Here is a 55,200-nt window from a genome sequence, read left to right on the forward strand (position 1 = left end):
CCGATTCGCTCATGCGAGCAAACCGCATATCCGGTATTAGCATTCGTTTCCGAATGTTATTCCAGTCTTACAGGCAGGTTACCTACGTGTTACTCACCCGTCCGCCGCTAACCTTACCCCGAAGGATAAGATCCGCTCGACTTGCATGTATTAGGCACGCCGCCAGCGTTCGTCCTGAGCCAGGATCAAACTCTCCATGAAAGTTTGTGACTCATTACTTCACTAGCTTTGACATATCGCTCATTGTTCAGTTTTCAAGGAACAAGTTTGTTTTTCATTCATCAACTGCTGCTCTCAGCGGCGACTTTTATAAGATACCACAGGCGCCCGGAATATTGCAAGTGCTTTTTCGTTTTTTTTAATCCGACGCCCGTATCTATTTCTCCTTTACCTGTACGACCGCATATTTACCGCATACCGTGACAGCTCTTTAGGCGTTGCAATTCGCGCATACATGCGGAAAATCACTTTGTATCGCCGTGCAATCGCGGTTTTGATATCTCCGTCAAGCCGGGAATCGTTCAAATCCAGGAGCATTTCGTCAAGCTCTTTGCGCAGCACGTAATCGAGTTCTTTGCATTCTTTGTCGTTGAATAGTATCCCGAGCATAACGGTATACGGCCCCCTTCGCTGTGTCCCGCCCGACTTCTGACGTCAGGCGATGCATGTGCAGCCATTCGCACCTAACAAAACAGCGTCCCGCGTTGTACCGCCGGGACGCCGCCTTACTGTTATGCTCAATATATGGAAAATTTATTACATGGAAAGCAACCATGGCGTAATTGTGCTCTCAATGATGGCCGCGACGAATAACACGACTGTTAAAATCACCATCATCGGCACGGAGCGTACCATGAGCCGTTCGAATTTGGCACCCCATCCTTCCCGCTTCAACACAAGTGCCCCCGCTCCTTGGAACATTAGTGCGCCAAATCGCAATCCATACGCGCAGGCAAGCAAGATCGCCGGAATTTCCAATATTCCGTGAGGCAGCAATCCCTTCACGATGAGATCAAATAAGCCGCCTCCCCCGTTCTCGACTTCCAGTCCGATTATATAACCGAGAACCATACCGTTAATGGAGAGGAAGAAAAGCGGCACGATTCCCAGGAACAGGCCTAGATACATGACGAGTATCGCTTTAATCGCATTATTAAGAAATATAAACACGATAAAGCCCAATGTCGGGTTGTCGCTCGTCTGTATCGTTTCGGCGACTTTCCGCAAGCTGTCGATCTGGCTGTTGATGTAATCGTGCAGACCGGAGCTTGTTGCTCCGAATACTAGACCTGCCAAGAAAATTACCGTGCTAAACATAATATAATGCCGCATTTCTTTCAGGTGGTTAACGATTTCCCGTTTCGAAAACACGCGTCGTCCTCCTTGTCTATCGGACCATTCGGTATTTTGTCCAAACACGAATAACTAAGTCGTACGAGCATAGATTGTACTAATACAAGCCCACTGGAGAGGAGAGCCCAGCGCCGATGAACCTGTTCTATGTCATGAACGGCCGAAGGTTGAAACGTTATTTTCTCATTTGTATTGGTATTGTGTTTGCCGTTGGCGTCGTCTATGCCGAGAAGGACAACATCACGGTATTCGCCCCCCAACAGCCTGCCGCGATATACAGTATACCGACGAACAAAAAGATTGTTGCCCTTACTTTCGATATTAGCTGGGGAGACAAGCGTGCAGAGCCAATTCTTAACGTGCTAAAAGAGAAAAAGGTGGGCAAAGCCACCTTCTTCCTGTCCGCTCCTTGGAGCAAATCGCATCCCGATATCGTGAAAAAGATTGCCAGTTCCGGCTTCGAGATCGGCAGCCACGGCAACAAGCACGACTTCTACAGCAGCTTCAGCGACGAAGAAATCCGCAATGAAATCCAAACCGCCCATGCGATTCTCGCCGAAGTCACCGGTAAAGCGCCGAACCTCATCCGTATGCCCAACGGCGATTTTGACAAACGCGTACTGCGCATTGCCGACGAGCTCGGATACAAGGTCATACAGTGGGATACGGACTCCCTTGACTGGATGAATATGGGGACGGCCAAAATCATCAATCGCGTCGTGGGTAAAGTTCATCCCGGCGATATCATCCTCATGCATGCCAGCGATTCGAGCAAACAAACGCACGAAGCGCTACCGGTGATAATCGATCAACTTCGTGCGAAGGGCTACGAGTTCGTCAACGTCACGGATCTCATCGCGCAAACCGAATTGCAAGGGAAGACGGTGCAGGATAAAACCGCCATGTTCGACGCCGCTGCCGGTTATTAACTCGACTTGAACTAGTTACTCCTCTACAGGGCCGTTCCCGCACTCGCCGCGGTATCGGCCTTGTCGCTGTTTACGATCCGATGGAGCTGCATGATCAAATACGAATTGCACACGAACAAAGGGGCGATCATAAACACGATGGTAAGCGGATTGCTCTCTTCGCCCATACTTGGCCAAGCCTCGAGCGTCGTACCGACAAAGAGTAAAAACATCGTCGGCATAAAAGCCGAATTGTTCGTCCGCTTCGACTTCAAGTACGAGACGAAGATCGAGGCAATCAGCAGCGCAAGCGGAAGCACCCAGAAAAACCAGTTATTCTGATGCATCTCGCTCGTTCCGTGCAATTTGTAACCCAGTCCTCCTACCGCGAACAACGTGCAATATGCCTGCAGCGTATTCCACAAATACTTCTTCCGCAGCATTCCCAGCGCCAAATAGTTGATCGTCAAATACGCGAAGAACCCCAATTGGCTAAACACGCCGAACAACAAACCGGCCAGCGCCATGTTCAAAATATTAAAGCCGGTTGATTTCATATCCATGAACCCGAATTCATGGTCAAACATTTGCATGATCGAACCGACGACAACCGTAATGCCCGCTCCAATCAAGGTGGTGCTCCATAGCAAAAACCACATTTTGCGCAGTGTCACTTTCTGTCACTCCTATACAAAAATTCGTTCCCATGTTCCCAAGACTGATACGGATCATCCGCCTAAACGTTGCCATTCATTCGATAGACAGGACGATGATGCATGCACGCTTTATTTTACCATGTTCACTTTAAAAAGCTACGCCGCGAGTATGATAATCCGTCGAACAATGTCGCATAATAAGCCCATCCATCTTTGCCCCTACGCAGAAGGGAGACGCTTGTTACATGCGGAAACGTATCGTTGGGTTCACGCTCTGCATCATGACGACGTTCATGCTGGCCGGCTGCGGGTCTGAGCCGACAAGCTCGTCCAACGACTCGATGAGTTATAAGGACATGAAGTCGATGGTGATCGACATTTTGAAAACTGAGGATGCCCAGAAAGCGCTGCAAGAATCGGCAATCAGCACGACAGGCAATAACGGGCTTACGTCGAAACTGCTGTCCGTACAGGATCAGGAGAACGTGCGGCTTGCCGTGAAAGAAACGCTGGTCTCGCCGGATTATTACAAAGTCATTGAACAGCTCATGACTGATCCACGCTTCGCCGGCGAGTTCGCCAAAGCGGTGAACAAGCAAAATAAGCAGCTGCATAAGGATTTGATTAAAGACCCTACTTACCAAGCGGATTTAATTAAAGTGCTGAAAAATCCTGAAATGGAAAAAATGATTCTTGAAGTTATGAATAGCACGCAATATCGGAAACAAGTCACGACAATCATGCAGGAATCGATGCAAAGCCCGATTTATCGGCTTGAAATCCTCGATCTGCTGAAGAAAGCGGTCCAAGAAGAGCTGAAGGTAAAACCGAATGAAAAGCTGGATAAAGCAGGCGGCGGCGATGGGGAAAAGGCAGCCGATGATGGCAGTGGGGATGGCGGTGGCGACTCCGGCGAATCTGAAGGCATGGGCGGCTCCTCCTAAATACAGAAGCCCGCGGCACCAGGATGAAGGTCTTGAGGACAATCATCCCTGGGTGCCGCGGGCTTTTCCCATTCTAGGGCGTTGAGAATTTTAACTTATGCTTTGTCGCATTTCGCGATAACGCGGTCCGCGATTTCTAGGTAAATCTGTCCCGTTGGCGTTTCGGCTTTGTACACCGATGGGGAAAAATCCGGCTCCGATACATGATTATCAGGCGCGCCGAGCGGGATTTGCGCCATCAATTCGGCATTCAGCGATTCAGCCAGACGTGCGCCGCCGCCTTTGCCAAAGACATACTCATGCTCGCCGCTCTTAGTGACGTAGTAACTCATATTCTCGACAACGCCGATAATTTCGTGTTCCGTCTTAATCGCCATTGCCCCGGCGCGAGCCGCAACGAACGCCGCTGTTGCATGCGGAGTCGTGACGATGATTTCTTTGCTGTGCGGAATCATCTGATGTACGTCGAGCGCAACGTCGCCTGTACCTGGGGGTAGATCAAGTAGGATGTAATCCACTTCTCCCCATTCAATCTCGGCGAAGAAATTGCGCAGCATTTTGCCGAGCATTGGCCCTCGCCATACGATCGGCGCGTTGTCTTCGACGAAAAAGCCCATCGACATGACTTTGACGCCGTATTTCTCAATTGGAATGACGCGTTCATTCACAACAGCCGGCCGTTCTTCGATGCCCATCATGTCCGGTACGCTGAATCCGTAAATATCGGCATCGATAATGCCGACGCGTTTGCCTCTGCGCGCCAGCGCTACCGCCAAGTTGACGGTTACAGTCGACTTGCCAACGCCGCCTTTGCCGCTAGCCACCGCTATGAAATGCACGCCGCTGCGCTCATTCAGCAGCTTGTTCGATTCCATGCCGGCCGCATGCCCGCGAACTGGCTCCGATTGCTCCTGCCCGTTCTTCGCGTCTCCAACACCGCCCTGAGGGGCGCTTGCAGATGCCTCCGACGATCTGAACCGACAATGGACCGTTGTGGCCCCCAGCTCTTTCAACGCGGCTTGCAGATCCGTCTCCAGCTTGAGATGCACGGCTTCGTTCGCGTCAAGCACCGTTAATTGAACGGTATTCTCTTTTACAACTACATCACGAAAACCGACCGGCGCTCCGCCGGTCACGTTAGCCGCTACCTGCTCGGCAGTTCGAATAATATCCTCGCGTGTCAACATCTTTGCATTCGTCTCCTCTTCCGGGTGATGCGCTCGTGCTGCAGATGGATTGATTTATGTACGTATGTTTATTATACCATAGTTTATTGGGCTTCCAAGAGCTCATCCCTTAAGCGCCCGGCTTGGACGGAGCCGCCGCCCCCCACTTCTCGCCTGCGCTGTAGCGTAGGATTCCTTGGTAGATCGACGTCGCCACTTTCTTCTGGTACTCCGCATCCGCGAGCATTGCGGCTTCCCCTGGATTCGACAAGAATCCGACTTCGATCAACGCGGTCGGGATCGTATCCATGGCTTTGAGCAAATAAATGTCGTTCTTCTTGGCCGCTACCCGCTGCGTATTCTCCAGGTTACGCCGAATTTCATCTTGAATCAGGGCGGCCAAACGTTCGTTCTCCGGCAAGTTCGGGTAGTAGAACGTTTGCGCCCCCGACCATCGCGGTGATGGAATGCTGTTCATGTGGATGGTGACGAATAAGTCCGCTTCCTGATCTTTGACGAACTGCGCTCGTTTCACGAGGTCTTCCGTCTTCCGCCTGCTAATCTTCTTGGTGTCCTCTTCCGCCAAATCATAGTCGCCCTCGCGCGTCATATGCACCAACGCCCCCGCCTGCTGCAAATAGTCCCGCAATTGCAGGGCGATCGCCAGGTTTAAATCCTTCTCGACAACGCCTTGCTTGCTGACCGCACCGCCATCTACTCCGCCATGCCCGGCATCCAGCACGATTGTTTTCCCCGATAATGGCATCGTCCAATACGTCCACGTACGCGTCGAGGGCACATCTTGGGTTAGCAAGATAACGGTGAGCAGCACCGCGACCATGCCAACTCCCACTCGCACCGCACCCCGGTATGTTATCCAAACGACAAACCGGTTCCGTATCCCGCGCTTCATAATAAAACCACCCCGATCCCAAGCAATAAGAAGTTGCGGCTCAACAGCCTTGTACTCCTTATCACTATATGGGACGAGGTGGTTAGTTATACCTTATACCTGGGCAGGCTGTTCGGCCATGCCTTCAATGAGAATTTTGGCCACTGACGGACGAGAGAATTCCGACAGCGGGCAAACACCGTCACGCAGAAGCGCGCGTACTTTCGTACCCGATAGCGTCAGATGGTCCTCTTTGCCATAGTCGCCAACGTCGGCATGGTCACGATCGACAACGAAATGCGTGCAGCCATAGTTCTTACGAACAAGGACATGGAAGATGGCTTCGCTTGGTCCGGCAAAACGCATCGCTGCCGGGAATACGCCTTAGAATACGCGATGTTCCGGGTAGTAATTCTCCAGCAACGCAATGTAGCTGCGCATGCGAACCGCTGCCGGTACATCATCCGATTTCGTCTCGCCGACAAGCGGGTTTAGGAAGAGACTCTGACGCCAGCTCTTATTTATGCAATCCGCATTCCGTTTTTTCTTGACCTGACCAACGGCCTGCGCGAGGATCTTCGCCCGGCATAACTTTACGCGTGCAATACTCGCAACCGATGCTTGGGTAGTTCTGGTCATGCAGTGGGTTATACAACACATTGTTCTCACGAATATAGTTCCATACGTCGTCAGACGTCCAGCTTGCAAGCGGGTTGAATTTGATCAGACCGAACTTCGTGTCGTACTCGACTTTCTTCGCGTTCGCGCGCGTAGGCGCTTGGTCGCGGCGAATACCTGTGATCCATGCATCGTACTTGGACAGAATTCTAGTCAACGGTTCGACTTTACGAATGTTGCAGCAAGCCGTCGCATCCGATTTCCACAATTCGGCACCATGCAACTCCGCTTGTTCTTCAGGGGTAATCGCTGGCTTTACTTGCACGAATTTCATCCCGTAGCGCTCCATCATTTTGTCGCGCGTCTCGTAGGTTTCTTTAAAGTGGAAATCCGTATCTAAATAGAAGATATCCGTGTTCGGGCTAATCTTCTGCAACATGTCAACAACCACGACATCTTCCGCGCCAAAGCTGCACGCGAACGTAATCTTCGGGAATGTCTCTACTGCATATTGCAAGACCGCCTCGGGGGACGCGTTCTCCAGTTCTTCGGCTTTCTGCTTCACGAGCGCTTCCTTTTCGAAAAGGTTCATCGCTAGTACCTCCGTCATTTGAATTCCAAGTAAACTGATCTCCTATTGGCTTGATTATACGTCCATTCGTTCCATTGTTCAATGCTTTATATCCGCCAATATATGAAAAAGGCCCACTCTTGTTGCAGAGTAGGCCTTGTCCGTACAAATATTAACGTTTCGAGAACTGAGGAGCACGACGAGCTGCTTTGAGGCCGTACTTCTTACGTTCTTTCATACGTGGGTCACGCGTCAGGAAGCCTGCACGCTTCAGGGAACCGCGGAACTCAGGGTCTGCTTTAAGCAGAGCACGGGAGATACCGTGGCGAATTGCGCCAGCTTGACCGGAAATACCGCCGCCGTGAGCAATGACGATTACATCGTATTTGCTTGTTGTTTCCGTCAGCGCGAGCGGTTGTTTAACGATCAGTTTGAGTGTTTCGAGACCGAAGTATTCGTTCAGGTCACGCTTATTGATTACGATGCGTCCTTCACCCGGCACAAGGCGTACACGTGCCACGGAGTGTTTACGACGACCGGTTCCATAGTATTGAACTTGAGCCATGAAACTGTCCTCCCTCTAATTAACCGCGAAGTTCGTAAACTTCCGGGTTTTGTGCTTGATGCGGGTGTTCCGAACCTGCGTAAACTTTGAGCTTCAGCTTCATTTTGTCGCCAAGGCGGTTCTTAGGAAGCATGCCGTGGATCGCGAACTCAAGAACGCGTTCTGGGTGCTTGTTGAGCATATCCGCAGCGGATGTTACTCTCAAACCGCCTGGATACATGGAGTGACGGTAGTACATTTTGTTCTGCAGCTTCTTGCCCGTCAGGACAACTTTCTCTGCATTGATAACGATGACGAAATCGCCAGTGTCAACGTGCGGCGTGAATTGCGGCTTATGTTTACCGCGAATCAGGCTTGCAGCCTCGCTTGCCAGACGGCCAAGCGTTTTGCCTTCTGCATCGATGACGTACCATTTGCGTTCTACTTCATTCGGCTTAGCCATAAAGGTGGTGCGCATGGATGATCCTCCTTGTTCATATCACAATTCATTCTCATGTATCGTAGAAACGTGAACGTCTCGACGTTAATTCGCTATTGGTTAGGTATTACAGGCGGCGATCTAAGTCGGGGCTGTGGGAGAGCCACTTAGAAAGCACAAGTTATATTCTACTATAACAAGGGCTCATGTGCAAGCAAATTTCACCGATTATAAAGCAACTATTCCGGGTATTCCACATGCCACAACATGAGGCCATGAGCCATCGCCGTCGGGCCTGCTTTCGTCCGATCACATGCTGCTAATATACCGGGGATATCGCTCGCCGACATCTTCCCTTCCCCGATCCAGACGGCCGTTCCCGCAATAATACGTACCATGTTGTACAGAAAGCCGTTACCGGTGACAAAGATGTCGAGCCCGTCTTGATTCTGCACGATGGACGCATCGTAGATGGTGCGCACGTGGCTCGGCTGCGTGGATTGAGGCGATGCAAAAGACGTGAAGTCATGCTCGCCAACAAGCGCCGCCAAGCCTTCGCGCATAGCCGCCACGTCCAGAGGGGCATGATGATGGAACCGGTACTGACGCGTAAACACATTTGGGAATTTGTTCGTATCAATCGCATACCGGTACGTTTTTCGTTTCGCGGAAAACCGGGCGTGAAAATCCTCCGGCACTTCCTCCGCGTATTGAATCACGATATCGTCCGGCAGCCTGGCATTCAGCGCAATCGCCCAACGGTCGATCGGAATTCTCGATTCCGTATGAAAATTAAATACTTGCGCTCTCGCATGAACGCCCGCATCGGTTCTTCCGGACCCGTTAATACGAATCTCCTCGCCCGTCAGCATACGTATGCCGGCTTCAAGTTGATCTTGAATCGTATTACCACTCGGTTGTGTCTGAAACCCCTGATAGTTCGTTCCGTCATAGGCTACGGACATTTTGACATTCTTCATTGTGCCCCTCCTTTCCGATTGGTCAGCTTACCGCGTTGGCAACAAAAAAAGGTGGCCGCAAGGTCCACCCTTTCTCATTTACGCACGATCCACCAGTTCCAAATATACCATAGGCGCAGCGTCGCCACGGCGTGGTCCCAGCTTCAGAATCCGCGTGTATCCGCCCGCACGTTCCGAGTAACGGGTGGCCAGTTCGGAGAACAGTTTTTGGATTGCGTCCTGCTCACCGTTGATCGACTCGCGACGAACGAAAGCCGCTACTTGGCGACGAGCGTGAAGATCGCCGCGTTTTGCCAACGTGATCAGTTTCTCCGCGATTGGACGAAGTTCTTTTGCTTTCGCTTCCGTCGTTTGGATGCGCTCATACAGGAACAAGTCGGTGACGAGGTCGCGGAACAGTGCTTTACGCGAACTTGCGTCACGGCTCAACTTAGAATATGCCATCGATTTTCCCCTCCTTCTAAAGATTTGCACGCGCAAATCTTGCATCGCAGGCTGATCGCCTGCGTTCTAGTCTTACCTGGTGCTATTCTTCCATACGAAGGCCAAGACCGAGTTCTTCGAGCTTCTCTTGTACTTCCTCGAGCGACTTGCGACCAAGGTTGCGCACCTTCATCATGTCCTCTTCGGTTTTGGTGATCAGCTCTTGAACGGTATTGATACCCGCGCGTTTCAAACAGTTGTACGAACGGACCGAAAGATCCAGTTCCTCGATCGTCATCTCGAGAACTTTCTCTTTCTTGTCTTCTTCCTTCTCCACCATGATTTCGGCGTCTTTCGCCTCGTCGGTCAAACCGACGAACAGGTCGAGATGTTCGGTAAGAATTTTCGCCCCGAGGCTTACAGCCTCTTCCGGCCGAATGCTACCGTCGGTCCATACTTCAAGCGTGAGCTTGTCGTAGTTGGTCACTTGACCAACACGGGTGTTTTCGACACTGTAGTTCACGCGCGTAATCGGCGTATAGATCGAATCGATCGGAATGACACCGATCGGTTGATCTTCCCGCTTGTTGCGGACCGATTGTACGTACCCACGTCCTCTATTGGCGAAAACCCGCGCATGGAGCCGAGCACCGGAGGCCAAGGTTGCGATATGAAGATCAGGGTTCAAGATCTCGACATCACTGTCGGCCCGAATATCCCCCGCCGTTACGTTACCTTCGCCTTCAGCGTCAATCTCCAGAACCTTCTCCTCATCAGAGTGGATCTTGAGCGATAGACTCTTCAGGTTGAGAATGATTTCAGTAACGTCCTCAAACACACCAGGAACCGTCGAGAATTCATGCAGTACACCGTCGATTTGAACCGAGGTGACAGCTGCACCAGGCAGCGACGACAACAGGATTCGGCGCAGCGAGTTCCCGAGCGTCGTGCCATATCCGCGTTCCAGCGGTTCGACAACGAAACGTCCGTACGTGCCATCCTCGCTCAGCTCTACGGTTTCGATTTTCGGCTTTTCGATCTCAATCACTTATATACCCTCCTTCAAAACGTCGCTCCGTTACCATGGTCGCTTTGTCGTAAATCATGTAGTATGGCAAACCTTCACAACCATTATTCACAAGTTGCAGGAATTTGATACCACATGAAACTAGACTATACGCGACGACGTTTCGGCGGACGGCATCCGTTGTGCGGAACTGGCGTGACGTCTTTAATGAGGTTAACTTCGAGACCTGCAGCTTGAAGCGAACGAATTGCCGCTTCACGGCCTGCGCCTGGACCTTTAACCATGACTTCAACTGCTTTCATGCCATGCTCCATAGCCGCTTTAGCAGCGGATTCAGCAGCCATTTGAGCCGCGAACGGCGTGCTCTTACGGGAACCTTTGAAACCAAGGTTGCCGGAGCTAGCCCAGGAGATCGCATTACCGTGCGGATCCGTGATCGTAACGATCGTGTTGTTGAATGTCGAACGGATGTGCGCTACGCCCGACTCGATATTTTTGCGGTCGCGACGTTTGGTACGAACCACTTTTTTCGGTTTTGCCATTTCAGTTATCCCCCCTTATTATTTCTTCTTGTTCGCTACAGTCCGGCGAGGACCTTTACGCGTACGAGCATTGGTTTTCGTGCGTTGACCACGAACAGGCAGGCCACGGCGATGGCGAACGCCACGGTAGCAGCCGATCTCGATCAGACGTTTGATGTTCAGGGAAATTTCGCGACGAAGGTCGCCTTCCACTTTAACGGACTTGTCGATCGTTTCGCGAAGTTTGCTCACTTCGTCTTCCGTCAGATCGCGAACGCGCGTGCTCTCGTTGATACCTGTTTCGCTCAGGATCCGTTGAGCAGTCGTGTTGCCGATACCGAAGATATACGTCAAAGCGATGACTACGCGTTTGTCACGCGGTAAGTCTACACCAGCAATACGTGCCATGTACAGTTATCCCTCCCTTATCCTTGTTTTTGTTTATGTTTCGGATTTTCACAAATCACCATAACATTGCCTTTGCGACGAATGACTTTGCATTTTTCGCAGATTGGCTTGACCGATGGTCTAACCTTCATTGTGATTACCTCCCGAGTTCTTCGTCAGAAGACCCGCTCTTAGAAGGTCTACTTCCGATAGGTAATTCGTCCTCTGGACAAATCGTATGGCGACAGCTGAATAACGACCTTGTCTCCCGTCAAAATGCGGATAAAGTGCATTCTGAGTTTGCCCGATACATGGGCGAGAATTTGGTGTCCGTTCTCCAGCTCCACCTTAAACATAGCATTGGGTAGCGGCTCGACGACCGTACCTTCGACTTCGATCACGTCTTCCTTGGCCACAGTCATTCTCCTTTCCCTTGCGCATACTTCTGAATTGCGTAACGCAGCTTGGCGTTGGTCACCCGACCGGTTTCCCGCATACTGTCCGCAACTTCCACGCTGACGACCGGCTGCATCAGAAGATGCATCACGTTCTTTTTCTTCGGCCCATCAAAGCGCCGCTTTGTGCCATCGGCTACAAGAACGAACCGTTCATCGACGATACCGACGATGACGGCATAACCGCCTTCGTCTTTCCCGCTTGTCACCTTGACGATCCGACCGATCTCCGGCACGTGTTCAGTTCCACTCACTCTGCTTGCTCCCGCCCTAGCGTCAAAATTTCGCAGCCTTCCGCCGTAACAGCTACTGTATGCTCAAAATGAGCACACCATGAACCATCTTGCGTCACAACTGTCCAATTATCTTCCAAGGTCCGTACATACCGCTCTCCGATGTTCACCATCGGCTCAATCGCCAGCACCATGCCTGGCTTCAGGCGCGGGCCGCGATCCGGCGTACCGTAGTTCGGAATTTGCGGCTCCTCATGGAGGCTTGCGCCAATACCATGACCGACATACTCGCGAACGACTGAGAAACCAGCAGCTTCAATGACGTTCTGAATCGCGTGCGAAACCGTAAACAGCCGGACATCCGGCTTAACAAGCGCGAGTCCTGCGTAAAGCGACTGTTCCGTCACTTCAAGCAAGCGCCGATTCTCTTCACTGATATCGCCAACTCCGTAGGTCCAAGCAGAATCGCCATGGTAACCTTCGAACTGGGCGCCGATATCAATGCTGATGATGTCGCCATCGTTTAGCTTGCGCGGTCCAGGAATGCCGTGGACCAGCTCTTCATTTACAGAAGCGCAAATACTTCCAGGGAATTGATTGTAACCTTTGAAAGAAGGCGTTGCGCCTTGGCTGCGAATGTACGCTTCCGCGATCCCATCGAGCTCCAGCGTCGTAATACCTGGGCGTATCGCCTGCTTCAGCAAACGATGCGTATCCGCGACAATACGTCCGGCTTCCCTCATAAAACGCAATTCCGCATCGGACTTGCAAATGATCATTCGGCAGATCCTCGCAAGCAGCTTACGATTTCTGCTGTTACATCATCGATTTCTTTCTCTCCGTCCACTTCACGAAGCGTTCCCTTACCCGAGTAGTAATCGAGCAGTGGAGCCGTCTTCGAGATGTATTCGTCAAGACGCGTTCCAACTTTGGCTTCCGTATCGTCTGACCGCTGATACAGCTCGCCGCCGCATTTATCGCATACGCCTTCTTGTTTCGGCGGGTTGAACATTACGTGGTAAGTTGCGCCACAGGATTTGCAAATGCGACGACCGGTCAGACGCGCAAGCAGCAGACCGCGATCAACTTTCAAGTTCACGACATGGTCAATGCTGCGGCCCATCTCGGCCAGCATTCCGTCCAGCGCTTCCGCTTGTTGAAGCGTCCGCGGGAATCCGTCGAGCAAAAAGCCATTGTTGCAGTCTTCCAGCAGCAGACGGTCGCGAACGATACCGTTCGTGATTTCGTCTGGAACGAGAAGGCCTTGGTCAACAAACTCCTTCGCTTTTTGGCCAAGTGGCGTTCCTTGCTTCATTGCCAAGCGAAAAGCATCACCGGTCGAAATATGCGGTACGTTGAACGTATCGACGATCCGCTCGGCCTGCGTGCCTTTACCTGCGCCCGGAGGACCCATGAATAAGATGTTCATTAGCGCCTTCCTCGCTTTACGCCAATAGGCCGCAGAAGGGTTCCGACACAACGACGAAGCGCGCGCGGAAGCCCGAATCCGAACCTATCGTTATTTATTGATAAACCCTTTGTAGTGGCGTTTGATCAATTGAGTCTCGATCTGCTTCATCGTGTCGAGCGCGACGCCAATGACGATCAAGAGCGAAGTGCCGCCCAGCTGGATCGACTTGTCAAGCCCTGCGATTTTGCCGAAAATAACCGGCGTAATCGAAATGATGGACAGGAAGATCGCGCCGCTAAGCGTAATCCGAGACATAACGCGGGTAATGTAAGAGGATGTTGGTTTGCCTGGACGAATGCCCGGGATGTAACCGCCATTCTTCTTCATTTGGTCCGCCATTTGAACCGGATTGATCTGCACGAAGGTGTAGAAGAACGTAAAACCGATAATCAGTATGATGTAGAGCACCATACCTAGCGGTTGGTCATAGTACATGTTGTTAATGATCCACTCTGCCCAATTGTGGGTCGACCAAAACTGCGCAATCGTGATCGGGAACATGAGAAGCGATACCGCGAAGATGACCGGGATAACGCCTGCTCCGTTCACTTTGAGCGGAATGTGTGTCGATTGACCACCGTACATTTTGCGACCTACCACGCGCTTCGCATACTGGACCGGAATCTTGCGGATTCCTTGTTGGACGAAGATGACGCACACGATCATCACGACAACCGCGATGACGATCAGCACAAGCTTCAGAATCCCCCAGAACAGCTGGTCGTTAGGCAAGTCTGCGATTTGAGTCTGGTAAAGCGTACGGATGTGTCCAGGGATCGCAGCCACGATACCGGCAAAGATCAGGACCGAAATCCCGTTCCCAATACCGCGTTCCGTGATTTGCTCGCCAAGCCACATGAGAAAAGCCGTGCCCGCCGTCAGGATGATCGCAATGGTCAGATAATCCGTGAACGTTGCACCTGGGATCATTTCCAAACCGTATCGACGGTTAAAGCCGACTGCCGTACCGAAGCCTTGAATCAGACCGAGTACAACAGTGCCATAACGCGTAATTTGCGCAAGCTTGCGTTTTCCGTTTTCTCCTTCTTTCGCCCATTCGGCGAATTTCGGGATGACGTCCATCGACAGAAGCTGCACGATGATCGACGCCGTGATGTACGGCATGATTCCAATCGCGAAGATCGAGAATTGGAATAACGCGCCGCCGGAAAACGTATTGAGCAGTCCGAAGAGATCCGTACCGCTGTTCCCGGTTTCTTTGAATACATCCGTATTGACGCCCGGTACCGGAATGAAAGAACCGATGCGGTAAATCAGGAGAATAAACAAAGTGAACAGGATCCGGCTACGGAGATCTTCAACTTTCCAAATGTTGGACACGGTCTTGAACAATTAGATCACCTCGGTTTTACCGCCGGCAGCCTGGATTTTCTCTACCGCAGATTGAGAGAACTTGTTTGCTTTCACCGTCAGCTGTACAGTGACTTCGCCGTTACCCAAGATTTTGATTCCGCTCTGTGGGTTCTTAACGATACCTTGCTCCAGAAGCAGTTCAGGCGTTACTTCCGTTCCTGCTGCGAAGCTGTTCAGCTCATCGATGTTCACAATCGCATACTCTTTACGGAATGGGTTGTTGAATCCGCGTTTAGGCAAACGACGGTACAACGGGTTTTGACCACCCTCGAAACCTGGACGAACACCGCCGCCGGAACGAGCGTTTTGACCTTTGTGGCCTTTACCTGCTGTTTTACCGTTGCCGCTACCAATACCGCGACCTTTACGGAAGCCCTCTTTACGCGAACCTTCCGCTGGTTTCAGCTCATGCAATTTCATCGTACGTTGCACCTCCTTCATTTTTACGCCGCAATCTGCCTTAAGGCGTCGGACGCCTTCGGTACAGCTGCATTGTTATTACGCTGCTCTCCCGTGAAAGCATTGTTTCAAGCGTCGCTTGCGCGATTATTTATGCTTGTACTTCTTCTACTTTAATCAAGTGGCTCACATGGTTCACCATGCCGCGAATGGCCGGAGTGTCGTTATGGACAACCGATTGATGAAGCTTGCGAAGGCCAAGTGTGTTGACCGTTGCGCGCTGCTTCTCGTTACGACCGATCAGGCTGCGAACGAGGGTGATTTGCAATTTTGCCATCGTATTCCCCTCCTTAACCCCGAAGCTCTTGTACGGTTTTTCCACGCAGTTTGGCTACATCTTCTGCACGCTTCAGGCGGGACAGACCTTCCAGTGTTGCATTAACCATGTTCATGGAGTTGGAAGAGCCCAGCGATTTCGTAAGAATATCGCCTACACCTGCGAGCTCGAGAACAGCACGAACAGGACCACCCGCAATCACACCGGTACCTTCAGATGCCGGTTTGAGAAGCACGCGTCCTGCGCCGAAATGTCCGAGCACTTGGTGAGGAATCGTGGTGTTAACAAGCGGGATTTGGATCAGGTTTTTCTTCGCATCTTCGATGCCTTTGCGGATCGCTTCAGGAACCTCGCCGGCTTTACCGATGCCTGCGCCGACATGACCTTTACCGTCACCGACAACTACAAGCGCGCTGAAGCTGAAACGGCGTCCGCCTTTTACAACTTTCGCTACGCGGTTGATTTGAACTACTTTTTCAGTGAGTTCTAACGCATTCGGATCTATACGCAAGTCGTCTTACCTCCTTAATGAGTAATGTGAATCAGAATTGAAGACCAGCTTCACGAGCTGCATCAGCCAGCGCTTGGATACGGCCATGGTACAGGTATCCACCGCGGTCGAATACAACATTCTCTACGCCTTTTGCTTTCGCACGGTTTGCGATCAGTTCGCCGATTTTGCGAGCTGCTTCCACGTTGCCGCCGTTGCCGATTTCCGTAATCTCTTTATCGAGCGTCGATGCTGCCGCGATCGTTACGCCTGCTACATCGTCGATCAATTGAGCGTAGATGTGCTTGGAGGAACGGAATACGGACAGACGAGGACGTGCAGCCGTACCGCTGATTTTCTTACGAACACGCAGGTGACGTTTCAAACGAGCTTTGTTTTTATCGCCTTTAGTGATCATTCGAAGACACTCCTTTCTTGTATGGATTAAGATGCTATCCGGTCAAGCGACCATAAGGTACGCTTCTTATTTCTTCTTACCAGCTTTACCTTCTTTACGAAGGATACGCTCGCCTTCATACTTGATACCTTTGCCTTTATACGGCTCTGGTTCGCGTACGGAACGGATTTTTGCAGCCGTTGCGCCAACGAGCTCTTTGTCGATACCTTTAACGATGATCTTCGTGTTCGAAGGAACTTCGAACTCGATTCCGCTTTCCGGTGTGATTTCTACCGGATGGGAGTAACCAACGTTCAGTACGATTTTGTCACCGGACTTGCTTGCACGGTAACCAACGCCTACGAGCTCAAGGTTCTTGGAGAAACCATCGGTTACACCAGTTACCATGTTCGCGATAACGCTGCGCGTCGTACCGTGAAGGGAACGATGCAATTTATTGTCGGAAGGACGAACGATATTGATCACGCTCTCTTCAACCACCACGTTCATGTCTTTGTGGATCGTGCGGCTGAGCGTACCTTTCGGTCCTTTAACTGTAATTACGCTGTTGTCCAAGTCGATGTTTACGCCACCTGGTACTTGGATCGGTTTGCGGCCAATACGAGACATTTGTTACACCTCCAATCGTTGTGCAGTCAATTACCAAACGTAGCAGAGAACTTCGCCGCCGGACTTCACTTGGCGAGCTTCTTTGTCGGTCATAACGCCTTGGGACGTAGAAATGATCGCTACTCCCAAACCGCCAAGAACACGTGGAACTTCATTGCTTTTCGTGTAAACACGCAGACCCGGTTTGCTGATACGCTTCAGCCCCGTGATAACGCGTTCTTGGTTAGCGCCGTATTTCAGGAAAATACGGATAATCCCTTGCTTGTTATCTTCGATATACTCGGCATCGCGGATAAAGCCCTCGCGCTTCAAGATCTCGGCGATTTGCTTCTTTACTTTCGAAGCCGGCATTTCCACAGTTTCGTGACGAACGACATTCGCGTTACGAATACGTGTCAGCATATCTGCGATTGGATCAGACATAACCATTGATTGTACCTCCTTCCCGAACTAGGCTGATTACCAGCTTGCTTTTTTAACGCCAGGGATCTGGCCTTTGTATGCTAATTCACGGAAACAAATCCGGCAAATTTTAAACTTTTGCAAAACGGAATGTGGACGGCCGCAACGCTCGCAGCGCGTGTAAGCACGCACTTTGAACTTAGGGGTACGTTGCTGCTTCACTTTCATCGAAGTTTTTGCCACTTGGTATTACACCTCCTGTGGATTACTTCGCAAACGGCATGCCCAATTGGGTCAGCAGCTCACGAGCTTCTTCGTCCGTTTTTGCCGTCGTGACGATGACGACGTCCATACCGCGTACTTTGTCAACCTTATCGTACTCGATCTCCGGGAAGATCAGTTGTTCTTTAAGGCCAAGTGTGTAGTTGCCGCGACCGTCGAACGCTTTCGTCGATACGCCGCGGAAGTCGCGAACGCGTGGAAGAGAAACGTTGAAGAGTTTGTCGAGGAAGTAGTACATGCGCTCGCCGCGCAGCGTTACTTTAACCCCGATTGGCATGTTCTCGCGAAGCTTAAAGCCTGCGATCGATTTTTTTGCACGCGTGATGACCGGTTTTTGACCGGAGATCAGACGAAGGTCTTCAACTGCTACGTCAAGCACTTTGGAGTTCGAAACTGCCTCACCAACACCCATGTTGATAACGACTTTCTCAATCTTCGGCACTTGCATAACCGTTGTATAGTTGAACTTCTGCATGAGAGCAGGAGTGATGTCGTTCAGGTAACGCTCTTTCATTCTGATTGCCATCTTAAAGTGTTCCTCCTTTCTTTAAGCGATCAATTAGTCGATGATCTCGCCGGAAGCTTTCGCTACGCGGACTTTTTTGCCGTTCTCGAGCACTTTGTAACCGATACGGGTTACTTTGCCGCTCTTTGGATCAACGTGCATAACGTTCGATACGTGGATCGGTGCTTCTTGCTCGATAATGCCGCCTTGCGGATTCGCTTGGGACGGACGCGAGTGTTTCTTCACCAGATTAACGCCTTCAACGAGTACACGGTTCTCACGTGGATAAGCTGCGATGACGCGGCCTTTTTTGCCTTTGTCTTTACCCGTGATGACGATAACGGTATCGTCTTTCTTCACGTGCAGTTTATTGTTGTGGGATTCCAACACTTTTTTCAAACGTGGCATGAGTTACACCTCCTGCATGCTTGCGGTAAGCAAGCTTAATTCGTGCTATTAGATAACTTCCGGAGCAAGGGATACGATTTTCATGAAGTCGCGGTCGCGAAGCTCGCGAGCAACTGGTCCGAAAATACGAGTACCACGTGGGCTCTTATCTTCTTTAACGATTACGGCTGCATTCTCGTCGAACGCAATGTACGAACCGTCTTTACGACGTACCGCACGCTTCGTACGAACGATAACTGCCTTAACTACGTCGCCCTTTTTGACAACGCCGCCAGGTGTTGCTTGTTTGACGGAGCAAACGATCAGATCACCGATATGGCCAACACGACGTCCCGTACCACCCAGTACACGGATACACATCAGTTCCTTCGCACCGGAGTTGTCAGCGACGGCCAAACGCGTAAATGGTTGAATCATTTTAACGTCCTCCTTTCGGGAAAATGCTTAACAATAAACAACTTAAAGAACTACTGCTTCTTCAACGATTTCGACCAGGCGGAACCGTTTGTCTTTCGAAAGCGGACGAGTTTCCATGATTTTCACCGTGTCACCAATTTTAGCTTGGTTGTTCTCGTCATGCGCTTTGAATTTCTTCGTGTACTTGATGCGTTTATGGTACAGATCGTGTTTTTTGTATGTTTCAACAGCAACTACGATCGTTTTGTCCATTTTGTCGCTTACAACTTTACCGACCTGAACTTTGCGGGCATTACGTTCGCTCATGTTCTTCCTCCTTCCTTAGGCGGTCACGCTATTATCACTAAAGAATCTCCAATTAGCTGGTGATTCCAAGTTCTCTTTCACGCAGAACGGTTTTAGCACGAGCAATTTCCTTACGCACGGCGCTGATACGCGTCGGGTTGTCAAGTTGACCGGTGGCCAATTGAAAACGAAGGTTGAAGAGCTCTTCTTTAAAACCAGCGACTTTTTGTTCGATCTCAGCAGAGGTCAGGTTGCGAAATTCACTAGCTTTCATTTGCTTCACCACCCACTTCTTCGCGTTTCACGAACTTCGTTTTTACAGGGAGTTTGTGAGCAGCAAGACGCATTGCTTCACGCGCGATTTCCTCGGATACCCCAGCAAGTTCGAACATGATCTTGCCTGGTTTTACGACGGAAACCCACTTCTCCACGTTACCTTTACCGCTACCCATCCGCACTTCGAGAGGCTTTTGAGTGATTGGTTTGTGTGGGAAGATTTTGATCCATACTTTACCGCCACGACGGATGTAACGAGTCATCGCGATACGAGCGGATTCGATTTGACGGTTCGTGATCCAGCCTGGTTCCATAGCTTGCAGGCCGTATTCGCCGAAGGCCACTTCAGTGCCGCCTTTAGCGCGACCTCTCATGTTACCGCGTTGTTGTTTACGGTGTTTGACGCGTTTTGGTACCAACATGGTTTAGTTGCCTCCTTCCTGGGGAGCTGCTGCTTTCTTCTTCGACGGAAGGATTTCACCGCGATAGATCCATACTTTTACGCCAATGCGGCCGTAAGTCGTATGCGCTTCTGCTGTGCCGTAGTCGATATCTGCGCGCAGCGTATGAAGCGGTACTGTACCTTCGCTGTAACCTTCCGTACGTGCGATCTCCGCACCGCCCAGACGACCGCTGACCGATGTTTTGATCCCTTTTGCACCCGAGCGAATTGTCCGTTGAATCGATTGTTTCATCGCGCGACGGAACGAGATACGACGCTCAAGTTGTTGTGCAATGCTTTCAGCTACAAGAATCGCATCCAGTTCCGGATGTTTGATCTCGGAAATGTTAATGTGAATCTTTTTGCCTTTGGAGATTTTAGCCAGTTCCGTACGCAGGTTCTCAACCTCGGAACCGCCTTTACCGATTACCATACCCGGTTTCGCAGTATGAATCGTAACGTTAACGCGGTTAGCTGCGCGCTCGATTTCAAAGCGGGATACAGCTGCGTCTTTCAGTTTGTTCTTCAGGTACTCACGGATTTTTACGTCTTCCATGAGCAGATCGCCGAAGTCTTTGCCTGCGTACCATTTGGATTCCCAGTCACGGATAACACCGATACGAAGACCGACGGGATTTACCTTTTGACCCACACGTTTTCCCTCCTTATTTTTCGGATACCACTAGTGTAATGTGGCTAGTTCTTTTGTTGATCCGGCTAGCACGACCCATAGCGCGCGGACGGAAACGTTTCATCGTAGGACCTTGGTTAACGAACACTTGCTCGACAACCAGTTTGTTCGCGTCCAGCTGGTGGTTGTGCTCAGCGTTAGCGATTGCAGAGTTCAGCAGCTTCTCGACGATCGGGGAAGCAGCTTTCGGCGTGTGACGCAGAATTGCGATCGCTTCGCCGACTTTCTTGCCGCGAATCAAGTCAACAACGAGTTGAGCTTTACGCGGTGCAATGCGAACGTTGTTAGCATGCGCTTTAGCTTGTGACATGGTAGGACCTCCTCTCGTTCATCAAAACTTAAGTAGAGGGCTGCCGATTAACGACGGCCCGTTTTCTTGTCGTCGTTGCCGTGGCCTTTGTACGAACGCGTTGGCGCGAACTCACCGAGTTTGTGGCCAACCATATCTTCCGTTACATAAACCGGTACGTGCTTACGGCCGTCATAAACCGCGAACGTGTGACCGATGAATTGCGGGAAAATCGTCGAACGACGGGACCAAGTCTTTACAACAACTTTCTTGTTTGTTTCGTTGAGAACCTCAACTTTTTTGAGCAGGTAGCCGTCGATAAACGGACCTTTCTTCAAACTGCGACCCATGGTTTGTCCTCCCTTCAAGAGACGATTGCGTAACCTGCGTCACGCGGCAGCTTCAAAGCAATGATTACTTCGTGCGACGACGAATAATGTATTGGCTCGATGCTTTTTTCTTCTTGCGCGTTTTGTAGCCGAGAGTTGGTTTGCCCCAAGGCGACATAGGCGATTTGCGTCCGATTGGAGCACGGCCTTCACCACCACCGTGTGGGTGATCGTTCGGGTTCATGACGACGCCGCGAACTTCAGGACGCTTGCCGAGCCAACGGGAACGACCAGCTTTACCGATTTTCACGAGTTCGTGATCTTCGTTGCCAACAGAACCGATTGTCGCGCGGCACTTCTTCAGGATGCGACGAACTTCGCCGGAGGAAAGACGGATCGATACGTACTCGGATTCTTTACCAAGAAGCTGAGCTTCCGTACCAGCTGCACGAACCAGCTGGCCACCTTTGCCAGGTTTCAGTTCGATGTTGTGGATAACCGTACCAACCGGAATGTTTTCCAGTGGAAGCGTGTTGCCGATTTTGATGTCAGCGCCAACGCCGGATACGATTTGATCGCCAACTTTCAAACCTTTAGGAGCGATGATGTAGCGTTTCTCGCCGTCCACGTAGTGGATCAGAGCGATGTTGGACGTACGGTTCGGATCGTATTCGATCGTCGCGACGTTTCCTACGATACCGTCCTTGTTACGTTTGAAGTCGATAATCCGGTATTTGCGTTTGTGGCCGCCACCATGATGGCGAACCGTGATTTTGCCTTGGTTATTGCGGCCTGCTTTTTTGAAAAGCGGCGCAAGAAGCGATTTCTCCGGTGTGCTTGTCGTGATCTCTTCGAACGTCGAGACGGACATTGCACGGCGAGCCGGGGAAGTCGGTTTATACTTCTTAACTGGCACTTCGATTCCCTCCTTACCGTTGTCTTAAGGGGCTAGGCGGCCGATGCGTGTAACGCTCCGCCCAGTTCCTTATACCGATTCAAAAAACTCAAGCTCGTTGCTGTCAGCCGACAGTTGAACGATTGCTTTTTTCCATTCGGACGTGTATCCGCTGTGGCGACCATAACGCTTCGGTTTAGCCGGCATACGCAGCGTGTTTACGCTCGAGACTTTTACTTTGAAGATTTGTTGAACGGCTTCTTTGATTTCCGTTTTGTTTGCACGGATATCCACTTCGAAGACGTAACGCTTATTCGCCATAAAGTCGCTTGTTTGCTCCGTAATAATCGGGCGCTTGATAATATCGCGTGGATCCTTCATTACGCAAGCACCTCCTGTACTTTCGCTACAGCCTCTTTAGTGATGATGAGCTTATCGTGAACCAGTACGTCCAGAACATTAATGCCTTCAGCTGCTACAAACTTAACACCTGGGATGTTGCGTGCGGACAATGCTACGTTATCTTCGTAGTTAGCCGTTACAACAAGTGCCTTGCGTGCAACTTTCAGGTTGTTCAGGATGGCTGCGAATTCTTTCGTCTTCGGCGAAGCCAGTGTAAGTTGATCCAGAACGATAATGTCATTCGCAATCACTTTGGAAGAGAGAGCGGATTTAATCGCCAGACGGCGAACTTTCTTAGGAAGTTTGAAGCCGTAAGTACGTGGCACAGGACCAAATACAGTACCGCCGCCAACCCATTGCGGCGAACGAATGCTACCTTGACGTGCACGACCCGTACCTTTTTGTTTCCAAGGTTTACGGCCGCCGCCACGAACTTCGGAGCGTCCTTTCGTCTTATGTGTTCCTTGACGTTCAGCAGCTTGTTGAAGCAGAACCGCGCTGTGCAGAACGTGTACGTTCGGCTGAATTCCGAACACGCCTTCCGCCAGCTCAAGCTCGCCCACTTTAGAGCCGCTCACATTCAATACTTCTACTGTTGGCATTGCTAGTTCCTCCTTTCTTTATGACGATTATTTCTTCACCGTAATTTTCACTTTAACCAAGCTGTTTTTCGGGCCTGGTACGGAACCTTTTACGAGGAGCACGTTACGCTCAGCGTCAACGCGTACAACTTGCAGGTTCTGAATTGTAACTGTTTCGTGACCCATATGTCCTGGAAGGTGTTTGCCTTTAGGAACGCGGTTCGCTTGAATCGAACCCATCGAACCTGGACCACGGTGGTAACGCGAACCGTGCGCCATAGGACCGCGGCTTTGACCCCAACGTTTGATGTTACCTTGGAAGCCTTTACCTTTGGATACTGCCGTTACGTCAACAAATTCGCCCTCCGCGAACAGGTCAGCCTTAATCACTTGGCCAACTTCATACTCACCGAGATTAATTCCGCGAATTTCGCGAACGTAGCGCTTAGGAGCCGTTCCAGCCTTCTTAGCATGGCCGATAGCCGGTTTTGTTGCATTTTTCTCTTTCTTATCGGAGAAACCAATTTGGATCGCTTCGTAGCCATCGTTCTCTTGGTCTTTCTTTTGCAGGACGACGTTCGGGCCAGCTTCGATTACCGTTACCGGAATTACGTTGCCTTCAGGCGTGAACACTTGCGTCATGCCGAGTTTTTTCCCTAAGATACCTTTCATGTTGACACCTCTTTTCTTATCCTGTTTCCGTTATGCTTTACAGCTTGATTTCGATATCTACACCGGATGGCAGATCGAGACGCATCAGTGCATCAACCGTTTGCGGCGTTGGGTTAACAATATCGATCAGACGCTTGTGTGTGCGCATTTCGAATTGTTCCCGAGAATCCTTGTACTTGTGTACCGCACGCAGAATGGTGATGATTTGCTTCTCAGTCGGAAGCGGAATCGGACCCGACACGCCTGCACCGGAACGTTTCGCAGTTTCCACAATTTTCTCTGCGGATTGATCAAGAATTCTGTGATCGTATGCTTTCAAGCGAATACGAATCTTTTGCTTTGCCATTGTAGTTCCCTCCTTCTATCGCCCAATTTAGTATCGGACATACTCCGTGAGAAAAACTCGACACGCTCCTCATGGCAAAGGAGCCGGGTGTGTCAACAACCTCTCACATCATCGCAACGTCACAGACCAACAGAAAATATTATATCTAATCTCTAGGGCAAATGCAACAAAAATGTTGGGCTGCCGTGTATTTTCTGATCTTACTTGGTCATGATGGTTTGTCGTTCTCAGCTGTCCATAAAATGGGGTGAGTTTTGCTTCTACTTTTATAGAAGAAACTCACATTTGACCATCATACCATTGTTGACCTGGGTTGCGCTAGTTATACGCCCCGTCCTTTGTTTGCCAAACAAAAAGACCCTCACATGTGAGGGTCTTTGCGAAAGCGGCTGATGCCGCTATTCCTTATTTTTGGATCGTTGCTACTGCGCCAGCGCCTACAGTACGGCCGCCTTCGCGGATTGCGAAGCGAGTACCTTCTTCGATCGCGATTGGCGAGATCATTTCAACCGTAACTGTGATGTTGTCGCCTGGCATAACCATCTCTGTGCCTTCTGGCAGGTTGATGATGCCCGTAACGTCAGTTGTACGGAAGTAGAACTGTGGACGGTAGCCTGTGAAGAAAGGCTTGTGACGGCCACCCTCTTCTTTAGTCAGGACGTAGATTTGAGCCGTGAAGTTCGTGTGTGGTTTAACGGAGTTTGGCTTAGCCAGAACTTGACCACGCTCGATGTCTTTACGGTCAACGCCACGAAGCAGTGCGCCGATGTTGTCGCCAGCTTGAGCGGAGTCAAGCAGCTTACGGAACATCTCAACACCCGTACATACGGATTTGCGAGTTTCTTCAGCCAGACCAACGATTTCAACCTCGTCGCCAACTTTAACTACACCACGCTCAACGCGGCCAGTTGCAACCGTACCACGGCCAGTGATCGTGAATACGTCCTCGACAGGCATCAGGAATGGCTTGTCAACGTCACGCTCTGGAGTTGGGATGTACGTGTCAACTTGCTCGAACAGTTCAACGATTTTATCAGCCCAAGGACCATCTGGGTTTTGCAGCGCTTCACGAGCTGCACCACGGATGATTGGCGTGTCGTCGCCTGGGAACTCGTATTCGTTAAGAAGGTCGCGAACTTCCATCTCAACCAGCTCGAGGAGCTCTTCGTCTTCAACCATGTCGCATTTGTTCAGGAATACGACGATGTAAGGTACGCCTACTTGGCGGGAGAGCAGGATGTGCTCGCGCGTTTGTGGCATTGGACCGTCAGCTGCGGATACAACGAGGATCGCGCCGTCCATTTGTGCTGCGCCTGTGATCATGTTTTTAACATAGTCGGCGTGGCCTGGGCAGTCAACGTGAGCGTAGTGACGGTTAGGCGTCTCATACTCAACGTGTGCTGTGGAGATTGTGATACCGCGCTCGCGCTCTTCTGGAGCTTTGTCGATTTGGTCGAATGCGATTGCCGCACCGCCGTATTTCTTGGAAAGAACCGTTGTGATGGCAGCAGTCAGTGTTGTTTTACCATGGTCGACGTGACCGATAGTACCGATGTTAACGTGCGGTTTATTACGTTCAAATTTAGCCTTAGCCATTGAACTGTTTCCTCCTTAATAAAACGGAATTGTTTTATATGTTTAGTGGTCGGAGTCGGCTGCCGGTTAAGGTCAGTCTACCTACCGACCAAAGGACAACTTATGATACGGCTCGTCTAAGACGTTACGCTTACGCGTTGCCTTTCGACTTGCTGATGATCTCTTCGGAGATCGAACGTGGTACTTCTTCATAGTGCGAAAGCTCCATGGAGAATACGCCACGACCTTGCGTACCGGAACGAAGCGTCGTCGAGTAACCGAACATCTCAGCGAGAGGTACCTTAGCACGAACGATCAACGAACCGTGCTTCGTATCCGAACCTTCGATGCGGCCACGACGGGAGCTAAGCATACCCATTACGTCGCCCATGTACTCTTCTGGAACGCTTACTTCAACTTTCATGATTGGCTCAAGCAGAACCGGAGCACATTTCTCTTTCGCTGCTTTAAGCGCCATGGAACCTGCGATTTTGAACGCCATCTCCGAGGAGTCAACGTCATGGTAGGATCCATCGAATACAGTTGCTTTGATGTCAACGAGCGGGAATCCTGCAAGGACGCCGTTCTTCATCGACTCTTCAATACCAGCTTGGATTGGAGCAATGTATTCGCGCGGAATCGATCCGCCAACCACTTTGTTCTCGAATTTGAAGCCTTCGCCAGCTTCGAGTGGCTCGAACTCAACCCAACAGTGACCGAACTGGCCACGGCCGCCGGATTGGCGAACGAACTTACCTTCCACTTTCGCAGCCTGTTTAAACGTTTCACGGTAAGCAACTTGTGGTTTACCAACGTTTGTTTCGACTTTGAATTCGCGAAGCATACGGTCAACGAGGATTTCCAAGTGAAGCTCGCCCATGCCTGCAATGATTGTCTGGCCAGTCTCTTCGTCCGTATGAGCACGGAACGTCGGATCCTCTTCAGACAGCTTCTGCAGAGCGATACCCATCTTGTCCTGGTCAGCTTTCGTCTTAGGCTCAACCGCGAGCTGGATAACCGGCTCAGGGAAGTTCATCGACTCAAGGATAACCGGGTTTTTCTCTTCGCAGAGCGTGTCGCCCGTTGTTGTATCTTTCAGACCTACCGCAGCCGCGATATCACCGGAGTAAACATCGCTGATCTCTTGACGGCTGTTAGCGTGCATCTGAAGAATACGACCGATACGTTCACGTTTGCCTTTGGTCGAGTTCAATACGTACGAACCGGAGCTCAAAACGCCGGAGTATACGCGGAAGAACGTCAACTTACCGACATACGGGTCAGTCATAATTTTGAACGCCAGCGCCGAGAACGGTTGGTCGTCTGCCGATTTGCGAGTTGTCTCCGTGCCATCTTCAAGGGTACCCTTGATGTCCGGAACGTCGATTGGCGCTGGCAGATAGTCTACAACCGCGTCGAGCATAAGCTGAACGCCTTTGTTGCGGTACGAGGAGCCTGCAACGACTGGGAAGATCTTAACTTCAACTACGCCTTTGCGCAGTGCAGCTTTGATTTCTGGAATCGTGAGTTCTTCACCTTCCAGGTATTTCATCATAAGCTCTTCGTCCAGTTCCGCAACTTTCTCTACCAATTCCAAACGAAGCTCTTCGACTTTGTCTGCCAAGTCCGCAGGAATTTCGCCTTGAATCGGGTCTTTGCCCAGATCGTCTTTGTAAACATAAGCGACACGCTCAATGATGTCGATTACGCCTACGAAGTCGTTCTCAGCACCGATAGGCAATTGGATTGCGACAGCATTCGCTTGCAGACGCTCGCGCATGTCTTTTACGACATTGAGGAAGTCTGCGCCGATGATGTCCATTTTGTTCACGTATGCGATCCGTGGAACGCCGTAGCGATCCGCTTGACGCCATACGGTTTCGGACTGAGGCTCAACGCCTTCTTTTGCACTGAAAACCCCTACAGCCCCGTCCAATACACGCAGGGAACGTTCAACTTCAACGGTGAAGTCAACGTGCCCCGGGGTGTCGATGATATTGATGCGGTGACCCTTCCATTGAGCAGTCGTCGCGGCAGACGTAATCGTGATGCCGCGCTCTTGTTCCTGCTCCATCCAGTCCATCGTCGCTGCACCTTCGTGCACCTCGCCGATTTTGTGGGTACGGCCTGTGTAGAACAGGATCCGTTCGGTCGTCGTCGTTTTACCAGCATCGATATGCGCCATGATCCCGATATTACGTGTATCTTTCAAGGAGAACTCTCTTGCCATGATCTCGTCTCCTTTCGATTTTGCGAATTATCAGGCCGCCTGCGCTCGCATAAGCAAGCGCAAACCACACTGAAATTCTACCAGCGATAGTGAGCGAATGCTCTGTTCGCGTCTGCCATTTTGTGCGTGTCTTCGCGCTTCTTCACTGCTGCGCCAGTGTTGTTCGACGCATCGATGATTTCAGCCGCCAGACGCTCTACCATTGTTTTCTCGCCGCGGTTACGCGAGTAGTTCACGAGCCAACGGAGACCAAGAGTAGTGCGACGCTCTGGTTTAACTTCAACCGGTACTTGGTAGTTGGAACCGCCGACACGGCGAGCCTTAACTTCCAGAACTGGCATGATGTTTTTGATTGCTGCTTCAAATACTTCCATCGGATCTTTACCCGTGCGCTCGTTAATCAGGGTGAACGCATCGTACAGGATCGTTTGGGCAACGCCGCGCTTGCCGTCGATCATGATACGGTTGATCAAACGAGTTACGAGTTTGCTATTGTACAGCGGATCCGGCAGAACGTCACGTTTAGGTACTGGACCTTTGCGTGGCATGAGGGTGCCCCCCTTTCTCAATTATTCACTTCGTTCGTTATTGCGATACCCTTATCGGGTTATCTCTTACTTCTTAACTTTCGGACGCTTCGTACCGTATTTGGAACGAGCTTGTTTCCGGTTGTTTACGCCTGCAGTATCGAGCGCACCGCGAACGATATGGTAACGTACACCCGGAAGGTCTTTAACACGGCCACCGCGGATCAGTACAACGCTGTGTTCTTGCAGGTTGTGTCCGATACCTGGGATGTAAGCCGTAACCTCAACGCGGTTCGTCAGACGAACACGAGCATATTTCCGGAGTGCGGAGTTTGGTTTCTTCGGCGTCATCGTACCTACACGTGTGCAAACACCGCGTTTTTGCGGAGCGCTGATGTCGGTAGCTTCCCGTTTCAGTGCGTTAAATCCTCTTTGCAATGCCGGCGATTTCGATTTTACTACTTTCGCTTGACGGCCTTTGCGTACCAGCTGGTTAATTGTTGGCATGCTGCCACCTCCTTCCCATAATCAAAAACAAGTAAAACTTCGGCTTTATTTTAAGCCCACAGACCCAGGCGGTTCATAAAGAAGCAAACGAAAGTTTCTACCAGACTCTCATCCAGTAAAAACGAAAGTTCTTTATTCGATTTCCGGTATAACGGCCGCCATGGCAGCCCCGACTTCAATGCCACAGGTTACCCCGAGACTCTTCATCGATTCGACCCAGGTAATCGGCACGCCCGCCGTTTCGCAAAGTCGGACAATGCTGTCCTTCATTCGTGGATCCGCGTCTTGCGCAACGTAGACTTCGATAGCCTTGCGCTGCTCGACCATCTTCGTCGTCTGTTTACTGCCAATTATATATTGCATGGATTCCCTTCCTTCCAATCCTCTCGATACCATCTAAGGCGGCGATTATATGGTTGGTTGCTCTTACAGGGGTCATGCAAAATGGCACACTACGACATATTAGCATTCCGCCCAGCCTTATGTCAAGCTTGTTCGGAGATATTATTCTTTCAAGCCTGTCCTGCATTCGCTAGCATTCATGCCGACAGGGTTAAGAGCAACCGAACACGCTGATTTAGCCAGCTGGTGTCCGGCATGCTCTTCCTGCCTACTCAGAAATTGGCACGATACTCGACTGTTAAGACTCTACGGAAACCGCTTCGGTCTCCAATGTATCATCCAAACCTTCCGTCTCGTCTTCCATTCCTGCAAAACGAATGCTGCGGTAACGGTTCATGCCCGTACCTGCAGGAATCAGTTTGCCGATGATGACATTCTCTTTCAAGCCGAGCAGCTGGTCGACCTTGCCTTTGATCGCCGCGTCCGTAAGAACGCGAGTGGTCTCTTGGAAGGACGCCGCGGACAAGAAGGAGTCGGTCTCGAGCGACGCTTTCGTAATACCGAGCAGCACTGGCTTAGCGACAGCCGGCTCTTGGCCGGACAGAATCGCATCGCGGTTAGCCGCTTCGTATTCATGCATGTCGACGAAAGCACCAGGCAGAAGCGGCGTATCACCCGCATCGACGATACGGATTTTGCGAAGCATCTGCTTGATCATGACTTCGACGTGTTTGTCGTTGATTTCTACGCCCTGGTTCCGGTAAACGCGCTGAACTTCCTGAAGGATGTAGTTCTGCACGCCGCGAATGCCTTTGATGCGCAGCATCTCTTTCGGGTCGATCGAACCGTCCGTCAGCTCGTCGCCAGCTTCAAGCTGTTGACCTTTGACGACACGGATACGGGAACCGTAAGTGACCGCATAGACTTTGCTTTCCGCTTCGCCCTGTACTTCGATCTCGCGACGGTCCTTCGCTTCACGGATGTCTTTGACGACCCCGTCGAACTCGGTAATGATCGCTTGACCTTTCGGATTACGCGCTTCGAAAAGCTCCTGGATACGCGGCAAACCTTGCGTAATATCATCGCCGGCAACACCGCCGGTATGGAATGTACGCATCGTGAGCTGCGTTCCCGGCTCGCCGATCGATTGCGCCGCGATAATGCCGACCGCTTCGCCGATCTCGACGAATTTGCCTGTCGCCAGGTTACGGCCATAGCACTTCTTACATACGCCATGACGCGCGCGGCAGCTCAATACGGAACGAATTTGAAGACGCTCGATACCAGCTTCGATAATCGCTTCCGCCTTGTTGGAATCGATCAATTCGCTGCGGTGTACGATAACTTCTCCGGTTTTCGGATTACGGACCGTTTCGAACGAATAGCGGCCTTCGATACGATCGTACAGATCCTCGATAACCTCTTTGCCATCCTGAATCCGGCTTACGGCAAAACCTTTATCCGTACCGCAATCGTCTTCGCGAACGATAACGTCTTGCGCAACGTCAACGAGACGACGAGTCAAGTAACCCGAGTCCGCTGTACGAAGGGCCGTATCGGCAAGACCTTTACGGGCACCGTGCGTGGAGATGTAGTACTCCAAGACCGTCAGACCTTCGCGGAAGTTCGATTTGATTGGCAACTCGATAATACGGCCGGATGGGTTGGCCATCAGTCCCCGCATACCGCCAAGCTGCGTAATCTGGGATTTGTTACCCCGTGCTTTGGAATCGACCATGAGCATGATGGAGTTGTAGCGATCCATCGATTTCATGAGGATATCCGTGATTTTGTCTTTCGTCTGACCCCAAATGCCGATAACGCGGTCATAACGTTCTTCATTGGTAATCAAACCGCGACGGTATTGATTCGTAACCACTTTGACTTTCTCTTCGGATTCTTTGAGAACCTCGAATTTCTCTGGCGGTACGATAACGTCGGAGACGGCGATTGTAATACCGGCACGCGTCGAATACGTAAAGCCGAGCTGCTTGATCCGGTCAAGGGTCACAGCTGTAAGCGTCGTGTGGTAAATACGGAAGACTTCGGCAATGATGTTGCCCAAGTAATCTTTACCTACCGCAGGCGCGATCGGCAGATCGTTCATGAACTTCTGCAGATCGGTACCTTTTTCGTACACAAAATATTTGTCCGGCGTACCATGAAGCAGGTTGAACTTCGTTGCTTCGTTAATGTACGGGAAGGTATCCGGGTAAATTTCGTTAAAGATGATCTTGCCGACCGTCGTGCTGATCATCGAGTTCTGCTGCTGTTCCGTAAACGTCTTCTTCTTCAGCACGCGAACCGGTACGAATACGCGGGCATGCAAGGAGACGATGCCACGTTGGTACGCGGAGATCGCTTCGTTCACGGTTGCGAACACGGAGCCGCTGCCTTTGGCTTCCTTGTTGTCCATCGTCAGGTAGTAGCTGCCGAGAACCATATCCTGGGACGGCGTTACGACAGGCTTACCGTCTTTCGGGTTAAGGATATTGCCGGATGCGAGCATGAGCAAACGGGCTTCCGCTTGAGCTTCAGCAGACAACGGAACGTGAACGGCCATCTGGTCACCGTCGAAGTCGGCGTTATATGCCGTACAGACGAGCGGGTGAAGCTTAATGGCGCGACCTTCGACCAGAATCGGTTCGAACGCCTGGATGCCGAGACGGTGAAGCGTAGGGGCACGGTTAAGAAGAACCGGGTGCTCCTTGATAACTTCTTCAAGAACGTCCCAAACTTCGGCGCTGACGCGTTCGACTTTGCGCTTCGCGCTCTTGATGTTGTGCGCCAGACCCTTGTTGACCAGTTCTTTCATGACGAACGGCTTGAACAGCTCGAGCGCCATCTCTTTCGGAAGACCGCATTGGTACATCTTCAAGCTTGGTCCGACAACGATAACGGAACGGCCGGAATAGTCAACGCGCTTACCGAGCAAGTTCTGACGGAAACGACCTTGTTTACCTTTCAGCATGTGGCTGAGAGACTTGAGCGGACGGTTGCCTGGGCCCGTTACCGGACGACCGCGACGACCGTTATCGATCAAGGCGTCTACGGCTTCCTGTAGCATCCGTTTCTCGTTCTGCACAATGATGTCTGGCGCGCCCAGGTCAAGCAGGCGCTTCAAACGGTTATTCCGGTTGATCACGCGACGATACAGGTCATTCAAGTCGGACGTTGCGAAACGGCCGCCGTCCAGCTGAACCATCGGACGAAGCTCCGGCGGAATAACCGGCAGCACATCGAGAATCATCCATTCCGGCATGTTGCCGGAGTTACGGAATGCCTCGATGACTTCCAGACGCTTAATCGCCCGGTTACGACGTTGGCCCTGAGCGGTGCGAAGATCTTCTTTGAGCGTCTCTAACTCGCGTTCAACGTCGATGTCTTGAAGCAGCTTCTTGACTGCTTCCGCACCCATGCCCGCTTGGAATCCGTAGCCGTATTTCTCACGGTAGCTGCGGTATTCTTTCTCGGAGAGAAGCTGTTTCTTCTCGAGCGGCGTATCACCTGGATCCGTCACCACATACGATGCAAAATAGATGATCTCCTCAAGCGAGCGAGGCGACATGTCGAGCGCCAGACCCATGCGGCTTGGGATGCCTTTGAAGTACCAAATATGCGAAACGGGCGCTGCCAGTTCAATGTGGCCCATCCGTTCGCGGCGTACCTTCGCGCGCGTAACTTCTACGCCGCAACGGTCGCACACGACGCCTTTATAACGTACGCGTTTGTATTTGCCGCAATGGCACTCCCAGTCCTTCGTCGGCCCGAAGATTTTCTCGCAGAACAGGCCTTCCTTCTCTGGTTTCAGCGTCCTGTAGTTGATCGTCTCGGGTTTCTTGACTTCACCGCGGGACCAAGAACGGATTTTGTCCGGAGACGCCAATCCGATTTTCATGTACTCGAAGTTGTTCACGTCCAACAAGGAGCAACCCTCCTTCGTTATGGTTCACTTGTTGCAGACAAGCGATGATTGAAAGGCGTTATACTTTAATGCCGGAAAAATCCGTGATCTGATCGTTATCAAATCACGGATCTTCTCGCCTCCAGCAAGAGGCTCGGCGTTGTTATTTCAACGAAACAGGCTATATTACTCGGCTCCGACTTCGGCACCTTCGAGATTGAGGTTCAGCTTGTCGCCTTGGCCGTCGTCCTCGTCGTCGATTTCTTTCATTTCGATCTCTTCTTCGTTCTCTGTCAGGATCTTAACGTCCATGCCGAGCGATTGAAGTTCTTTGATCAAAACTTTGAACGACTCCGGTACGCCAGGCTCCGGCACGTTCTCCCCTTTGACGATCGATTCGTACGTCTTCACCCGGCCGACCACGTCGTCGGATTTGACGGTAAGAATCTCTTGCAAAGTGTATGCCGCGCCGTAGGCTTCCAGTGCCCAAACTTCCATCTCGCCGAAACGCTGGCCGCCGAACTGAGCTTTACCACCCAGCGGTTGCTGCGTAACGAGCGAGTAAGGGCCTGTCGAACGAGCATGGATTTTGTCGTCGACCATGTGCGCCAGTTTGATCATATACATGACGCCGACGGTTACTTCGCGCTCGAACTCTTCGCCCGTGCGTCCGTCATACAGAACTGTCTTACCGTTGCGCTGCATGCCGGCTTCTTCCATCGTATCGAACACGTCGTACTCGCGCGCGCCGTCGAATACCGGCGTTGCCGCGTGGAAGCCGAGATACTTACACGCCATGCCCAAGTGAACCTCGAGCACCTGACCGATGTTCATACGGGATGGTACGCCCAGCGGGTTAAGAACGACTTCAACCGGTGTGCCGTCCGGCAGGAACGGCATATCTTCTTCCGGCAGAATACGCGCGATGACACCTTTGTTACCGTGACGTCCGGCCATTTTATCGCCTTCGGAGATTTTACGCTTCTGAGCGATATAACAACGAACGAGCTGGTTAACGCCCGGAGGCAGCTCATCGCCGTTCTCGCGGGTAAATACTTTCACATCGACGACGATACCGTCCGTACCATGCGGTACGCGCAAACTTGTATCACGAACTTCGCGTGCTTTCTCGCCGAAGATGGCATGGAGCAAACGCTCTTCCGCCGTCAGCTCGGTCACGCCTTTAGGCGTTACTTTACCGACGAGGATATCGCCCGCGCTGATCTCCGCGCCGACGCGGATGATGCCGCGTTCGTCAAGGTTGCGCAGCGCCTCTTCGCCGACGTTCGGAATGTCGCGCGTGATTTCTTCCGGCCCAAGCTTCGTGTCGCGAGCTTCGGACTCGTATTCCTCGATGTGGATGGACGTGTACACGTCTTCCTTAACGAGCTTCTCACTCAGCAGGATCGCATCCTCGTAGTTGTAACCTTCCCATGTCATGAAGGCAACGACGACGTTGCGGCCCAGCGCCAATTCACCTTTCTCGGTGGAAGGACCGTCGGCGAGAATATCGCCTTTCTTGACGACCTCACCCTTCTGGCAGATCGGACGCTGGTTGATGCACGTGCCTTGGTTGGAACGCATGAACTTGTGCAACTTGTGTTTCACAAGATCACCCGTAACCGGCTTGCCGTCCACAAGTTCCATGCGACGCAGCCAAATCTCGTTCGCCGTGACACGCTCGATAACACCATCATGCTTGGCTACGACGCACACGCCGGAGTCCTTAGCCGACTTATGCTCCATGCCCGTACCGACAAACGGCGCCTTCGGAATGAGAAGCGGCACCGCTTGCCGCTGCATGTTCGAACCCATGAGGGCGCGGTTGGAGTCATCGTTCTCGAGGAACGGAATGAGCGCTGTCGCGACGGACACGACCTGCTTCGGCGATACGTCCATGTAATCGACGCGTTCACTTGGCATCGTCAGAATGTTATCGGCTTGCTTGTTATATCGAACGATAACCATATCGTCCGCGAACTTGCCTTCTTCGGTCAGTATCGCGTTCGCCTGCGCAACAACATAGTTATCTTCTTCGTCTGCTGTCAAATAAGCGATTTGCTCGGTTACAATCCCAGTCTTCGGATCGACCCACCGGTAAGGTGCTTCGATAAAGCCATATTCATTGATCCGCGCAAAAGTCGACAAGGAGTTAATCAGACCGATGTTCGGTCCCTCTGGCGTCTCGATCGGACACATCCGCCCATAGTGCGAGTGATGGACGTCTCGAACTTCCATGCCCGCGCGTTCGCGTGTCAGACCGCCTGGTCCGAGTGCGGAGAGACGGCGTTTGTGCGTCAGTTCCGCGAGCGGATTCGTTTGGTCCATGAACTGCGACAGCTGGGAGGAGCCGAAGAACTCTTTAATCGATGCAATAACCGGACGAATGTTGATCAGTGCTTGTGGCGTGATCGCATTCGCGTCCTGAATGGACATGCGCTCGCGTACGACGCGCTCCATACGGGACAAACCAATCCGGAATTGGTTCTGCAGCAATTCGCCAACCGAGCGCAGACGACGGTTACCCAAGTGGTCGATATCGTCCGTGCTGCCGATGCCGTGCAGCAGGTTAATGAAATAGTTGATCGATGCGATAATATCGGCAGGCGTGATATGCTTCACACTCTTGTCGATCGTACCGTTGGCAATGATCTTCGTCACTTTGCCATCCTCGACCGGCGAGAATACGTTAATTGCTTGGAGTGGAATACTATCCGCATCCAGAACACCGTTCGCAACATGATAGGTTTTGAAACCTACGTTGTTCTCCAGATACGGAAGGATTTCATCCAACAACCGGCGATCGATCATCTGGCCAGCCTCGGCGAGGATTTCGCCCGTGGACGGATCAACGAGCGTCTCAGCCAAACGTTGATTGAACAAACGGTTTTTGATGTGGAGCTTTTTGTTTATTTTATAACGACCGACATTCGCGAGATCGTACCGCTTAGGGTCGAAGAAACGCGCAACGAGCAAGCTCTTCGCGTTATCGAGCGTTGGCGGCTCACCCGGACGGAGACGTTCATAAATCTCTATGAGCGCTTTCTCTGTCGAATCGGTGTTGTCTTTATCGAGCGTGTTGCGGATATATTCGTCATGACCGAGCAGATCAAGAATCTCCGCATCCGTACCGAATCCGAGCGCGCGCAGCAATACCGTTACCGGAATTTTGCGCGTACGGTCGATACGAACATAGATGATGTCCTTCGCATCGGTCTCCAGTTCGAGCCAAGCACCGCGGTTCGGAATCACTGTTGCGCCATATGCACGCTTGCCGTTTTTGTCCAGTTTCGTACTGAAGTACACGCTAGGCGAGCGAACCAATTGGCTGACGATAACCCGTTCCGCACCATTGATGATGAAAGTTCCGGTTTCGGTCATCAGCGGAAAATCGCCCATGAACACTTCTTGCTCTTTGACTTCGCCCGTTTCTTTGTTAATCAACCGAACTTTGACGCGCAGCGGAGCCGCGTAAGTAACGTCACGTTCTTTTGATTCATCGACGGAGTATTTTGGTTCGCCAAGCGAATAGTCGATAAACTCGAGCATCAGGTTGCCTGTAAAATCCTGAATCGGCGAGATGTCTTGGAAAAGCTCAAGCAAGTCCTTCTCCAAAAACTTCTCGTACGATTTTTGTTGGATTTCAATCAGGTTCGGAACTTCGAGCACTTCGCTGATACGAGCATAGCTTCTGCGCGTGCGCCGACCATACTGAACAAGTTGTCCTGCCAACTTAACCTCACCCCTCATGTCTACTTCACAGAAATGAACGCGACATATTTCCGGCAGGCGCAATCCCTCGCAGTTCAACGCGCCGCGAGCTTTACCCTTGCCGGAAACGATGTGCAGCATGCAAATTCTGATCCAATAAAGAAAAGCCCTTATCGAAGATTTCGAAAAAAGAGCGCGCTTCCGTCAGTCCCCTTCCACGCAAATGCGCGAAAGTCTCATATCAAGTAATTTTGCCCAAAATGTAAACATTATACGTCATTCACGAGAAATCTATTCATGTAAATTTCCGCTTGACATTTTAGTCAACTAAAGAGATTGAGCCCATTTTATACTGACATTTTATAATGATATCACATCAGCCATATGAAGTCAACATATTACCAACGGCACTCAAATTATTCCTTGACAGCTTTCAAAATCCGAAATCCCTTATCTTTGGTCACTTCTTCGACATTGCCGAACACAGCCGCAAGCTTCGCCTCCGCCGATGGCGCGCCTTGTTTCTTCTGAATGACGACCCACATCGAACCGCCAGGCTTCAACAAACTCGCGCCTTCTTCCAAAATACGATGCACGACGGCTTTGCCAGCGCGAATCGGAGGATTCGTTACGAGGATATCGAATTGGCGAGCCCCCACCGCTTCGAACAAATCACTCTGTAGAATCGTCGCGTTCGAGATTTGATTCAGCTTGGCATTCTCCCTAGCTAACTCAACGGCCCGCTCGTTAATATCCACCATCGTAACATGTCCCTCTACGGCCAGTCTGGCTAACGTCAGCCCGATAGGTCCGTAGCCACAGCCCACGTCGAGCACTTCTGCATTGGACGGCACGTCCACGTTGTCGATGAGCACGCGGCTCCCGTAATCAATACCCGTTTTCGAAAATACGCCAGCATCCGTCATAAAGCGGAACTTGAAGCCGCGTAGTACGGTTTCATGCATTTGCCGATCATGTTGGGCCGTCGGCGTCTTCTCGTAATAATGATCCGCCACGAGATATCCTCCACTTTCCATATTCGTTCAAAACGATAAACGTTCGTCGTAACAGCGTTGTCGGTTACCGGTATGGCGAACGTTTATAGCCATGACCGTTTCAATAAAGCGAACCCCCTGAAGCCATAGCTTCAAGGGGTTCGACCGTACGCGTTGGCGTGTTATTACTTCACTTCTACGGAAGCGCCAGCTTCTTCGAGTTTCGCTTTAACCGCTTCTGCTTCTTCTTTGCTTACTTTTTCTTTCAGCGCTTTAGGAGCGTTGTCAACGAGGTCTTTCGCTTCTTTCAGGCCAAGACCTGTGATTTCGCGAACGACTTTAATAACGTTGATTTTGGAAGCGCCAGCGTTGTTGAGGATAACGTCGAACTCAGTTTGCTCTTCAACTGCTGCTGCGCCGCCTGCTACTACTGCAACTGGAGCTGCAGCTGTAACGCCGAATTCTTCTTCGATTGCTTTAACGAGATCGTTCAGTTCAAGAACGTTCATGCCTTTGATGGCTTCAAGGATTTGCTCTTTGCTCATGGTTGAACCTCCATAAATTTGGTTTATTTTTGGTCATGCCGCGGCATTGCTGCACTGGCATTGTTTTTGTTTCTTAAGCTTCTTTTTGCTCTGCAACAGCTTTAACCGCAAGGGCGAAGTTGCGCATAGGAGCTTGGAGTACGCTGAGGAGCATGGAGAGCAAGCCTTCGCGGGAAGGAAGTTCTGCCAATGCTTTGATTTGGTCCGCGTTGTAGATTGCACCATCTACCACGCCACCTTTCAGTTTCAGCGCGTCGTTCTTTTTTGCGAAGTCGTTCAAGATTTTTGCCGGTGCTACGGCATCGTCTTTACTGAACGCGACAGCAGTTGGACCCGTCAGAACGTCGTCCAGTTGCGTCAGCTCTGCGTTAGCAGTCGCGCGGCGAACAAGCGAGTTTTTCAGAACTTGAAACTCAACGCCTGCTTCGCGCAATTGCTTGCGGAGCTCGGTTACTTGCGCAACGTTCAGACCGCGGTAGTCTGCCACTACAGTAGCAGCGCTCTCGCGCAGTTTCGACGTAATCTCATCAACGGCTTGTTGTTTGCCTTGGATGATCTTTGCGTTTGCCAAACTGTACACCTCCTATAAGATTGTGAGGCATCCCGTGTAGCGACAATTCCTTCTTCCTCGATGCATGAGAAAGGCCTTCGCTTCTTGCAAGTAGCGAAGGCCATGACGGTCTGTTCACTGTATTCGAACCTTGCGATCCAAATCCAATACAAACGCTTTATCATAACACCTCGGTAGGAAATTAAGCCTGCAAGAGGCACCTACTGTCTACGGTATGCATATTCGAATGTTGGGTAGCGGTATCTCTTAACGGAATGTTGCCGCGTTCACGCGAGCGCTTGGTCCCATTGTCGAGGATACTGCAATGTTTTTCAGGTAAACCCCTTTAGCTGCAGCCGGTTTAGCACGGTTCAGAGCGTCGATAAGCGCTTTGAGGTTATCGCCAAGCTTCTCAGCGTCGAACGATACTTTACCGATTGGAGCGTGGATTTGACCTGCACGGTCGAGACGATACTCGATTTTACCGGCTTTGATCTCTTGAACAGCCTTCGTAACGTCAAACGTTACAGTACCCGCTTTAGGGTTCGGCATGAGACCTTTACCACCGAGAATACGTCCGAGTTTACCAACTTCAGCCATCATGTCCGGAGTTGCGACGCAAACGTCGAATTCGAACCAGCCTTGTTGGATTTTGTTGATTACGTCAGCATCGCCAACATAATCCGCGCCAGCTGCTTCCGCTTCTTTGGCTTTTTCGCCTTTTGCGAAAACGAGAACGCGTTTTGTTTTGCCCGTACCGTGTGGAAGTACCACGACGCCACGAACAGCTTGGTCTTGCTTCTTCGGATCAACGCCCAGGCGAACAGCTACTTCGACAGTTTCGTCGAACTTTGCAGTCGCGGCCTTTTTCACGAGTTCAATTGCTTCTGCTGCTTCGTAAGTCGCTTCGCCATTGATAAGCTTAGCAGCTTCGCTGTATTTCTTGCCGTGTTTAGCCATTTGAAGTTCTCCTCCTTATGTGGTTTTAACGGAAAAGCTCCCATGATGCGGAGATCCTCCCACTTGCCGCAGAACTGCGGCAGGCAACGCACTCAGGCGTGCCTTATTGCACGTTTATGAACCGTCTTCGAAGAATTAGTCTTCGATGACAACGCCCATACTGCGTGCTGTGCCTTCGATCATACGCATTGCCGATTCAACGGAAGCTGCGTTAAGGTCAGGCATTTTTTGCTCCGCGATTTCGCGAACTTGCGCACGCTTAACGGTAGCAACTTTCTTCTTGTTTGGTTCGCCGGAACCTTTCTCGATTTTCGCAGCAACGCGAAGGAGAACGGCAGCCGGTGGCGTTTTCGTTTCGAACGTAAAGGAACGGTCCTCGAATACAGTGATAACGACCGGAATGATCAGGCCAGCTTGATCAGCTGTACGCGCGTTGAATTCTTTACAGAACGCCATGATGTTAACGCCTGCTTGACCGAGTGCAGGACCGATCGGCGGTGCCGGGTTCGCTTTACCTGCTGGTACTTGCAATTTGACCAACTTGATGACTTTCTTTGCCATGTTGTACACCTCCTCCAACAAATAATCAACTTGCAGCAAGAACAGCATGTTTCAAACGCAAGACGCCTATGTAGACGACTTACAAACTTGAATTATACCTTCTCCACCTGAGTGTAGTCCAGCTCAAGCGGCGTTTCCCTGCCGAACATGTTGACGTGAACCTTGAGTTTGCTCTTCTCGAGCAAAATTTCTTCCACCGTGCCAACGAAGTTGGCGAATGGACCTACCATAACGCGAACCGTTTCTTTTAGCTCGAACTCAATCTTCGGTTTCGGCTCTTCCATGCCCATATGCTTGAGGATTTGATCCACTTCATCTGGCAGCAATGGAGTCGGTTTCGAACCCGAACCGGTCGATCCTACGAATCCGGTCACGCCCGGCGTATTGCGAACAACGTACCACGAATCGTCTGTCTGGATCATTTCGACAAGGACGTAGCCAGGGTAAACTTTACGCATGACGGTTTTCTTCTTCCCGTCTTTGTTTACCACTTCTTCTTCCATTGGCACGAGGACGCGAAAAATCTTGTCTTCCATGCCCATCGATTCAACCCGACGTTCCAAATTCGCTTTTACTTTGTTCTCATAGCCGGAGTAAGTATGAACTACATACCATCTCTTTTCCATAACAAGCCACCTTCTGACTCTTCTTACACAATCAGTTCGACCAATTCGGAGATCCCGATGTCAAGAACCCAGAAGTAAACTGTTATTACCACGATCGTAAACAGCACGACGAGCGTATAGCTTGTCAGCTCTTTACGGCTGGGCCAGCGAACTTTCTTAAGTTCTGCGTAGCTGTCGGAGAAGAAAGAAAACGTCGACCCGAAGCTTTGCTTCATCTTAGCCAGAAATGCCATGTCAACACCTCCAGATCCTATCTCGTTTCGCGATGAGGAGTATGCTCGTTACAGAACTTGCAAAACTTCTTCATCTCGATGCGGTCCGGATGATTGCGCTTGTTTTTGGAGCTTGCATAGTTTCTTTGTTTGCAATTCGTGCAAGCCAACGTAATAATAACCCGCATTCTGGTACACCTCCTGAGCTAGCAATTCACATAAACCCCATATCGTGACCGCAAGCGATCGCGACGACAAGGTAGGTTTATCATCGGGAAAGAAAGCCGTTGCTTGAACCTAAATTCGATGCTTTCTTTATGCGATAAAGCAAGAATCATACCGATTCGACAAGGTGATTCAAAGCCCACCATAAATAAACACCTATTTAGGGCTACTCAAAACACTTTATCACAAGCGATATGGCAGTGTCAACGATAAACTCCTGTCGAAGCCGCACGCAAAAGGGTCTCCTAGGCTGGCCGCAATCACCCTTAACCCCTTTGTTTTTCTGCCTTTTCTACCGTTCTCCCCACTCGACCGATTGGCACTTCTCAGTATCGACCAATATGAGGAAATCCAAACCCGAGAATAAATTCGAACATAAAAAGGAGCGCCTCTTGGCGCTCCATGCATAATGGCGGTTAGCCTCCGATATTGCGAACTTCCAAATAACGTTCCAGCTTGCGCTTAACTCGCTGCAAAGCGTTGTCGATTGACTTCACGTGACGATCCAAATCGACGGCAATCTCCTGATAGGAGCGTCCGTCCAAGTAGAGCATGAGTACTTTACGCTCGAGGTCGCTGAGGATCTCGGACATTTTGTCTTCCAGACCGATGAACTCTTCCTGGTTAATGATGAGTTCCTCCGGATCGGACACCCTTGTTCCGCAGATGACATCTAGCAAAGTCCGGTCAGAATCCTCGTCATAGATCGGCTTGTCCAGCGAAACGTAAGAATTAAGCGGGATATGCTTCTGCCTCGTCGCGGTCTTGATTGCCGTAATGATCTGTCTGGTGATACACAGCTCAGCAAAAGCCTTGAACGATGCCAGCTTGTCTCCTTTGAAGTCCCTGATCGCCTTATAAAGCCCGATCATGCCTTCCTGCACGATATCTTCGCGGTCGGCCCCGATGAGGAAATAGGAGCGAGCTTTAGCCCGGACGAAATTCTTGTATTTGTTGATCAAATATTCCAGCGCTTCGCCATCACCTTCACGAACCGCCTCTACCACGTCCTCGTCCGTTCTGCAGTCATAGTCCAGCGTTTTCCACTCTTTGAGGTCGATGCTCACGAACAATCCCTCCGGTTCGAAAGGCGTGCATTAGTAAAGTAATGAGGATGACGGAATCGGCCAGTCTGCCCATAACAATGGGTCAATGTAGGGCCAATCGATAAAAGGCGATTACACACGTACCTGTCTAAAGACATAGCACCAGTATACATTATGTAACCTGAGAGCGTCAACGAAATTGAGAGGCGATAGACTTTATTTATATTGAAAAAATGGCATTTTCCGCCTTGCGATGTCAATATATTTGACACCAAATCGTATTATTGCACAATTTACATTATGTCTCGCCTCTGCGCATTCGTTCCAGCTTCATCCGCACGTCTAAACTTAAAGCATTGTCCAGTTCGTTCCGGAGGTTAGAGAGGGGTCGTTCCAGCGCCTTCTCGATCGTCTTGCGATTCTGCTGAACGTCCGTCAGCAGCTCTCTGGCCGAAATTCGCAGCGCGCCCTTGCCGAAAGCCACGTGCTGTTCCACCAAATCCGACGTCGCGACGAACAAATTGCGGCTTCGCTTGGCTTTCTCGGCCGCGAGCCGCTCGATGCACGCATCCGCGGTTTCTTTCTCCTTCGTGTAAACGACCGTTACGCGATGCTGCTTGAACATAGCTCCCGTACCGGGGACTTGATGAGCGTCGAATACTACGACGATCTCCATGCCGGTATAGCCTTGATAGTCGGCAAGCATGTCAAGCAGCTTGTCCCGCGCGTCCTCCAGATTGTCATCCTTCAGCTTAGCCAGTATCGGCCATGCGCCGATCATGTTGTAGCCGTCCACGAGCAGAACGTCATCGCGCCGCTTCATTAGCCCTTCCGCCGCTGCCGCACCACTTCGTACATAAGAACGCCGGCCGCAACCGATGCGTTCAGCGAATTAAGCTGGCCGTGCATCGGCAGCTTCACTAGGAAATCGCATTTCTCGCGAATGAGACGTCCGATTCCCTTCGCTTCGTTGCCGATTACGATGCCAAGCGGCAGATCGAAATTGGAGCGGTACACGTCCTGCTCGGCCTGCAAATCCGTCCCCGCGATCCAGATGCCTTCTTCTTTCAACCGGTCTATCGTCTGGGCCAAGTTCGTCACGCGCGCCACCGGCACGTATTCGACCGCGCCCGCAGAGGTCTTCGCCACCGTCGCCGTTAACGACGCCGAGCGCCGCTTCGGAATGATAACGCCATGCACCCCCGTACATTCGGCAGTTCGCAGGATCGAACCGAGATTGTGCGGGTCCTCGATTTCGTCGAGCAGCAGGAAGAACGGCGTCTCTCCGCTTTCTTTGGCCCGTTCGATCAGCTCGTCCAGCTCAAAATACCGATATGCTGCCGCCTGTGCGACGATTCCTTGATGCGGTACGCCTTCGACCATCTGATCGAGCTTGCGTTTGTCGACCGTCTGCACGATGATGCCCGCGTTTTTCGCTTCCGCGATAATGGCGCCGGCGCCTTTCTGCGCTTGTTCGGCGATCCATATTTTATTAATTTCGCGCCCGGATCGCAGCGCCTCCATGACGGGGTGCTTCCCCGCGATCCATTCTTGCGCGTCTTCCCGTTCTGCCATTGATGTTTCCTCCTAATGTGAAGCCCTTAACCTTATCTTAACCTTCGTTGGTTGCTTCGAACGCCACGGCCATGAGTTCCTGCAAGCGTTCCGTTTGTTTGCCATAATACAAATAGCCGACTAGACATTCGAGCGCCGTGGCCTGCCGGTAATCGGCCGGGTCGGCGTTCTTGGGCGGCGTGCCGGACTTGGTATTGCGCCCTCTGCGCACGATATCCGCCTCTTCCTCGGTTAGAAGCGGCGACCATCGCTCTAATAACTGCCGCTGCGCTTTAGCCGATACATACCGAGTCGCTTGTTTGTGCAAATGGTGCGGCTTGTGATTGGTTTGCGCAATCAAGAACTGCCTCACCATCATTTCAAAAACCGCGTCGCCCATGTAAGCCAGCACGACCGGATTCAGCAGCTGAGGCGTCTTGGACGGTTCATGCATCCACAAACCGTCACCCGCACGTACCGGCTCGGCAACTGCAGTCTCTTCGTTAATCTTGTTCATTTGCGTTTCCACCGTATTCCTTGCGGCGTATCTTCCAACACGATGCCCTGCTCCGCCAACAAGTCGCGAATTTCGTCCGCGCGCGCCCAGTTTTTGGACTTGCGCGCTTCCGTCCGTTCCGCAATCAAAGCGTCGATCTCTTCGTCCAGCAACCCATCTTCCGTCTCACCCGGCAGTAAGCCGAGCACATCGTCGATTACCTCGAACGCCGCCAAGAAAATATTCAACGTCTGCGCGGTTACGACCGGACGCTGCAGATACTGATTCGCTTCGCTCACCAGCTCGAACATGGCGGTAATCGCGTCCGGCGTATTAAAGTCGTCGTCCATTTTGGCTCGGAACTGGGTTACGATCGCTTCCACCTGCTCCTCGATGGCGCCGAAATCCTCATCCGCCACGTCGCCGGCCACTTGTAGACGGTGCTTCAAATTGCCGTACCCGTTGGCGAACCGTTCCACGCTGTTCTCCGCCTGCGCGATCGTCTCGTCATTAAAGTTGAGCGGATTGCGGTAGTGGGACGAAAGCATAAAGTAGCGGATGGCCGCCGGTTTGACCCGCTTCAGCAGCTCGTTGACCGTGATGCCGTTGCCAAGCGACTTCGACATTTTCTCATTATTAATGTTGATGTAACCGTTATGCATCCAGTATCGAGCGAACGGCTGGCCGGTCAATGCTTCCGACTGAGCAACTTCGCATTCATGATGCGGGAATTGCAGATCTTGACCGCCGCCGTGAATATCGAGGGTATCACCCAAATACTTCCGCGCCATGGCTGAGCATTCGATATGCCAGCCCGGACGCCCCGCTCCCCATGGACTATCCCACGCGATTTCGCCCGGCTTCGCCGCTTTCCAGAGCACGAAATCCTGACCGTTTTCTTTGCGCTCATCCACTTCGATCCGAATGCCAAGCTGCAGTTCTTCGATATTCTGATGCGACAATTTCCCGTAATCCGTGAACTTGTTCGTCCGAAAATAAACGTCGCCGCCGCTTTCGTACGCATAGCCTGTGCGCTCCAGCTCCTCGATAAACGAGAGAATTTCCGGGATATGCTCGGTTACGCGCGGATTCATCGTCGCCTGATGGACGCCCATCCCGGCGATGTTTTCCTTGAACGCGGCGATAAACCGTTCCGCGACATCGGGAACCGTGGTCCCCAGCTGCTCAGCCTTGCGGATCAGCTTGTCGTCCACGTCCGTGAAGTTAACGATATAGTTCACTTCATAGCCGGAGGATTCCAAATAACGGCGGACGACATCGAAGAAAATGGCCGGGCGCGCGTTGCCGATGTGGATGTAGTCGTACACGGTCGGGCCACAGACGTACATGTTCACTTTGCCAGGCACGAGAGGCTCGAATGGTTCCTTCTCGCGCGTCATCGTATTGTAAATGTGCAAGCTCATAGCGTAGGTTCTCCTTCGGGAATTAATTCGTGATTATTGCTGCTTCTTCTTAACGCCCGTTCGGCACGGAGCTCGGATTTCAAATCATCGATTTGCCGCTGCATGTCGCGCAGCATCTCAATGACTGGATCGGGCAGCTGCGTATGATCCAACCGATCGCCGACCCGCTCGCCGTTGCGCTTGACGACACGGCCTGGATTGCCGACCACCGTACTATTGGACGGGACGGGACGAAGCACGACCGCGTTGGACCCGATATTCACATTATCGCCAACGGTGAACGATCCAAGAACCTTCGAACCCGAACCGATGACGACATTATTGCCAATCGTCGGATGCCGCTTGCCGCGTTCCTTGCCCGTGCCGCCCAACGTGACGCCTTGATAAATGACGACATTGTCGCCGATCTCACAGGTTTCCCCGATAACGACTCCCATGCCATGGTCGATAAACAGCCGATTGCCGATTCGGGCGCCGGGGTGAATCTCGATCCCCGTAAAGAAACGGCTTACCTGCGATACCATTCGGGACAGCGTATACCATTTGCGCTTATACAGCATATGCGCGACGCGATGCGCCCATATCGCATGCAGGCCCGAATAGGTAAAGATAACTTCGAACTTGCTTCGGGCTGCCGGGTCGTTATCCAGCACCGTCTCAATATCGATTCTCATCTGGCGAAACATGGCGGTTAGCTCCTCTCCAACGTGACCGCTTGAGGCCGGACGGTTCCCCTGGTCTAGCGTAATGCCCTGCCCAAGATCGAACAGGTGCAAATCAGACTATCCGGGGAGTGCGTCTCTAGGATGCAAAAAAGCCTCCGCAGCCTGATAAGGCTGCAGAGGCGTAGCACGCGGTTCCACTCTGCTTGGATCGCCGCGCTTCCGCGGTTCTCCTTCTCCATGTCCTTAACGCGGACGGACGGCGCATCCTACCCCTGCCGCCCTATGGACGGACCCGGATCGGAACGCGCGGCTCCCAGGTGCAAGGCTCATCTCCCGATTCCCGGCCGACTCCCAGCCAATCGACGGACCGCCAAACAAGCAGGCAGCGGCTCCATGCGAAAGGTCGCCCTCTCTGTGCGAAATCTTGCTTTCTCGAAATGAACTTCCTGTTCAAGGCCATTGACCGATAAGAAATAAGTAACTCAAGTATAGCGGAGGTCCCTCTGCCTGACAAGTGGGTAAGCTTGACTGGCGTCTTATGCGCAGCAGCCTAGCTGCGCACCAGGAGCTCACACAGCGGCCTCAGAACAATCAGAGGAGCGCAAGCCCGCTTACGCCCGGGTCCGCGCTCCCCCTCTCATTCCTATAGTCTCGCTTGAAGACGAGCTTGCACGTTGGCTTGGCCAAGCAGCGCGATCGTCTCGTTGAGGTCCGGACCATGCGTCTGCCCGGTCAGCGCGGCGCGAATCGGCATGAACAGCTGCTTGCCTTTGCAGCCGGTCGACTGCTGCACAGCCTTGATCGCCGCCTTGATGGATTCTGCGTTGAACGTCTCGATAGCCGCGACTTGCTCTGCAAAGGCGCGAAGCACGGTTGGCACCTGCTCTTCGGCGAGCACGACCTTCGCTTCTTCCTCGTCGATCGCTTCCGCCTGGAAGAACAACTCCGTCAGCGGAACAATGTCGGAACCTGCGCGCAGTTTGTCCTGATACAAGGCGATCAACGCGCTGGCCCAGTCACGCTGCTCTTGATCGAGCTGTTCCGGTAAGCGACCGGCTTGCTGCAGATGCGGCAGGCACAGGTCGACCACGCGCGGCAGCGCAAGCTTCTTGATGTATTCGTTATTCATCCAGCTCAGCTTGTTCGTATCGAATACGGCCGGACTCTTCGACAGGCGCGCGGGATCGAATGCTTGAATAAGCTCCTCGCGGGTGAAGATCTCCTGCTCGCCTTCCGGCGACCAGCCCAGCAGCGTGATGAAGTTGAACATCGCTTCCGGCAGATAGCCGAGCGAATCGTACTGCTCGATGAATTGGATGATCGACTCGTCGCGCTTGCTGAGCTTCTTGCGGTTCTCGTTGACGATAAGCGTCATGTGGCCGAACTGCGGCGGCTCCCAGCCGAGCGCTTCATAGATCATCAGCTGGCGCGGCGTGTTGGAGATATGATCTTCCCCGCGGAGCACGTGGCTGATCTTCATGAGGTGGTCGTCCACCGCCACGGCGAAGTTATACGTCGGGATACCGTCGCGCTTCACGATAACGAAGTCGTTCGTGCCTTCGGCTTCGATGCTGATCGTGCCTTTGACCATATCGTCCCACGTATATGTACGGCCTGTCGGGATGCGGAAGCGAATCGTCGGGATGCGACCCTCGGCTTCGAACGCCTGGCGCTGCTCTTCCGTCAGGTTGCGGTGCGCGCCGGAATAGCCCGGCATCTCGCCGCGCGCCTTCTGCTCCTCGAACTCCCGCTCCAACTCTTCCTCGGTCATGTAGCACTTGTACGCCAAGCCGCGGTCGAGCAGATCCTGCGAGTATTCCTTATAAATGTCCAGACGCTCCGTCTGACGGTACGGTCCATAACCCCCGCCGATATCGATGCTTTCATCCCAATCAATGCCGAGCCACTTCAGATATGTCAGTTGGCTCTCTTCGCCGCCCTCGATATTCCGCTTCAGGTCGGTATCTTCAATCCGTATGATGAACTTGCCGCCGCGATTGCGGGCGAACAAATAGTTGAATAAGGCCGTTCTTGCATTGCCGATATGCAAATGCCCCGTCGGCGATGGCGCGTAACGCACCCGAATTTGATCAGACATTGCGCTCAAGCTCCTTCCCCTGCTTCCCGATTTATCCCACGATCATAGCACACTCTTTACAAGGCAGACAACCGACTGAGCAGCGATCCCTTCGCCACGTCCAGTGAATCCGAGCTGCTCGGTCGTCGTTGCTTTGACGTTCACCTGGGAGAGCTCATCGGCCTCGAGCGCATCCGCGATCACCTGCGCCATTTGCGGAATATACGGCGCCATCTTCGGACGCTGCGCAATGATTGTCGAATCGATATTGCCCAGCTTGTAGCCCCGCTCCTTCGCCAACCCCCATACATGCTGAAGGAGTTTCAAGCTGTCCGCGTCCTTGAACGCTTCGTCCGTATCCGGAAAATGCTTGCCGATATCGCCTAATCCCAGCGCGCCCAGCACGGCATCGCTGATTGCATGCAGCAGTACGTCGGCATCGGAGTGGCCCAGCAATCCTTTCTCATACGGAATCGTGACGCCGCCGATAATGCACGGACGTCCTTCTATCAGTTGATGCACGTCAAAACCTTGTCCCACTCGAATCATGCTCGTTCTCTCCTCGTTCCCATATTATCTGTCGTGGGGCGATGAACCCCTTATCTTTCTGCCGATGCCGAACTCCGCTGGCCAAGCAGAAAGGACGCATAAGGCAAATCCTCCGGCGTCGTGATTTTGATGTTGGTATACTCGCCTTCAGCTACCGTTACGACTATGCCGCCATACCGTTCGACCACGACCGCGTCGTCGGTGCCGACGAAGCCGTCCGCGACCGCGCGTTCATGCGCTTCCACAAGCCGAGCATGCCGAAAAGCTTGCGGCGTTTGAATCGCCCACAAGCTTCTCCGGTCCGGCGTCGCCGTGATTACGCCGGCTTCATTGACTTGCTTGATTGTATCCTTAACGGGAACGGCCAGCACGCAAGCCTCGGAACGCTCCGCCTCGCGCATGCACCGGCGGACCGCTTCGGCGCTGACGAGCGGACGCACGCCGTCATGTACCATGACCCACTCCGTGCCGATCGCCCGCAGGCCGCGCAGTACCGAATGCTGACGCTCGCTTCCGCCCTCTACGACCGCCGTTACTTTCGACAGGCCATATTCGCGCGCGAACGTCTCGCAGCGGGATACGTCGCTTTCACCGACGACCAGCACAACCTCTTCGACATCGGCCATGCCTTGGAACAGTTCCATCGTATGTACAAGCACCGGCTTGTCCTGCAGCAGCAAATATTGCTTGCTTTCTTTGGTCCCCATCCGCGTGCCGCGTCCCGCAGCTACGATGACGACGCCCCATTGCGCCTTCGTTCCCGGCATTCCCTTCAACCGCCTCGCTGTAAACTCGCCATGCCTTCGTAACGGCATCGCACGCTTACTATCATACCGTGTTACAGCGCTTTTTCCAACAACTTCGGCTTCGCGAAAATCATCCGTCCCGCCGACGTTTGCAGCACGCTCGTTACGAGGACCTCCATCGTCGTGCCGATAAAGTCCCGTCCGCCTTCGACGACGATCATCGTGCCGTCATCCAGATACGCGACGCCTTGGCCGTGCTCCTTGCCGTCCTTAATGACCTGAACGACGATTTCTTCGCCCGGCAATACGACCGGCTTGACCGCATTGGCCAGATCGTTGATGTTCAGCACCGACACGCCCTGCAGTTCGCACACTTTGTTCAAGTTGAAGTCATTGGTCACCACTTTGCCGTGAAGCGCCTTCGCCAGCTTGACCAGTTTGCTGTCGACTTCGCCTTCTTCCATATCGCCTTCATAGATGAGCACCTTCACGTCGAGTTCCTTCTGGATCTTGTTCAATATATCCAGACCACGCCGCCCCCGATTGCGTTTGAGCAGATCCGACGAATCCGCGATGTGCTGCAGCTCTTCTAGTACGAATTCCGGAATGACGAGCGTCCCCTCGATAAACCCGGTTTTGCAAATATCGGCGATCCGGCCATCGATAATGACGCTGGTGTCCAAAATTTTATGTTCCTCGTAGGTGCTGTCCTCGCTCGGACCAGCCGCTTTCGCACGCTGCGCGAGCAACGCGCCGACGCCCGCTTCCAGCTCCGTTTGTTTGCTCAGTCCAATCCGTAAGCCGAAGTAACCGAAGAATAACGTCATGCATACCGGTATGAATAGCCCGATGCCGGACAAACCCGATACGGCCGGATAAAGCAGCGCCGACAAAACAAGTCCGCCGGCAAGTCCCGCTCCGCCGGATAAAAGCTGTCCCATTGGCAGCGACGACGCGCGTTCCGCTCCCCGTTCCACCAATCGAATAATCGTGCCCGACAGCATGGTTGCCAAGACAAGACCGCACAACGCGCCGATGCCGGCGTTCAAATAATAACTACCGGACCGTTGGAGCATGCCGTAAGATTGGGTAGCCCACACCGCGCCCGCATTCATCCACCCATACGTTTGCGCTCCGGCCATCCCGCCGAATAACAAGCCAATGGTTTGAATAATTCGTTTCATCACATGAATCCACCTCCATTACAATTATGCGCCAATATTTCACAGGTTAACCGTGGGAAGCTTACACTTTTTGGAGGAAAATCAAGATGATAAAAGTCTTTTGAAATGACCGCCCACGAGGCTTATAATAGAGGGGAGCACTGCCAATCCCGAAATGAGGTGGAATCGATGAGCACCCCGACGCTGGAGCAATTTCAGCAGCAAGTATCCGAACTTCTGCTGCGGCACCGGAGCTTGCTGGATGTGTTATCGAAGTACGGCCAATCCGGCGCGGCCGTTAACCGTGCCGTTGCGAAATCCGTGACCGAATGTGGATGTGTCGAGTTGAACGCACGCAAGCAGGAATACCCTGACGACGTCAATTTGGAACAGGCAAAAACGAAGCTGCATCACCATATTTCCGGCGAACTGTGCGAGCATTGCAAGGACGCCATCAAGAACGAGCTCGGCCGCAATTTGTTCTACATGTCCGCCATGTGCAATTTACTGGACATTAAGCTCGACGAAGTCGTTTCGCACGAGTCGAACAAGTGCGCCACCCTCGGCTTGTTCAACCTAACGTAAGCCCTTTCACCTATGACGAGCGTTACGCACTTATCATAACCGGTCAATAAGACGACAACACAAAGAACCGCCTTGCACCATCCTTCGAGGATGTGCAGGGCGGTTCGTCTATGTCCGGGTTCTTCACCGTTGATCACAATGGATTTACGCACTATGCTCCGATTGCACCGGATCGTCCTGTGCGTCTTTGCGGCGTTTGCGGTTGCGCCAAGGAAGGCGGCGATCAACGTTTTTTTTTAGGCCGTACAGCGCGTAAAGTACGAGCGGCACGAAAATGATTTTGGATAAATGCTGCGGCAGCCAAAGCGCTAGCCCGACCGAGATCAGAACGACGATCGGTACGACCCACACCGCATTGCGAGGTATGCCAACCTTCTTGAAGTTCGGATACTTCACTGTGCTGACCATCAAGAAGGACAATACAAGCGTACTGACCATCAGCACGACGACTGGAATCTCCTTGTGAAACAGCGCAAGCGTGGCAAGCACGCCGCCCGCGGCAGGAATCGGAAGTCCGATAAAGTAACCCGCGTGGCTGGTAATGACGTTAAACCGAGCCAACCGGAGTGCCCCGCAGATCGGGAACAACGCGGTGATAATCCAAGCCGGTGCCGCGCTTAACTCCTGAAAGGCCACGCTGTACATAATGAAAGCCGGCGCTACGCCGAAAGATATGACATCGGATAAGGAATCGAGTTCTTTGCCGAATTCGCTCTGCGCATTCAACGCGCGGGCGACCCGTCCGTCTACCCCGTCCATGAGCATGGCGATGATGACCATCATTGCCGCCAAATCGTACCGCGCATTCTCCGGGAAGATGAGGATAATCGCGACGATGCCTAGAAATAAATTCGCCACGGTGAAAAGACTCGGTATCGATTTCGTAAACATTAAGCTCCACCTCATCTTTACTATGCCCCAAAAGTGAATAAACGCTTGCGTCCATTCACCTGTAAAATCCAACCATTATGGCGCATCTTCACATTGTATGGGATTTAAATTTGCCTGTCAATGAACATCTGCTCTTGGATCCGCTTTAGTCCTTCTTTGATCGCGCGTGCGCGAACCTCGCCAATTCCGTCTACCGCGTCCAACTCCTCGATGGTCGCCATCAGGATGTGCGGAAGATGATCAAAGTGTTCCACCAAGTTGTTCATAATAACCGCCGGCAGCCGCGGAATTTTGCTCAGCAGCCGGTAGCCGCGCGGCGCGACCATCTCTTCCGCGGCTGTCCCCGCATAACCGAGCAGCTTGATAATCGGCGGCACGTCCAGCAAATCCTCGCTCGTCAGCTTACGGATGCTGTTGCGGATGTCACGAATACGTTCCTCGCTCGCTTCCTTCGCATAATCCTTGAGCAAGAACCATAGTTCCTCCTCGACGCCGCCGACAAGCTCCTCCATCTGCATGGAGATTAGTCTGCCTTCCGTCCCCAGCTCATTCACATAGCGTTTGATTTCCATCTTGACCCGGATAACCATTTCTACCCGTTTGACGACATGGGCAACCTCCTGCAGCGTGACGAGCTCTTCGAACTCGGAAGCCGACAGGTTCGTGAACGATTGGCTCAGCACGGCCTTATACTTCTCCAGCGTCTGAATCGCCTGATTCGCCTTCGTCAGAATGACGCCCATCTCTTTCAGCGAATAGCGCAGTTGGCCCTGATAAAGCGTAATGACGTTGCGCCGCTGCGATATCGACACGACGAGTTTTCCCGTCTGCTTGGCCACCCGCTCCGCCGTCCGGTGCCGGATCCCCGTCTCGCTCGACGATATCGAACTGTCCGGGATAAGCTGCGTATTCGCGTATAGTATCCGTTTGCGATCCTCGCTCAGGATGATCGCACCGTCCATTTTGGCCAGTTCATACAAATAGTTCGGGGAGAAATCGCAATTGATGGAGAAGCCGCCATCGACGACTTCCATCACTTCCGGGCTATACCCGACGACGATCAGCGCGCCTGTCTTCGCCCGAAGCACATTCTCCAACCCATCCCGAAATGCTGTGCCGGGTGCAACCATCTGCAGCAGTTGGTTCATTATTTCCTGTTGACTCGGCTCCTTCATTATTTGCCCCCTCTACCCAAGCGCCGCCTTCAGCGCGTCCGAAACCGTTTCGATGCCGATAATTTCAATGCCAGCCGGCGGACTCCAGCCTTTAAGACTTTTCTCCGGCATAATCACGCGTTTGAACCCTAACTTGTGCGCTTCCTTCACTCGCTGCTCGGCCCGGGCCACCGCCCTCACTTCGCCCGTCAGTCCGATCTCGCCAAAAATAACGTCGAACGGCCTGGTTGGCGCGTCACGGAAACTCGAGGCAATGCTGACGGCTGCGGCCAAATCCACCGCCGGTTCGTCCAGCTTCACGCCGCCGGCCACGTTCAGATAAGCGTCCTGTGTCTGCAAAAACATCCCCATTCGCTTCTCCAGCACTGCGATGATAAGCGCCATCCGGTTATGATCGATACCCGTGGACATCCTTCGCGGCGATGGGAAATTCGTGGTGGCCACCAGCGCCTGCAGTTCTACCAGCACCGGACGCGTGCCCTCCATGCTCGCCACGACCGTTGAACCCGATACGCCGAGCGGCCGCTCCGATAAGAACAGCTCAGACGGATTGCTCACTTCGCGCAGACCCGACTCGCCCATTTCGAAGATCCCGATCTCGTTCGTGGAGCCGAAACGATTCTTCACGGCACGCAGCAGACGATAGCTGTGATGACGCTCGCCCTCGAAGTAGAGGACGCAATCCACCATATGTTCAAGCAATCGCGGCCCCGCAATGGCCCCCTCTTTGGTGACATGGCCAACCAGTACGGTCGCAATGCCTTTAATCTTCGCGACCCGCATGAAATGCGCCGTGCATTCCCGCACCTGCGAGACGCTTCCCGGCGCGGACTGCACGCTCGGATCGTACACCGTCTGAATCGAATCGATGACGAGAAAATCGGGCGCCACCGCTTCGATCGCCTCGTTCACCTGATCCATA

Annotated in this window: 71 protein-coding genes, 1 rRNA gene, 1 pseudogene and 1 other annotated feature (1 of these 74 only partly in view); of the genes and pseudogenes, 3 read left to right on the top strand and 70 right to left on the bottom strand. The window is 52.1% G+C overall.

All coding sequences use genetic code 11. The features are described from left to right. From ACFFSY_RS26385 to ACFFSY_RS26395, 3 genes are all read right to left on the bottom strand, one after another. A 16S ribosomal RNA gene (locus ACFFSY_RS26385) occupies positions 1-201 on the bottom strand; the annotation flags it as partial. 186 nt (positions 202-387) lie between these two features. Then, positions 388-609, bottom strand: coding sequence for a hypothetical protein (locus tag ACFFSY_RS26390; RefSeq protein ID WP_377499810.1), 222 nt, complete (start codon positions 607-609; stop codon positions 388-390). A gap of 147 nt (positions 610-756) precedes the next feature. Next, the gene (locus tag ACFFSY_RS26395) at positions 757-1,371 is read right to left on the bottom strand and encodes a stage II sporulation protein M (RefSeq protein ID WP_377499812.1); all 615 of its coding nucleotides are present in this window, start codon (positions 1,369-1,371) and stop codon (positions 757-759) included. A 116-nt stretch (positions 1,372-1,487) separates the two neighbouring features. On the opposite strand from ACFFSY_RS26395, the gene pdaB reads away from it, so the two are divergent. Beyond that, positions 1,488-2,282, top strand: a complete 795-nt coding sequence (gene pdaB, locus ACFFSY_RS26400; protein ID WP_377499814.1) for a polysaccharide deacetylase family sporulation protein PdaB — start codon at positions 1,488-1,490, stop codon at positions 2,280-2,282. 23 nt (positions 2,283-2,305) lie between these two features. On the opposite strand, the gene ACFFSY_RS26405 is transcribed toward pdaB, so the two are convergent. Continuing rightward, positions 2,306-2,935 carry a KinB-signaling pathway activation protein gene (locus ACFFSY_RS26405; protein ID WP_377499816.1) on the bottom strand — a complete coding sequence of 210 codons (630 nt, stop codon included), beginning with the start codon at positions 2,933-2,935 and terminating at the stop codon, positions 2,306-2,308. A 263-nt stretch (positions 2,936-3,198) separates the two neighbouring features. On the opposite strand from ACFFSY_RS26405, the gene gerD reads away from it, so the two are divergent. After that, complete coding sequence (gene gerD, locus ACFFSY_RS26410; protein WP_377499818.1) at positions 3,199-3,861, top strand: spore germination lipoprotein GerD; 663 nt, start codon at positions 3,199-3,201, stop codon at positions 3,859-3,861. A 95-nt stretch (positions 3,862-3,956) separates the two neighbouring features. On the opposite strand, the gene salA is transcribed toward gerD, so the two are convergent. The 63 genes and pseudogenes from salA to ACFFSY_RS26725 form a co-directional block, all read right to left on the bottom strand. Then, positions 3,957-5,048: an iron-sulfur carrier protein/transcriptional regulator SalA gene (salA, locus tag ACFFSY_RS26415; protein WP_377499820.1), complete on the bottom strand. Its 1,092-nt coding sequence runs from the start codon at positions 5,046-5,048 to the stop codon at positions 3,957-3,959. 109 nt (positions 5,049-5,157) lie between these two features. Beyond that, the gene (gene cwlD, locus ACFFSY_RS26420; protein WP_377499822.1) at positions 5,158-5,940 is read right to left on the bottom strand and encodes an N-acetylmuramoyl-L-alanine amidase CwlD; all 783 of its coding nucleotides are present in this window, start codon (positions 5,938-5,940) and stop codon (positions 5,158-5,160) included. 93 nt (positions 5,941-6,033) lie between these two features. Next, positions 6,034-6,423: pseudogene (sat, locus tag ACFFSY_RS26425) on the bottom strand (sulfate adenylyltransferase); the annotation flags it as partial. A 13-nt stretch (positions 6,424-6,436) separates the two neighbouring features. Next, positions 6,437-7,129, bottom strand: a complete 693-nt coding sequence (locus tag ACFFSY_RS26430) for a phosphoadenylyl-sulfate reductase (protein WP_377499824.1) — start codon at positions 7,127-7,129, stop codon at positions 6,437-6,439. A 151-nt stretch (positions 7,130-7,280) separates the two neighbouring features. After that, on the bottom strand, positions 7,281-7,673 hold the full coding sequence (gene rpsI / locus ACFFSY_RS26435; RefSeq protein WP_377499826.1) for a 30S ribosomal protein S9: 393 nt from the start codon (positions 7,671-7,673) through the stop codon (positions 7,281-7,283). 19 nt (positions 7,674-7,692) lie between these two features. Next, positions 7,693-8,130, bottom strand: coding sequence for a 50S ribosomal protein L13 (gene rplM / locus ACFFSY_RS26440; RefSeq protein ID WP_148933649.1), 438 nt, complete (start codon positions 8,128-8,130; stop codon positions 7,693-7,695). Positions 8,131-8,330: 200 nt separating this feature from the next. Beyond that, positions 8,331-9,071 (bottom strand): tRNA pseudouridine(38-40) synthase TruA, encoded by a 741-nt coding sequence (truA, locus tag ACFFSY_RS26445; RefSeq protein ID WP_377499828.1) that lies wholly within the window; start codon positions 9,069-9,071, stop codon positions 8,331-8,333. Between the two features lie 78 nt (positions 9,072-9,149). Beyond that, entirely contained in the window at positions 9,150-9,515 is a 366-nt protein-coding gene (gene rplQ, locus ACFFSY_RS26450) for a 50S ribosomal protein L17 (RefSeq protein ID WP_148933647.1), read from the bottom strand. Between the two features lie 82 nt (positions 9,516-9,597). After that, entirely contained in the window at positions 9,598-10,542 is a 945-nt protein-coding gene (locus ACFFSY_RS26455) for a DNA-directed RNA polymerase subunit alpha (protein WP_148933646.1), read from the bottom strand. 125 nt (positions 10,543-10,667) lie between these two features. Next, complete coding sequence (gene rpsK / locus ACFFSY_RS26460; RefSeq protein WP_148933645.1) at positions 10,668-11,063, bottom strand: 30S ribosomal protein S11; 396 nt, start codon at positions 11,061-11,063, stop codon at positions 10,668-10,670. 18 nt (positions 11,064-11,081) lie between these two features. Further along, positions 11,082-11,450 carry a 30S ribosomal protein S13 gene (rpsM, locus tag ACFFSY_RS26465; protein ID WP_377499831.1) on the bottom strand — a complete coding sequence of 123 codons (369 nt, stop codon included), beginning with the start codon at positions 11,448-11,450 and terminating at the stop codon, positions 11,082-11,084. Positions 11,451-11,467: 17 nt separating this feature from the next. Continuing rightward, positions 11,468-11,581 (bottom strand): 50S ribosomal protein L36, encoded by a 114-nt coding sequence (rpmJ, locus tag ACFFSY_RS26470; protein ID WP_003333770.1) that lies wholly within the window; start codon positions 11,579-11,581, stop codon positions 11,468-11,470. A gap of 48 nt (positions 11,582-11,629) precedes the next feature. Then, positions 11,630-11,845: a translation initiation factor IF-1 gene (gene infA, locus ACFFSY_RS26475; RefSeq protein ID WP_006037922.1), complete on the bottom strand. Its 216-nt coding sequence runs from the start codon at positions 11,843-11,845 to the stop codon at positions 11,630-11,632. 2 nt (positions 11,846-11,847) lie between these two features. Further along, the gene (locus ACFFSY_RS26480; RefSeq protein ID WP_377499833.1) at positions 11,848-12,138 is read right to left on the bottom strand and encodes a hypothetical protein; all 291 of its coding nucleotides are present in this window, start codon (positions 12,136-12,138) and stop codon (positions 11,848-11,850) included. After that, a complete protein-coding gene (map, locus tag ACFFSY_RS26485) occupies positions 12,135-12,896 on the bottom strand; it encodes a type I methionyl aminopeptidase (protein ID WP_377499835.1) in 762 nt (253 codons plus the stop codon). Before map ends, ACFFSY_RS26480 begins: the two co-directional genes overlap by 4 nt. Beyond that, entirely contained in the window at positions 12,893-13,546 is a 654-nt protein-coding gene (locus ACFFSY_RS26490; protein ID WP_148933641.1) for an adenylate kinase, read from the bottom strand. Before ACFFSY_RS26490 ends, map begins: the two co-directional genes overlap by 4 nt. Positions 13,547-13,636: 90 nt before the next feature. After that, positions 13,637-14,941 carry a preprotein translocase subunit SecY gene (secY, locus tag ACFFSY_RS26495; protein WP_377499837.1) on the bottom strand — a complete coding sequence of 435 codons (1,305 nt, stop codon included), beginning with the start codon at positions 14,939-14,941 and terminating at the stop codon, positions 13,637-13,639. Then, complete coding sequence (gene rplO / locus ACFFSY_RS26500) at positions 14,942-15,382, bottom strand: 50S ribosomal protein L15 (RefSeq protein ID WP_377499839.1); 441 nt, start codon at positions 15,380-15,382, stop codon at positions 14,942-14,944. Positions 15,383-15,512: 130 nt separating this feature from the next. Further along, positions 15,513-15,698: a 50S ribosomal protein L30 gene (gene rpmD, locus ACFFSY_RS26505; protein WP_377499841.1), complete on the bottom strand. Its 186-nt coding sequence runs from the start codon at positions 15,696-15,698 to the stop codon at positions 15,513-15,515. Between the two features lie 13 nt (positions 15,699-15,711). Further along, entirely contained in the window at positions 15,712-16,209 is a 498-nt protein-coding gene (gene rpsE, locus ACFFSY_RS26510) for a 30S ribosomal protein S5 (protein ID WP_148933637.1), read from the bottom strand. A gap of 31 nt (positions 16,210-16,240) precedes the next feature. Beyond that, positions 16,241-16,606 carry a 50S ribosomal protein L18 gene (rplR, locus tag ACFFSY_RS26515; protein WP_377499844.1) on the bottom strand — a complete coding sequence of 122 codons (366 nt, stop codon included), beginning with the start codon at positions 16,604-16,606 and terminating at the stop codon, positions 16,241-16,243. 66 nt (positions 16,607-16,672) lie between these two features. Further along, positions 16,673-17,215, bottom strand: coding sequence for a 50S ribosomal protein L6 (gene rplF / locus ACFFSY_RS26520; protein WP_377499846.1), 543 nt, complete (start codon positions 17,213-17,215; stop codon positions 16,673-16,675). 30 nt (positions 17,216-17,245) lie between these two features. Then, positions 17,246-17,644: a 30S ribosomal protein S8 gene (gene rpsH, locus ACFFSY_RS26525; protein ID WP_148933634.1), complete on the bottom strand. Its 399-nt coding sequence runs from the start codon at positions 17,642-17,644 to the stop codon at positions 17,246-17,248. 30 nt (positions 17,645-17,674) lie between these two features. Next, positions 17,675-17,860, bottom strand: coding sequence for a type Z 30S ribosomal protein S14 (locus ACFFSY_RS26530; RefSeq protein WP_013312154.1), 186 nt, complete (start codon positions 17,858-17,860; stop codon positions 17,675-17,677). Between the two features lie 22 nt (positions 17,861-17,882). Next, positions 17,883-18,425 (bottom strand): 50S ribosomal protein L5, encoded by a 543-nt coding sequence (gene rplE, locus ACFFSY_RS26535; protein WP_377499851.1) that lies wholly within the window; start codon positions 18,423-18,425, stop codon positions 17,883-17,885. A gap of 33 nt (positions 18,426-18,458) precedes the next feature. After that, a complete protein-coding gene (rplX, locus tag ACFFSY_RS26540) occupies positions 18,459-18,812 on the bottom strand; it encodes a 50S ribosomal protein L24 (protein WP_222871048.1) in 354 nt (117 codons plus the stop codon). A gap of 48 nt (positions 18,813-18,860) precedes the next feature. Then, the gene (rplN, locus tag ACFFSY_RS26545) at positions 18,861-19,229 is read right to left on the bottom strand and encodes a 50S ribosomal protein L14 (protein WP_090583243.1); all 369 of its coding nucleotides are present in this window, start codon (positions 19,227-19,229) and stop codon (positions 18,861-18,863) included. 42 nt (positions 19,230-19,271) lie between these two features. Then, a complete protein-coding gene (gene rpsQ, locus ACFFSY_RS26550) occupies positions 19,272-19,535 on the bottom strand; it encodes a 30S ribosomal protein S17 (RefSeq protein ID WP_148933632.1) in 264 nt (87 codons plus the stop codon). A 52-nt stretch (positions 19,536-19,587) separates the two neighbouring features. Next, complete coding sequence (gene rpmC, locus ACFFSY_RS26555) at positions 19,588-19,788, bottom strand: 50S ribosomal protein L29 (protein ID WP_377499854.1); 201 nt, start codon at positions 19,786-19,788, stop codon at positions 19,588-19,590. Beyond that, positions 19,778-20,212: a 50S ribosomal protein L16 gene (rplP, locus tag ACFFSY_RS26560; RefSeq protein ID WP_148933630.1), complete on the bottom strand. Its 435-nt coding sequence runs from the start codon at positions 20,210-20,212 to the stop codon at positions 19,778-19,780. The genes rpmC and rplP overlap by 11 nt, the downstream gene beginning before the upstream one ends. 3 nt (positions 20,213-20,215) lie before the next feature. Further along, positions 20,216-20,884 carry a 30S ribosomal protein S3 gene (gene rpsC / locus ACFFSY_RS26565; protein WP_148933629.1) on the bottom strand — a complete coding sequence of 223 codons (669 nt, stop codon included), beginning with the start codon at positions 20,882-20,884 and terminating at the stop codon, positions 20,216-20,218. 13 nt (positions 20,885-20,897) lie between these two features. After that, entirely contained in the window at positions 20,898-21,233 is a 336-nt protein-coding gene (gene rplV / locus ACFFSY_RS26570; RefSeq protein WP_377499857.1) for a 50S ribosomal protein L22, read from the bottom strand. Positions 21,234-21,280: 47 nt separating this feature from the next. Beyond that, entirely contained in the window at positions 21,281-21,562 is a 282-nt protein-coding gene (gene rpsS / locus ACFFSY_RS26575) for a 30S ribosomal protein S19 (RefSeq protein ID WP_148933627.1), read from the bottom strand. 64 nt (positions 21,563-21,626) lie between these two features. Next, positions 21,627-22,457 (bottom strand): 50S ribosomal protein L2, encoded by an 831-nt coding sequence (gene rplB / locus ACFFSY_RS26580; protein WP_148933626.1) that lies wholly within the window; start codon positions 22,455-22,457, stop codon positions 21,627-21,629. Positions 22,458-22,526: 69 nt separating this feature from the next. Next, entirely contained in the window at positions 22,527-22,817 is a 291-nt protein-coding gene (rplW, locus tag ACFFSY_RS26585) for a 50S ribosomal protein L23 (protein WP_148933625.1), read from the bottom strand. Next, a complete protein-coding gene (rplD, locus tag ACFFSY_RS26590) occupies positions 22,817-23,440 on the bottom strand; it encodes a 50S ribosomal protein L4 (RefSeq protein WP_377499860.1) in 624 nt (207 codons plus the stop codon). The genes rplW and rplD overlap by 1 nt, the downstream gene beginning before the upstream one ends. Before the next feature lie 27 nt (positions 23,441-23,467). Further along, positions 23,468-24,091, bottom strand: coding sequence for a 50S ribosomal protein L3 (gene rplC / locus ACFFSY_RS26595; RefSeq protein WP_377499862.1), 624 nt, complete (start codon positions 24,089-24,091; stop codon positions 23,468-23,470). Positions 24,092-24,128: 37 nt separating this feature from the next. Next, on the bottom strand, positions 24,129-24,437 hold the full coding sequence (gene rpsJ, locus ACFFSY_RS26600; RefSeq protein WP_005544556.1) for a 30S ribosomal protein S10: 309 nt from the start codon (positions 24,435-24,437) through the stop codon (positions 24,129-24,131). 405 nt (positions 24,438-24,842) lie between these two features. Beyond that, positions 24,843-26,033: an elongation factor Tu gene (gene tuf / locus ACFFSY_RS26605; RefSeq protein ID WP_183604331.1), complete on the bottom strand. Its 1,191-nt coding sequence runs from the start codon at positions 26,031-26,033 to the stop codon at positions 24,843-24,845. A 130-nt stretch (positions 26,034-26,163) separates the two neighbouring features. Continuing rightward, the gene (gene fusA, locus ACFFSY_RS26610) at positions 26,164-28,242 is read right to left on the bottom strand and encodes an elongation factor G (protein WP_377499865.1); all 2,079 of its coding nucleotides are present in this window, start codon (positions 28,240-28,242) and stop codon (positions 26,164-26,166) included. 77 nt (positions 28,243-28,319) lie between these two features. Beyond that, positions 28,320-28,790, bottom strand: coding sequence for a 30S ribosomal protein S7 (rpsG, locus tag ACFFSY_RS26615; protein WP_377499867.1), 471 nt, complete (start codon positions 28,788-28,790; stop codon positions 28,320-28,322). 66 nt (positions 28,791-28,856) lie between these two features. Next, the gene (rpsL, locus tag ACFFSY_RS26620; RefSeq protein WP_377499869.1) at positions 28,857-29,276 is read right to left on the bottom strand and encodes a 30S ribosomal protein S12; all 420 of its coding nucleotides are present in this window, start codon (positions 29,274-29,276) and stop codon (positions 28,857-28,859) included. Positions 29,277-29,408: 132 nt separating this feature from the next. Continuing rightward, the gene (locus ACFFSY_RS26625) at positions 29,409-29,639 is read right to left on the bottom strand and encodes a ribosomal L7Ae/L30e/S12e/Gadd45 family protein (RefSeq protein ID WP_377499871.1); all 231 of its coding nucleotides are present in this window, start codon (positions 29,637-29,639) and stop codon (positions 29,409-29,411) included. Between the two features lie 277 nt (positions 29,640-29,916). Continuing rightward, positions 29,917-33,516 (bottom strand): DNA-directed RNA polymerase subunit beta', encoded by a 3,600-nt coding sequence (rpoC, locus tag ACFFSY_RS26630; RefSeq protein WP_446686137.1) that lies wholly within the window; start codon positions 33,514-33,516, stop codon positions 29,917-29,919. 192 nt (positions 33,517-33,708) lie between these two features. Further along, positions 33,709-37,272 (bottom strand): DNA-directed RNA polymerase subunit beta, encoded by a 3,564-nt coding sequence (gene rpoB, locus ACFFSY_RS26635; RefSeq protein WP_377499875.1) that lies wholly within the window; start codon positions 37,270-37,272, stop codon positions 33,709-33,711. A 377-nt stretch (positions 37,273-37,649) separates the two neighbouring features. Beyond that, positions 37,650-38,249 (bottom strand): class I SAM-dependent methyltransferase, encoded by a 600-nt coding sequence (locus ACFFSY_RS26640; protein WP_377499877.1) that lies wholly within the window; start codon positions 38,247-38,249, stop codon positions 37,650-37,652. Positions 38,250-38,413: 164 nt separating this feature from the next. Further along, a complete protein-coding gene (gene rplL, locus ACFFSY_RS26645) occupies positions 38,414-38,773 on the bottom strand; it encodes a 50S ribosomal protein L7/L12 (RefSeq protein WP_148933615.1) in 360 nt (119 codons plus the stop codon). Between the two features lie 73 nt (positions 38,774-38,846). Continuing rightward, positions 38,847-39,344: a 50S ribosomal protein L10 gene (rplJ, locus tag ACFFSY_RS26650; protein ID WP_377499879.1), complete on the bottom strand. Its 498-nt coding sequence runs from the start codon at positions 39,342-39,344 to the stop codon at positions 38,847-38,849. A 58-nt stretch (positions 39,345-39,402) separates the two neighbouring features. Beyond that, positions 39,403-39,575 (bottom strand) — a sequence feature (ribosomal protein L10 leader region). A gap of 15 nt (positions 39,576-39,590) precedes the next feature. Further along, on the bottom strand, positions 39,591-40,283 hold the full coding sequence (gene rplA, locus ACFFSY_RS26655; protein ID WP_377499881.1) for a 50S ribosomal protein L1: 693 nt from the start codon (positions 40,281-40,283) through the stop codon (positions 39,591-39,593). Between the two features lie 135 nt (positions 40,284-40,418). Further along, positions 40,419-40,844, bottom strand: a complete 426-nt coding sequence (gene rplK, locus ACFFSY_RS26660) for a 50S ribosomal protein L11 (RefSeq protein WP_377499883.1) — start codon at positions 40,842-40,844, stop codon at positions 40,419-40,421. 92 nt (positions 40,845-40,936) lie between these two features. Further along, positions 40,937-41,470, bottom strand: coding sequence for a transcription termination/antitermination protein NusG (gene nusG, locus ACFFSY_RS26665; protein WP_377499885.1), 534 nt, complete (start codon positions 41,468-41,470; stop codon positions 40,937-40,939). A 23-nt stretch (positions 41,471-41,493) separates the two neighbouring features. Beyond that, positions 41,494-41,703, bottom strand: coding sequence for a preprotein translocase subunit SecE (gene secE, locus ACFFSY_RS26670; protein ID WP_377499888.1), 210 nt, complete (start codon positions 41,701-41,703; stop codon positions 41,494-41,496). A 17-nt stretch (positions 41,704-41,720) separates the two neighbouring features. Next, positions 41,721-41,870 (bottom strand): 50S ribosomal protein L33, encoded by a 150-nt coding sequence (gene rpmG, locus ACFFSY_RS26675; RefSeq protein WP_183604319.1) that lies wholly within the window; start codon positions 41,868-41,870, stop codon positions 41,721-41,723. 453 nt (positions 41,871-42,323) lie between these two features. Beyond that, the gene (gene sigH, locus ACFFSY_RS26680; RefSeq protein WP_377499891.1) at positions 42,324-42,974 is read right to left on the bottom strand and encodes an RNA polymerase sporulation sigma factor SigH; all 651 of its coding nucleotides are present in this window, start codon (positions 42,972-42,974) and stop codon (positions 42,324-42,326) included. A gap of 277 nt (positions 42,975-43,251) precedes the next feature. After that, positions 43,252-43,776: an NYN domain-containing protein gene (locus ACFFSY_RS26685; protein WP_377499893.1), complete on the bottom strand. Its 525-nt coding sequence runs from the start codon at positions 43,774-43,776 to the stop codon at positions 43,252-43,254. Further along, on the bottom strand, positions 43,776-44,528 hold the full coding sequence (gene rlmB, locus ACFFSY_RS26690; protein WP_377499895.1) for a 23S rRNA (guanosine(2251)-2'-O)-methyltransferase RlmB: 753 nt from the start codon (positions 44,526-44,528) through the stop codon (positions 43,776-43,778). The genes ACFFSY_RS26685 and rlmB overlap by 1 nt, the downstream gene beginning before the upstream one ends. Before the next feature lie 37 nt (positions 44,529-44,565). After that, entirely contained in the window at positions 44,566-45,024 is a 459-nt protein-coding gene (locus ACFFSY_RS26695; RefSeq protein WP_377499897.1) for a Mini-ribonuclease 3, read from the bottom strand. After that, positions 45,021-46,427 carry a cysteine--tRNA ligase gene (gene cysS / locus ACFFSY_RS26700; protein ID WP_377499899.1) on the bottom strand — a complete coding sequence of 469 codons (1,407 nt, stop codon included), beginning with the start codon at positions 46,425-46,427 and terminating at the stop codon, positions 45,021-45,023. Before cysS ends, ACFFSY_RS26695 begins: the two co-directional genes overlap by 4 nt. Beyond that, positions 46,424-47,113, bottom strand: coding sequence for a serine O-acetyltransferase (cysE, locus tag ACFFSY_RS26705; RefSeq protein WP_377499901.1), 690 nt, complete (start codon positions 47,111-47,113; stop codon positions 46,424-46,426). The genes cysS and cysE overlap by 4 nt, the downstream gene beginning before the upstream one ends. A 622-nt stretch (positions 47,114-47,735) precedes the next feature. Next, positions 47,736-49,190, bottom strand: a complete 1,455-nt coding sequence (gltX, locus tag ACFFSY_RS26710; protein WP_377499903.1) for a glutamate--tRNA ligase — start codon at positions 49,188-49,190, stop codon at positions 47,736-47,738. Positions 49,191-49,232: 42 nt separating this feature from the next. Next, on the bottom strand, positions 49,233-49,718 hold the full coding sequence (gene ispF / locus ACFFSY_RS26715) for a 2-C-methyl-D-erythritol 2,4-cyclodiphosphate synthase (RefSeq protein ID WP_377499905.1): 486 nt from the start codon (positions 49,716-49,718) through the stop codon (positions 49,233-49,235). A gap of 50 nt (positions 49,719-49,768) precedes the next feature. Next, positions 49,769-50,485, bottom strand: coding sequence for a 2-C-methyl-D-erythritol 4-phosphate cytidylyltransferase (gene ispD, locus ACFFSY_RS26720; protein ID WP_377499907.1), 717 nt, complete (start codon positions 50,483-50,485; stop codon positions 49,769-49,771). Between the two features lie 71 nt (positions 50,486-50,556). Further along, the gene (locus ACFFSY_RS26725; protein ID WP_377499909.1) at positions 50,557-51,648 is read right to left on the bottom strand and encodes a PIN/TRAM domain-containing protein; all 1,092 of its coding nucleotides are present in this window, start codon (positions 51,646-51,648) and stop codon (positions 50,557-50,559) included. Positions 51,649-51,816: 168 nt separating this feature from the next. Between ACFFSY_RS26725 and ACFFSY_RS26730 the strand changes: the two genes are divergently transcribed. Beyond that, complete coding sequence (locus tag ACFFSY_RS26730) at positions 51,817-52,212, top strand: nucleoside triphosphate pyrophosphohydrolase family protein (protein WP_377499911.1); 396 nt, start codon at positions 51,817-51,819, stop codon at positions 52,210-52,212. A 144-nt stretch (positions 52,213-52,356) separates the two neighbouring features. Here ACFFSY_RS26730 and pssA read toward each other — a convergent pair whose 3' ends face one another. From pssA to radA, 3 genes are all read right to left on the bottom strand, one after another. Continuing rightward, positions 52,357-53,103 carry a CDP-diacylglycerol--serine O-phosphatidyltransferase gene (gene pssA / locus ACFFSY_RS26735; protein ID WP_377499913.1) on the bottom strand — a complete coding sequence of 249 codons (747 nt, stop codon included), beginning with the start codon at positions 53,101-53,103 and terminating at the stop codon, positions 52,357-52,359. Between the two features lie 104 nt (positions 53,104-53,207). Further along, positions 53,208-54,278 carry a DNA integrity scanning diadenylate cyclase DisA gene (gene disA, locus ACFFSY_RS26740; protein ID WP_377499915.1) on the bottom strand — a complete coding sequence of 357 codons (1,071 nt, stop codon included), beginning with the start codon at positions 54,276-54,278 and terminating at the stop codon, positions 53,208-53,210. Between the two features lie 12 nt (positions 54,279-54,290). Next, positions 54,291-55,200, bottom strand: the 3' portion of a protein-coding gene (gene radA / locus ACFFSY_RS26745; protein WP_377499917.1) for a DNA repair protein RadA. The gene runs 458 nt beyond the window's last position; 910 of the gene's 1,368 nt are visible here — the last part of the coding sequence; its start codon lies off the right edge, out of view; it ends in the stop codon at positions 54,291-54,293.

Source organism: Paenibacillus aurantiacus (assembly GCF_042431225.1).
GTDB lineage: Bacteria > Bacillota > Bacilli > Paenibacillales > Paenibacillaceae > Paenibacillus_Z > Paenibacillus_Z aurantiacus.

Coding starts and splice junctions, on each gene's coding strand:
- ACFFSY_RS26390 (WP_377499810.1), bottom strand. CDS start 609: ATGCTCGGGATACTATTCAACGACAAAGAATGCAAAGAACTCGATTAC.
- pdaB (WP_377499814.1), top strand. CDS start 1,488: ATGAACCTGTTCTATGTCATGAACGGCCGAAGGTTGAAACGTTATTTT.
- gerD (WP_377499818.1), top strand. CDS start 3,199: ATGACGACGTTCATGCTGGCCGGCTGCGGGTCTGAGCCGACAAGCTCG.
- salA (WP_377499820.1), bottom strand. CDS start 5,048: ATGTTGACACGCGAGGATATTATTCGAACTGCCGAGCAGGTAGCGGCT.
- cwlD (WP_377499822.1), bottom strand. CDS start 5,940: ATGAAGCGCGGGATACGGAACCGGTTTGTCGTTTGGATAACATACCGG.
- ACFFSY_RS26430 (WP_377499824.1), bottom strand. CDS start 7,129: ATGAACCTTTTCGAAAAGGAAGCGCTCGTGAAGCAGAAAGCCGAAGAA.
- rpsI (WP_377499826.1), bottom strand. CDS start 7,673: ATGGCTCAAGTTCAATACTATGGAACCGGTCGTCGTAAACACTCCGTG.
- rplM (WP_148933649.1), bottom strand. CDS start 8,130: ATGCGCACCACCTTTATGGCTAAGCCGAATGAAGTAGAACGCAAATGG.
- truA (WP_377499828.1), bottom strand. CDS start 9,071: ATGAAGAATGTCAAAATGTCCGTAGCCTATGACGGAACGAACTATCAG.
- rplQ (WP_148933647.1), bottom strand. CDS start 9,515: ATGGCATATTCTAAGTTGAGCCGTGACGCAAGTTCGCGTAAAGCACTG.
- rpsK (WP_148933645.1), bottom strand. CDS start 11,063: ATGGCAAAACCGAAAAAAGTGGTTCGTACCAAACGTCGCGACCGCAAA.
- rpsM (WP_377499831.1), bottom strand. CDS start 11,450: ATGGCACGTATTGCTGGTGTAGACTTACCGCGTGACAAACGCGTAGTC.
- rpmJ (WP_003333770.1), bottom strand. CDS start 11,581: ATGAAGGTTAGACCATCGGTCAAGCCAATCTGCGAAAAATGCAAAGTC.
- map (WP_377499835.1), bottom strand. CDS start 12,896: ATGATCATTTGCAAGTCCGATGCGGAATTGCGTTTTATGAGGGAAGCC.
- ACFFSY_RS26490 (WP_148933641.1), bottom strand. CDS start 13,546: ATGAACATCTTATTCATGGGTCCTCCGGGCGCAGGTAAAGGCACGCAG.
- rplO (WP_377499839.1), bottom strand. CDS start 15,382: ATGAAATTGCATGAGCTGAAACCAGCGGAAGGTTCGCGTAAAGAGGGC.
- rpmD (WP_377499841.1), bottom strand. CDS start 15,698: ATGGCAAAATTGCAAATCACCCTCGTTCGCAGCCTGATCGGTCGTAAC.
- rplR (WP_377499844.1), bottom strand. CDS start 16,606: ATGATCACTAAAGGCGATAAAAACAAAGCTCGTTTGAAACGTCACCTG.
- rplF (WP_377499846.1), bottom strand. CDS start 17,215: ATGTCTCGTATTGGCCGCAAACCGATCCAAGTACCAGGTGGCGTAAAC.
- rpsH (WP_148933634.1), bottom strand. CDS start 17,644: ATGGTTATGTCTGATCCAATCGCAGATATGCTGACACGTATTCGTAAC.
- rplE (WP_377499851.1), bottom strand. CDS start 18,425: ATGGCAATCAGAATGAAAGAGCGTTACCTGAACGACATCACTCCTGCT.
- rplX (WP_222871048.1), bottom strand. CDS start 18,812: ATGCCACGTTTGAAAAAAGTGTTGGAATCCCACAACAATAAACTGCAC.
- rplN (WP_090583243.1), bottom strand. CDS start 19,229: ATGATTCAACCATTTACGCGTTTGGCCGTCGCTGACAACTCCGGTGCG.
- rpsQ (WP_148933632.1), bottom strand. CDS start 19,535: ATGAGCGAACGTAATGCCCGCAAAGTTCAGGTCGGTAAAGTTGTAAGC.
- rpmC (WP_377499854.1), bottom strand. CDS start 19,788: ATGAAAGCTAGTGAATTTCGCAACCTGACCTCTGCTGAGATCGAACAA.
- rplP (WP_148933630.1), bottom strand. CDS start 20,212: ATGTTGGTACCAAAACGCGTCAAACACCGTAAACAACAACGCGGTAAC.
- rplV (WP_377499857.1), bottom strand. CDS start 21,233: ATGTCACAAGCTAAAGCGCATGCTAACAACGTTCGCATTGCACCGCGT.
- rpsS (WP_148933627.1), bottom strand. CDS start 21,562: ATGGGTCGCAGTTTGAAGAAAGGTCCGTTTATCGACGGCTACCTGCTC.
- rplW (WP_148933625.1), bottom strand. CDS start 22,817: ATGAAGGATCCACGCGATATTATCAAGCGCCCGATTATTACGGAGCAA.
- rplD (WP_377499860.1), bottom strand. CDS start 23,440: ATGCCAACAGTAGAAGTATTGAATGTGAGCGGCTCTAAAGTGGGCGAG.
- rplC (WP_377499862.1), bottom strand. CDS start 24,091: ATGAAAGGTATCTTAGGGAAAAAACTCGGCATGACGCAAGTGTTCACG.
- rpsJ (WP_005544556.1), bottom strand. CDS start 24,437: ATGGCAAAGCAAAAGATTCGTATTCGCTTGAAAGCATACGATCACAGA.
- tuf (WP_183604331.1), bottom strand. CDS start 26,033: ATGGCTAAGGCTAAATTTGAACGTAATAAACCGCACGTTAACATCGGT.
- fusA (WP_377499865.1), bottom strand. CDS start 28,242: ATGGCAAGAGAGTTCTCCTTGAAAGATACACGTAATATCGGGATCATG.
- rpsG (WP_377499867.1), bottom strand. CDS start 28,790: ATGCCACGCAAAGGTCCAGTACCTAAACGTGACGTTCTGCCGGATCCG.
- rpsL (WP_377499869.1), bottom strand. CDS start 29,276: ATGCCAACAATTAACCAGCTGGTACGCAAAGGCCGTCAAGCGAAAGTA.
- ACFFSY_RS26625 (WP_377499871.1), bottom strand. CDS start 29,639: ATGCAATATATAATTGGCAGTAAACAGACGACGAAGATGGTCGAGCAG.
- rpoC (WP_446686137.1), bottom strand. CDS start 33,516: ATGAAAATCGGATTGGCGTCTCCGGACAAAATCCGTTCTTGGTCCCGC.
- rpoB (WP_377499875.1), bottom strand. CDS start 37,272: ATGAGGGGTGAGGTTAAGTTGGCAGGACAACTTGTTCAGTATGGTCGG.
- rplL (WP_148933615.1), bottom strand. CDS start 38,773: ATGAGCAAAGAGCAAATCCTTGAAGCCATCAAAGGCATGAACGTTCTT.
- rplA (WP_377499881.1), bottom strand. CDS start 40,283: ATGGCTAAACACGGCAAGAAATACAGCGAAGCTGCTAAGCTTATCAAT.
- rplK (WP_377499883.1), bottom strand. CDS start 40,844: ATGGCAAAGAAAGTCATCAAGTTGGTCAAATTGCAAGTACCAGCAGGT.
- nusG (WP_377499885.1), bottom strand. CDS start 41,470: ATGGAAAAGAGATGGTATGTAGTTCATACTTACTCCGGCTATGAGAAC.
- secE (WP_377499888.1), bottom strand. CDS start 41,703: ATGGCATTTCTGGCTAAGATGAAGCAAAGCTTCGGGTCGACGTTTTCT.
- rpmG (WP_183604319.1), bottom strand. CDS start 41,870: ATGCGGGTTATTATTACGTTGGCTTGCACGAATTGCAAACAAAGAAAC.
- ACFFSY_RS26685 (WP_377499893.1), bottom strand. CDS start 43,776: ATGAAGCGGCGCGATGACGTTCTGCTCGTGGACGGCTACAACATGATC.
- rlmB (WP_377499895.1), bottom strand. CDS start 44,528: ATGGCAGAACGGGAAGACGCGCAAGAATGGATCGCGGGGAAGCACCCC.
- ACFFSY_RS26695 (WP_377499897.1), bottom strand. CDS start 45,024: ATGAACAAGATTAACGAAGAGACTGCAGTTGCCGAGCCGGTACGTGCG.
- cysS (WP_377499899.1), bottom strand. CDS start 46,427: ATGAGCTTGCACATTTACAATACGATGACGCGCGAGAAGGAACCATTC.
- cysE (WP_377499901.1), bottom strand. CDS start 47,113: ATGTTTCGCCAGATGAGAATCGATATTGAGACGGTGCTGGATAACGAC.
- gltX (WP_377499903.1), bottom strand. CDS start 49,190: ATGTCTGATCAAATTCGGGTGCGTTACGCGCCATCGCCGACGGGGCAT.
- ispF (WP_377499905.1), bottom strand. CDS start 49,718: ATGATTCGAGTGGGACAAGGTTTTGACGTGCATCAACTGATAGAAGGA.
- ispD (WP_377499907.1), bottom strand. CDS start 50,485: ATGCCGGGAACGAAGGCGCAATGGGGCGTCGTCATCGTAGCTGCGGGA.
- ACFFSY_RS26725 (WP_377499909.1), bottom strand. CDS start 51,648: ATGAAACGAATTATTCAAACCATTGGCTTGTTATTCGGCGGGATGGCC.
- ACFFSY_RS26730 (WP_377499911.1), top strand. CDS start 51,817: ATGAGCACCCCGACGCTGGAGCAATTTCAGCAGCAAGTATCCGAACTT.
- pssA (WP_377499913.1), bottom strand. CDS start 53,103: ATGTTTACGAAATCGATACCGAGTCTTTTCACCGTGGCGAATTTATTT.
- disA (WP_377499915.1), bottom strand. CDS start 54,278: ATGAAGGAGCCGAGTCAACAGGAAATAATGAACCAACTGCTGCAGATG.